Source organism: Cobetia sp. PS-4MA (genome assembly GCF_057670765.1).
Genome location: NZ_CM173107.1, coordinates 1727344 through 1785014, shown reverse-complemented (window position 1 = coordinate 1785014; position 57671 = coordinate 1727344). Strand labels below are relative to the sequence as shown.

48 protein-coding genes (2 of these 48 only partly in view) are annotated in these 57671 nt (G+C 61.7%); 27 read left to right on the top strand and 21 right to left on the bottom strand.

Annotated features, from left to right (window positions below; genetic code table 11):
- On the top strand, positions 1 to 861 hold the 3' portion of the coding sequence (locus AC26AR_RS07635; RefSeq protein WP_417286258.1) for an aspartate ammonia-lyase. Its footprint begins 594 nt before the window's first position; 861 of the gene's 1455 nt are visible here — the last part of the coding sequence; the start codon falls outside the window, past its left edge; its stop codon occupies positions 859 to 861.
- Between the two features lie 199 nt (positions 862 to 1060).
- Here the strand turns inward: AC26AR_RS07635 and AC26AR_RS07630 are convergent, their stop codons facing one another.
- The 4 genes from AC26AR_RS07630 to AC26AR_RS07615 form a co-directional block, all read right to left on the bottom strand.
- A complete protein-coding gene (locus tag AC26AR_RS07630) occupies positions 1061 to 3010 on the bottom strand; it encodes a serine/threonine protein kinase (RefSeq protein ID WP_404625505.1) in 1950 nt (649 codons plus the stop codon).
- Between the two features lie 28 nt (positions 3011 to 3038).
- The gene (locus AC26AR_RS07625; RefSeq protein ID WP_479398697.1) at positions 3039 to 4766 is read right to left on the bottom strand and encodes a dihydrolipoyllysine-residue acetyltransferase; all 1728 of its coding nucleotides are present in this window, start codon (positions 4764 to 4766) and stop codon (positions 3039 to 3041) included.
- A gap of 146 nt (positions 4767 to 4912) precedes the next feature.
- Positions 4913 to 5881: an alpha-ketoacid dehydrogenase subunit beta gene (locus AC26AR_RS07620; RefSeq protein ID WP_084209720.1), complete on the bottom strand. Its 969-nt coding sequence runs from the start codon at positions 5879 to 5881 to the stop codon at positions 4913 to 4915.
- Positions 5882 to 5964: 83 nt separating this feature from the next.
- A complete protein-coding gene (locus AC26AR_RS07615) occupies positions 5965 to 7167 on the bottom strand; it encodes a thiamine pyrophosphate-dependent dehydrogenase E1 component subunit alpha (RefSeq protein ID WP_404625679.1) in 1203 nt (400 codons plus the stop codon).
- Positions 7168 to 7935: 768 nt separating this feature from the next.
- Between AC26AR_RS07615 and AC26AR_RS07610 the strand changes: the two genes are divergently transcribed.
- Positions 7936 to 9183: a dicarboxylate/amino acid:cation symporter gene (locus tag AC26AR_RS07610; RefSeq protein WP_417286255.1), complete on the top strand. Its 1248-nt coding sequence runs from the start codon at positions 7936 to 7938 to the stop codon at positions 9181 to 9183.
- 169 nt (positions 9184 to 9352) lie between these two features.
- Here the strand turns inward: AC26AR_RS07610 and AC26AR_RS07605 are convergent, their stop codons facing one another.
- From AC26AR_RS07605 to AC26AR_RS07595, 3 genes are all read right to left on the bottom strand, one after another.
- Positions 9353 to 11020, bottom strand: coding sequence for an AMP-binding protein (locus AC26AR_RS07605; RefSeq protein ID WP_404625501.1), 1668 nt, complete (start codon positions 11018 to 11020; stop codon positions 9353 to 9355).
- A 636-nt stretch (positions 11021 to 11656) separates the two neighbouring features.
- Entirely contained in the window at positions 11657 to 13387 is a 1731-nt protein-coding gene (locus AC26AR_RS07600; protein WP_479398696.1) for a BCCT family transporter, read from the bottom strand.
- Positions 13388 to 13815: 428 nt separating this feature from the next.
- Entirely contained in the window at positions 13816 to 15837 is a 2022-nt protein-coding gene (locus AC26AR_RS07595; RefSeq protein ID WP_077376546.1) for a BCCT family transporter, read from the bottom strand.
- A 267-nt stretch (positions 15838 to 16104) separates the two neighbouring features.
- Between AC26AR_RS07595 and AC26AR_RS07590 the strand changes: the two genes are divergently transcribed.
- Entirely contained in the window at positions 16105 to 16632 is a 528-nt protein-coding gene (locus tag AC26AR_RS07590; RefSeq protein WP_084208710.1) for a hypothetical protein, read from the top strand.
- Between the two features lie 168 nt (positions 16633 to 16800).
- Here AC26AR_RS07590 and smrA read toward each other — a convergent pair whose 3' ends face one another.
- The 6 genes from smrA to AC26AR_RS07560 form a co-directional block, all read right to left on the bottom strand.
- Positions 16801 to 17442 carry a DNA endonuclease SmrA gene (smrA, locus tag AC26AR_RS07585; RefSeq protein WP_308483181.1) on the bottom strand — a complete coding sequence of 214 codons (642 nt, stop codon included), beginning with the start codon at positions 17440 to 17442 and terminating at the stop codon, positions 16801 to 16803.
- 206 nt (positions 17443 to 17648) lie between these two features.
- Positions 17649 to 18725 carry an ABC transporter substrate-binding protein gene (locus tag AC26AR_RS07580; RefSeq protein ID WP_404625495.1) on the bottom strand — a complete coding sequence of 359 codons (1077 nt, stop codon included), beginning with the start codon at positions 18723 to 18725 and terminating at the stop codon, positions 17649 to 17651.
- 1 nt (position 18726) lies between these two features.
- Positions 18727 to 19509 (bottom strand): spermidine/putrescine ABC transporter permease PotC, encoded by a 783-nt coding sequence (potC, locus tag AC26AR_RS07575; RefSeq protein WP_077376552.1) that lies wholly within the window; start codon positions 19507 to 19509, stop codon positions 18727 to 18729.
- Positions 19506 to 20387, bottom strand: coding sequence for a spermidine/putrescine ABC transporter permease PotB (potB, locus tag AC26AR_RS07570; RefSeq protein WP_404625492.1), 882 nt, complete (start codon positions 20385 to 20387; stop codon positions 19506 to 19508). Before potB ends, potC begins: the two co-directional genes overlap by 4 nt.
- On the bottom strand, positions 20384 to 21511 hold the full coding sequence (gene potA, locus AC26AR_RS07565) for a spermidine/putrescine ABC transporter ATP-binding protein PotA (protein WP_404625490.1): 1128 nt from the start codon (positions 21509 to 21511) through the stop codon (positions 20384 to 20386). Before potA ends, potB begins: the two co-directional genes overlap by 4 nt.
- A 358-nt stretch (positions 21512 to 21869) precedes the next feature.
- Complete coding sequence (locus AC26AR_RS07560; RefSeq protein WP_404625489.1) at positions 21870 to 23168, bottom strand: YihY family inner membrane protein; 1299 nt, start codon at positions 23166 to 23168, stop codon at positions 21870 to 21872.
- Between the two features lie 99 nt (positions 23169 to 23267).
- Between AC26AR_RS07560 and AC26AR_RS07555 the strand changes: the two genes are divergently transcribed.
- From AC26AR_RS07555 to AC26AR_RS07520, 8 genes are all read left to right on the top strand, one after another.
- On the top strand, positions 23268 to 23627 hold the full coding sequence (locus tag AC26AR_RS07555) for an ArsC/Spx/MgsR family protein (protein WP_404625488.1): 360 nt from the start codon (positions 23268 to 23270) through the stop codon (positions 23625 to 23627).
- A 24-nt stretch (positions 23628 to 23651) separates the two neighbouring features.
- The gene (gene wrbA, locus AC26AR_RS07550) at positions 23652 to 24299 is read left to right on the top strand and encodes an NAD(P)H:quinone oxidoreductase (RefSeq protein ID WP_077376567.1); all 648 of its coding nucleotides are present in this window, start codon (positions 23652 to 23654) and stop codon (positions 24297 to 24299) included.
- A complete protein-coding gene (locus tag AC26AR_RS07545) occupies positions 24300 to 24707 on the top strand; it encodes a DUF2069 domain-containing protein (protein WP_136937840.1) in 408 nt (135 codons plus the stop codon).
- A 528-nt stretch (positions 24708 to 25235) separates the two neighbouring features.
- Positions 25236 to 26069 carry an AzlC family ABC transporter permease gene (locus AC26AR_RS07540; protein WP_488107793.1) on the top strand — a complete coding sequence of 278 codons (834 nt, stop codon included), beginning with the start codon at positions 25236 to 25238 and terminating at the stop codon, positions 26067 to 26069.
- Positions 26066 to 26464, top strand: coding sequence for a branched-chain amino acid transporter permease (locus AC26AR_RS07535; RefSeq protein WP_136937841.1), 399 nt, complete (start codon positions 26066 to 26068; stop codon positions 26462 to 26464). The genes AC26AR_RS07540 and AC26AR_RS07535 overlap by 4 nt, the downstream gene beginning before the upstream one ends.
- Positions 26465 to 26536: 72 nt before the next feature.
- Entirely contained in the window at positions 26537 to 27187 is a 651-nt protein-coding gene (gene pdxH, locus AC26AR_RS07530) for a pyridoxamine 5'-phosphate oxidase (RefSeq protein ID WP_479398695.1), read from the top strand.
- 299 nt (positions 27188 to 27486) lie between these two features.
- Complete coding sequence (locus AC26AR_RS07525; protein ID WP_404625484.1) at positions 27487 to 28038, top strand: hypothetical protein; 552 nt, start codon at positions 27487 to 27489, stop codon at positions 28036 to 28038.
- A 67-nt stretch (positions 28039 to 28105) separates the two neighbouring features.
- Positions 28106 to 28777, top strand: a complete 672-nt coding sequence (locus AC26AR_RS07520; protein WP_136937843.1) for an RluA family pseudouridine synthase — start codon at positions 28106 to 28108, stop codon at positions 28775 to 28777.
- A 178-nt stretch (positions 28778 to 28955) separates the two neighbouring features.
- Here AC26AR_RS07520 and AC26AR_RS07515 read toward each other — a convergent pair whose 3' ends face one another.
- The 4 genes from AC26AR_RS07515 to AC26AR_RS07500 form a co-directional block, all read right to left on the bottom strand.
- On the bottom strand, positions 28956 to 29858 hold the full coding sequence (locus AC26AR_RS07515; protein ID WP_077376588.1) for a glycine betaine ABC transporter substrate-binding protein: 903 nt from the start codon (positions 29856 to 29858) through the stop codon (positions 28956 to 28958).
- 247 nt (positions 29859 to 30105) lie between these two features.
- Positions 30106 to 30963: an ABC transporter permease gene (locus tag AC26AR_RS07510; protein ID WP_077376591.1), complete on the bottom strand. Its 858-nt coding sequence runs from the start codon at positions 30961 to 30963 to the stop codon at positions 30106 to 30108.
- Positions 30960 to 32168, bottom strand: a complete 1209-nt coding sequence (locus AC26AR_RS07505; protein WP_084208718.1) for a quaternary amine ABC transporter ATP-binding protein — start codon at positions 32166 to 32168, stop codon at positions 30960 to 30962. Before AC26AR_RS07505 ends, AC26AR_RS07510 begins: the two co-directional genes overlap by 4 nt.
- 307 nt (positions 32169 to 32475) lie before the next feature.
- A complete protein-coding gene (locus AC26AR_RS07500) occupies positions 32476 to 35382 on the bottom strand; it encodes a bifunctional acetate--CoA ligase family protein/GNAT family N-acetyltransferase (RefSeq protein ID WP_404625482.1) in 2907 nt (968 codons plus the stop codon).
- A gap of 193 nt (positions 35383 to 35575) precedes the next feature.
- Between AC26AR_RS07500 and AC26AR_RS07495 the strand changes: the two genes are divergently transcribed.
- Positions 35576 to 36601, top strand: coding sequence for a histone deacetylase family protein (locus AC26AR_RS07495; protein WP_479398693.1), 1026 nt, complete (start codon positions 35576 to 35578; stop codon positions 36599 to 36601).
- A gap of 164 nt (positions 36602 to 36765) precedes the next feature.
- Positions 36766 to 37398, top strand: coding sequence for a helix-turn-helix domain-containing protein (locus AC26AR_RS07490; protein WP_077376603.1), 633 nt, complete (start codon positions 36766 to 36768; stop codon positions 37396 to 37398).
- Positions 37399 to 37544: 146 nt separating this feature from the next.
- Here AC26AR_RS07490 and AC26AR_RS07485 read toward each other — a convergent pair whose 3' ends face one another.
- Both AC26AR_RS07485 and AC26AR_RS07480 read right to left on the bottom strand, forming a co-directional pair.
- Positions 37545 to 38486: a substrate-binding domain-containing protein gene (locus AC26AR_RS07485; protein ID WP_254696481.1), complete on the bottom strand. Its 942-nt coding sequence runs from the start codon at positions 38484 to 38486 to the stop codon at positions 37545 to 37547.
- Positions 38483 to 39382 carry a formate dehydrogenase accessory sulfurtransferase FdhD gene (locus AC26AR_RS07480; protein ID WP_404625479.1) on the bottom strand — a complete coding sequence of 300 codons (900 nt, stop codon included), beginning with the start codon at positions 39380 to 39382 and terminating at the stop codon, positions 38483 to 38485. Before AC26AR_RS07480 ends, AC26AR_RS07485 begins: the two co-directional genes overlap by 4 nt.
- 334 nt (positions 39383 to 39716) lie before the next feature.
- Between AC26AR_RS07480 and AC26AR_RS07475 the strand changes: the two genes are divergently transcribed.
- From AC26AR_RS07475 to AC26AR_RS07420, 12 genes are all read left to right on the top strand, one after another.
- Positions 39717 to 40289 (top strand): DUF3305 domain-containing protein, encoded by a 573-nt coding sequence (locus AC26AR_RS07475; protein WP_289863491.1) that lies wholly within the window; start codon positions 39717 to 39719, stop codon positions 40287 to 40289.
- Entirely contained in the window at positions 40286 to 41152 is an 867-nt protein-coding gene (locus AC26AR_RS07470; protein WP_404625478.1) for a DUF3306 domain-containing protein, read from the top strand. Before AC26AR_RS07475 ends, AC26AR_RS07470 begins: the two co-directional genes overlap by 4 nt.
- A gap of 439 nt (positions 41153 to 41591) precedes the next feature.
- A complete protein-coding gene (locus AC26AR_RS07465) occupies positions 41592 to 43493 on the top strand; it encodes a 4Fe-4S dicluster domain-containing protein (RefSeq protein ID WP_479398692.1) in 1902 nt (633 codons plus the stop codon).
- A 28-nt stretch (positions 43494 to 43521) separates the two neighbouring features.
- Positions 43522 to 44211 (top strand): TorD/DmsD family molecular chaperone, encoded by a 690-nt coding sequence (locus tag AC26AR_RS07460; RefSeq protein ID WP_479398690.1) that lies wholly within the window; start codon positions 43522 to 43524, stop codon positions 44209 to 44211.
- A gap of 175 nt (positions 44212 to 44386) precedes the next feature.
- Entirely contained in the window at positions 44387 to 44617 is a 231-nt protein-coding gene (locus AC26AR_RS07455) for a hypothetical protein (RefSeq protein WP_077376618.1), read from the top strand.
- A gap of 279 nt (positions 44618 to 44896) precedes the next feature.
- The gene (locus tag AC26AR_RS07450; protein WP_479398689.1) at positions 44897 to 47743 is read left to right on the top strand and encodes a molybdopterin-dependent oxidoreductase; all 2847 of its coding nucleotides are present in this window, start codon (positions 44897 to 44899) and stop codon (positions 47741 to 47743) included.
- 127 nt (positions 47744 to 47870) lie between these two features.
- Complete coding sequence (fdh3B, locus tag AC26AR_RS07445) at positions 47871 to 48530, top strand: formate dehydrogenase FDH3 subunit beta (protein ID WP_084208727.1); 660 nt, start codon at positions 47871 to 47873, stop codon at positions 48528 to 48530.
- A gap of 9 nt (positions 48531 to 48539) precedes the next feature.
- A complete protein-coding gene (locus AC26AR_RS07440; RefSeq protein WP_077376626.1) occupies positions 48540 to 49586 on the top strand; it encodes a formate dehydrogenase subunit gamma in 1047 nt (348 codons plus the stop codon).
- A 222-nt stretch (positions 49587 to 49808) separates the two neighbouring features.
- Positions 49809 to 50153, top strand: coding sequence for a DUF1244 domain-containing protein (locus tag AC26AR_RS07435; protein WP_077376629.1), 345 nt, complete (start codon positions 49809 to 49811; stop codon positions 50151 to 50153).
- Between the two features lie 2 nt (positions 50154 to 50155).
- Positions 50156 to 50686 (top strand): molybdenum cofactor biosynthesis protein B, encoded by a 531-nt coding sequence (gene moaB, locus AC26AR_RS07430; protein WP_176503274.1) that lies wholly within the window; start codon positions 50156 to 50158, stop codon positions 50684 to 50686.
- Entirely contained in the window at positions 50676 to 51995 is a 1320-nt protein-coding gene (locus AC26AR_RS07425) for a molybdopterin molybdotransferase MoeA (protein ID WP_417285902.1), read from the top strand. The genes moaB and AC26AR_RS07425 overlap by 11 nt, the downstream gene beginning before the upstream one ends.
- Positions 51996 to 52187: 192 nt before the next feature.
- Positions 52188 to 52982 carry a carbonic anhydrase gene (locus tag AC26AR_RS07420; protein ID WP_077376638.1) on the top strand — a complete coding sequence of 265 codons (795 nt, stop codon included), beginning with the start codon at positions 52188 to 52190 and terminating at the stop codon, positions 52980 to 52982.
- Positions 52983 to 53079: 97 nt separating this feature from the next.
- Here the strand turns inward: AC26AR_RS07420 and AC26AR_RS07415 are convergent, their stop codons facing one another.
- Entirely contained in the window at positions 53080 to 53748 is a 669-nt protein-coding gene (locus AC26AR_RS07415) for an ACP phosphodiesterase (RefSeq protein ID WP_417285904.1), read from the bottom strand.
- A 70-nt stretch (positions 53749 to 53818) separates the two neighbouring features.
- Between AC26AR_RS07415 and selD the strand changes: the two genes are divergently transcribed.
- On the top strand, positions 53819 to 56218 hold the full coding sequence (gene selD / locus AC26AR_RS07410; protein ID WP_417285905.1) for a selenide, water dikinase SelD: 2400 nt from the start codon (positions 53819 to 53821) through the stop codon (positions 56216 to 56218).
- Positions 56219 to 56408: 190 nt separating this feature from the next.
- On the opposite strand, the gene AC26AR_RS07405 is transcribed toward selD, so the two are convergent.
- Positions 56409 to 57131, bottom strand: coding sequence for a DUF3581 family protein (locus tag AC26AR_RS07405; RefSeq protein ID WP_077376644.1), 723 nt, complete (start codon positions 57129 to 57131; stop codon positions 56409 to 56411).
- A gap of 291 nt (positions 57132 to 57422) precedes the next feature.
- Between AC26AR_RS07405 and AC26AR_RS07400 the strand changes: the two genes are divergently transcribed.
- Positions 57423 to 57671 carry the 5' portion of a VRR-NUC domain-containing protein gene (locus AC26AR_RS07400; RefSeq protein WP_479398688.1) on the top strand. Its footprint extends 1590 nt past the window's final position, so 249 of the gene's 1839 nt are visible here — the first part of the coding sequence; its start codon is at positions 57423 to 57425; its stop codon lies beyond the right edge, outside the window.

Genomic DNA, 57671 nt, shown 5'->3' with positions numbered 1-57671 from the left:
GTCAAGATGGGGCGCACCCAGCTTCAGGATGCGGTGCCGATGACGCTGGGCCAGGAATTCCGCGCCTTCGCCAACACCCTGCGCGAAGATGTCGAGCGCATCGCCAACCTCAACGAGTTGCTCAAGGAAGTCAATCTGGGGGGCACGGCGATCGGCACCGGCATCAATGCCGATCCGCGCTACAGCGCCTTGGCCATCGAGGCATTGGCACGTCGTTCCGGCATCGACTTCCGTCCGGCGTCGGACCTGGTCGAGGCGACCAGTGACATGGGGGCCTTCGTGCTGTTCCACGGCATGCTCAAGCGCCTCGCGGTCAAGCTGTCCAAGATCTGCAATGACCTGCGCCTGCTGTCTTCCGGCCCGCGCACCGGCTTCAACGAGATCAACCTGCCGCCTCAGCAGCCGGGCAGCTCGATCATGCCGGGCAAGGTCAATCCGGTGATTCCGGAAGCCGTCAATCAGGTCGCCTTTGATGTGATCGGCAACGACACCGCGCTGACCATGGCGGCGGAAGCCGGCCAGTTGCAGCTCAACGTGATGGAGCCGCTGATCGCCTACAAGCTGCTGGATTCCATCCGCCAGCTGAGCCGAGCCATGACCATGCTCAAGAATCGCTGCGTGATCGGCATCACGGCCAATCGGGATCGCTGTGCGGAGCTGGTCAACAACTCCATCGGCCTGATCACTGCCCTCAACCCCTACATCGGCTATGACAACGCGACCCGCATCGCCAAGGAAGCCCTGGTCAGCGGTCGCAGCGTATTGGAGCTGGTGCGCGAGGAAGGCCTGCTGGATGAGGCGCGCCTTGAAGTACTGCTGTCGCCGCAGGCGATGACACGGCCGCGCCAGATGAAGGATTGAAGCTGCAGCAGCGTTCCGATGACTCATCACGGGTTATCCTTGCGCCAAACCGTGGCGTAATCTGACGCGCAGACTGAAATGAAAAACGCCGCGCCCAGGCCTGAAACCTGAGCGGGGCGTTTGTCTGCAGGATAGCGGCAAGACAAGTCGCTTCTCTATCCTCTTTCCTCTTTCCTCGCTTCTCTCCACTGTCACGCTGCTATCTGGCCTGCCCTGCTGGATCCTGCCGAGTCGTCCTGTTGACCCGAGGGTCACGCGGGTAGAAGCGCTCGGGCTGCGCTTCGACGTGGTCAAAGTGCTTGGTGTTCTTGTAGGGCATCTTCATGAAGCCCGACACCCCCAGTCCGGAAATCAGTGGTACGGCGGCCAGGATGACATCCAGAAGATGCGCGAAATCGGCTTCACGCCCGGGGTCGAGCAGACGGTAATAACTGTGGATCTTGAGATGATGCGGCAATGCCTCGAAGATCAGCATTCCGGTGTGATGGATCTGGTTGAGTTCCGACAGCGCGTTCATGATCTGTTCCGGCAGGGCCAGAAACTCCTCGGGATCCGGGCCATCCTCGAAATAGGAGTGCACTCGTGATTCATCCTCCAGCTCCGGAACGGCGCTGACTTCATAGGGAAAGCGGAGTGCCTCACGCCGGGGGGAGGCTTGCGGCAGCGTGAAGGCGTCCTCGGGGTCGTCGCGCTCCAGGTGCAAGGTATCACGCGCATTGAACAGACAGGCCTTGAACACCCCCTGTCGGTAGATGGCACGCGCCAGCGCCACCATGTTGTTGACCGCTACCACGAAGGCGGCCTTGAGCGAGGGGTCATGCAGGTGCAGCGCCGTGTCCACGAAGATGCCCTGCGGCTCCCAGCGGATCGCCAGTCCCCCGACGATCGGATACTTCCCCAGCCGGCTCACGGCGGCCAGAAAGGCTTTCTCCGTATCTCCCATGCCCTGCATGAAGTTCTTGTAATAGCGATCCAGCTGGACGTCGTTGACGGCATCCAGCGCATTGGCGTGGTCGCCGTCTTCGTGGTTGGCCTGCGCACTGTCCATGCCATCGATCTCGAAGGCTTCCCGCAGAAAGGATTTGCGCGAGGTATAGACGACGGTGTCGATGTCGCGGGCGGCAGGCCTCACCCAGACGGGAAGCAGAGAGGGTATCGGCGATGACGGCAGTTCCGGCATGACCAGACGAGCCATTCTTGGCATCTCGCGCAGGAAGTAGTCACCCGCCTGCATTCGCAGCATCGGGTCTTCCGCCAGCATGCCATCCAGCATGCGCGCGAACTCCCGTGGCAGTCCCAGCGAGGTTGCCGGGATGGCCCGCACGCCGAAGCGACACGACTGCCCTGACGCCAGTGCATAGAGTGTCGCGGCCACGCCTTGCTCATCGAAGCGAGGCGAGGACAGCGCGCCATTGAGCTGTTCCTCGCCGATGAAGTAGACATCGCCCAGTCGCGCGTTGGTCTGCTGCAGATCATCCGACATCAGCTGCATCACATTGGTCGTGAGGTATTGCATGTGCTCGTCGAGTTGCGCGAAGACGGCACTGCCCCAGTCGATCAATGCCACCTGCTCACCCTCGGCATCGAAGACCAGGTTGGACGGTTTGATATCCCCGTGCACCACCGCGGGCGTACCGGGGCTTGCGGATGACCCACGCAGCGACTTGAGAATCCCGGCAAGCTGACTGGCGACCCTGATCACCAGACGCGGTGACATGCGGCCATGCTTGAGCGAGTACTCCTCGAGATTGATGCCCGGCGCGCGCTCCATGACCAGTATCGACTGGCGGCGAACGCGCTGGTAACTGATCAGGCGCGGAATCAACGGATGCGCGACTTGGTCGAGCATGAAGGCCTCTTCCTCCAGACGGTCCTGCAACGCCTGAGGCAAGGTGACCCGCGTGAACTTGAAGACGTGCTCCTCTCGAATGGCCGTACCTTCACCAGGGCGCCACCCGGCAAACACGAAGCCATAAGCCCCCTTGCCGACCAGATGGATTTCGCGATAGCCCAGCCCCTCGAGCTGGGCAACGCACAGCGCCACCCAGTCCTTGAGCTTCTTGGCATCATGATGCGAGAGCAGGTAGATGGACTGCTCTTCCGGGATATAGAACTGTTGCAGGCGCTCATGGGCGCGCGTGTCACTCATGGACAAGCGCCTCCCTCATCGAACCCCGTCATGCCAGCGACAGCAGCATCTCATCCGGATGCTCCAGATAGTGCTTCCACAGATTGCTGAAGCGAGCGATGGTACCGCCATCAATGATGCGGTGATCCCCGGCCCAGGTGATCGTCATGATGTCGCGCGCGCAGACATTGCCATCGACATCGAAGCGCGGCAGCCGCTGGGTACGACCGAGGGCCACGATGGCGACCTCGGGCTGATTGATGATCGGGGCCGCATAGGTGCCGCCCAGAGCACCAATGTTGGAGATCGACAGCGTGCCACCCTTAAGATCCGCCTGCGGGACACGACCATTGCGTGCCGCCTCGGTCAGTCTGGCTACCTCGCGCGCGATCTCGAGGATGCTCAGCCGTTCGACGCCCTTGACGTTGGGCACCATCAGGCCGGCGGCACCATCGACAGCCATGCCGATATTGCAGCTTGCGTGATAGAGCACCTGGCTTTCATCGTCACTGAGACTTGCATTGAGAATCGGCTCTTCAAGCACCGCCAATGCCATCGCCTTCATGATGAAGGGCATCAGCGTCAGGCGAGTCCCCTCCTTGTCGGCCCGTGACTTGAGACGCACGCGCAGCGCGAGCAGCTCCGTCACATCGAGCTCATCTCCGTAATGGAAATGGGGGATCTGGGTGCTGGATTGCACCATGCGTCGGGCCATGACGGCCGCCACGCCCTTGAGGGGGACCTGCCTGGCTTCCAGCCGCGCTGCACGTGGCTCGTGCGACTCGCACGCCACCGGCTCGGCCACCGCCACATCGGGGGACACCGCAGCCGCGGGGGCCACGTCCCGATGGCGTTGATCTGCAGGAGATGCTGTCGGGCGATCTGACGTACCAGCAGCCACGGAATCACGCGCGAGATAGACGAGCACATCCTCTTTCAATACCCGGCCGTTGCGACCAGAGCCCGCAATGGCGCTGATGTCCAGCGCATGCTCGCGCAGCAGACGACGAACCGCCGGTGTGGCAGGAATGCGCGCCTGGGCCGGGGACATGCCTGAGGCACAGGCAGACGGAGCGTGCTGTGCTGCAGCCGTCGCCATCCCTGCCTCCTTGACTGCCTCGTGCGCCACGCCAGATGCCTCGTCGGCCGTGTCATCGCTGTCAGGCACATAAGCGTACAAGGGGGTATGGACACGGGCGTTCTCCCCCTGAGCGTAATGGAAGCGCACGATTCGCCCGGGCTCGGAGGCCGTGATCTCGACCAGCGCCTTGTCTGTCATCACATCGACGATCGTCTGGTCTTCCTCGACCTTGTCACCCTCGGCCACATGCCAGGTGACCACCTCACATTCGACGATGCCTTCCCCGATGTCCGGGAGGATGAAATCACGCGAACGTCGTTCACTGACAGCCTCTCCAGCGGCCTGATCCGCGCTGTCGGCGCCCGGCGCCTTCGCTCCGGACGGGGCGTGATCGCCAGACGGCGCTACTTGTCCATCTGCCCCACCTGCTTCACCTGCCCCACCCTTCCCATCCGACTCACCCGCCTCATCCACCGCAAACAGCGGTGCATGCACCCGGGCAATCTCGCCCTCCCGACAATACAGACGAACCACGGTGCCTGCGTGGGGCGCGGGAATTTCCACCAATGCCTTGTCCGTCATTACCTCGGCGACCGCCTGATCTTCCTCGATCACATCGCCTTCCTTGATCAACCACTTGACCAGCTCGCACTCGACGATCCCCTCGCCGATATCGGGCAGGATGAAATCATTCATGGCACACGTCACTCCCTGCAACTCATCACGTAAACACAAGCCGTCACCTGGACATGAGCGGTCTCGACATCATCGAGCCTCCGTCAGCAATTCCAGGTCCGTGCTCAGTCATTCAGGCTCAGTCATTCGAGCTCCATCATTCGGGCTCAGTAATTCAGGCTCTGCTTGATGGCTTCGTATATCTTGAGCTCGTCCGGCAGGTGCTCCTTCTCGAGCACCAGCGGGAACGGTGTGTCCAGACCGGTGACGCGACGTATGGGCGCTTCCAGATACAGGAAGCAACGCTCTTGCACGGTTGCCGCTATCTCGCTGGCGAAACCTCCCGTCAGCGGTGCTTCATGACTGACCACCAGGCGACCCGTCTTGAGCACGGATTGACATACGGTCTCGAAATCCCAGGGCAGAATGCTGCGCAGGTCGATCACCTCGCAGTCGATACCGTCCTGTTCGGCCAATGCGGCCGCCTTCTCGATGACCTCCATCTGGGCTCCCCAGCCCAGAAGCGTGATGTCACGGCCTTCACGGATGACCTCGGCGACGCCCAGCGGCAGCTCATAATCCGCTTCCGGCACCTCGCCCACGGAAGCGCGATAGAGACGCTTGGGTTCCATGAACAGCACGGGATTGGGGTCACGGATCGCCGCCAGCAGCAGACCTTTCGCCTGATGGGGGTTGCGCGGGATCACGATCTTGAGCCCGGGGGTATGCGCAAAATAGGCTTCAGGTGACTGGGAGTGGTAGAGCCCGCCGGCAATGCCCCCGCCATAGGGAGTTCGAATGGTCAGTCCGCCGACATTGAAGAGATCCCCGGAGCGGTAACGGAACTTGGCCGCCTCGTTCACGATCTGGTCGAACGCCGGGAAGATGTAGTCGGCGAACTGGATCTCGGCGACCGGGGTCGAGCCCTGCGCCGCCAGTCCATTGGCGAAGCCGATGATCCCCTGTTCCGTCAAGGGCGTATTGAAGCAACGCTCACGGCCGTACTTGTCCTGCAGATGACTGGTGGCACGGAAGACACCGCCGAATACGCCGACGTCCTCACCGAACAGCACCACCTGAGGGTTGGCCGCCATCGCGATGTCCAGCGCGTTGTTGATGGCCTGCAGCATGTTCATCTGCTTCTTGCCTGAGCTCGCGCCGGCTGTCTCACCCGATGCGGGAGTGACGTCGTGACGGGCAGTGGTCGGAGTCGAATCGCTCATGCCGGCTGGCCTCCCTGCTGACGCTGCTGATGGGCCTTGCGGCTCTGCTCGATCTCATCGGCACTGAACCCCATGCTGCTGGCCCCCTTGGGATAGGCATGCGGGTATTTGCGGATATGCTGCTTGAGGTCTTCCATCTGCGCTTCCAGCAAGGGGGGCGGCGTGTCATAGACATCAGTGATCAGACTCTCCAGCGGAGGCGGAGCCAGTTTCTCGGCGCGCTTCATCGACTCGAGCACCTCTCGGCGCAGTTGATCGCCGGTAGCCTTCTCCTCCTCCTCGCTCCACCAGCCCTGGGCCTCAAGCCAGTGTCGCATGCGCAGGATGGGATCCTTGTCGCGCCAGATGGCCTCTTCCTTCTTGCTGCGATAGCCCGAGGGGTCATCAGAGGAGGAATGCGCGGCCAGGCGATAGGTCATCGCCTCGATCAATACCGGCTGATTCGTCTCGACGGCGATCTTGCGCGCCGCCTGGGTGGCTTCGTAGACGGCAATCACATCGTTGCCATCCACGCGGATGCACTGCATGTGATAACCGAAGGCGCGCGGCGCGATGCCATCTGCAGCGAATTGCTCGCAGGAGGGTGTGGAGATCGCGTAGCCATTGTTGCGGCACAGGAAGATGCACGGCACACGATGCACCGAGGCCATGTTGAGGGCCGCATGGAAATCCCCTTCCGACGCGGCACCCTCTCCGAAGATGGTAATGGTGCATTGCCCCTTGCCCGCCAGCTTCTGACCATAGGCGTAGCCGGTCGCCTGGGGAATCTGGGTCGCCAGCGGCGATGAGATGGTCATGTAGTTCAGATCACGCGAGCCGTAGTGGATCGGCATCTGGCGTCCCTTGCCGTAGTCGCGTTCATTGCCGAACATCTGATTCATGAATTCGTCACAGCTGAACCCACGCCACGCCAATGCGCCCTGCTCGCGATACTGGGCCATGATCATGTCGTCATCCTGCAGCGCGGCCGCACTGCCGATCACCGTGGCTTCCTCACCCGTGCATTGCATATAGAAGCTCAGACGCCCCTGACGCTGGGCAGCCAGCATGCGCTCATCCAATACCCGGATGAACAGCATGGTGTGATAGATCCTGAGCGCTTTCTCGCGCGTGAGACTGACCTCTTTCCCCCCCTCATGCAGCGAGCCATCCTGGCGCAGACGCTGGAAGAGAGGAATGCAGAGCTCATCGCCGGTCATGAAGGCGATGCGATGCAGGACGTTCGCGGTTTCAGGCGCCAACTGCCGGGAAGTGGGAAGTGACGTCAACTCGGGATGTGCGGTCGGTTCAGAGCCCGACGCCATCGTGTCAGCCTTCACTGCGTCCGAGGCTGAGGCCCTGGCTGCACTCGCAGACGATGTAGAGGCGGCCGCGGGGGCCTGTTCACGAGTGGCGGGCTCACTGGTGGAGCCATCGCCCTTGCAGGAGCCGGTGGTTCTTGTATGGGACATGCGCATCATCCTCTTTACCGATCAGGTGCCTGAGGCCCCCGCCCGCTCCTTTTGAGAGCGAGCAGGCAGATGGTCTGGCTGAGCCACCCCGGGAATGCAGAGAGAAGCGCTGCGAGGAGGACTCGCGATGCAATACGCTCTCCGGCAATCGCCGATGCGACGTGGTTTCCGTCATGCCTCGTTGCTGTCAGCGTAGTCGAGGTTGTCCAGCCAGCGCTAGAAAGTTGACGTTAACGTAAAAGATAGGTGATTGCAGTGAATAGTACTGCCTGAGCGCTACATCTTTGGTGGAACGATTCGCGGCATGAGCTTATGCAGGATTGGTATGGAAACGCAGAATCCTGCAATGGGACCGCAAAATTACGACTAAAGATGCAAGGGGAGCACTCAGGTGGACTGGTAATCTTCCCGCACTAAAACGGTGCCTCAACTTGCGACACCCCCTATCAAGCAGCGCTCGGGTTCTCCTGTGTGCAATGAGCGATCGAGATCGCGACCTCGAATAAGGACAACCACATGAGTGACACTTCACGTCCCAATCTCTGGCGCCGCCTGCCGCTATGGCAGAAGATCCTCGGTGGCCTGGCGCTGGGTATCCTTGCCGGCGCTCTCATGGGTGAGAACGCCAGTGTCTTCAAGCCGCTGGGCGATATCTTCATCAATGCCATCAAGATGCTGATCGTACCTCTGGTATTCAGCACCCTCGTCGTCGGTATCACCTCGATGCGTGACCCTCAGAAGATGGGACGCATCGGTGGTAAGACCATCGCGCTTTACCTGCTGACCACGGCCTTCGCGATTGCCATCGGCATGCTGGCGTCTGCCATCTTCCAGCCGGGTGCCGGTTTCGAATTCAGCTTCGACAAGGCCATGGAAACCAAGGAAGCACCGTCTCTGGTGCAGATCCTGGTGGATCTGGTGCCCAGCAACCCCATTGATGCGCTTGCCAATGGCAACATCATGCAGATCATCGTCTTCGCCATCGGGATCGGCGTCTCGCTGATCATGATCGGCGACAAGGGCGAACCGGTCGTGCGTGTCTTCGACAGCTTCGCGGAAGTGATGTACAAGCTGACCGAGTTCGTGATGGCCTTCGCCCCGTTCGGGGTCTTCGGCCTGATGGCACATGTCTCCGGCAACTACGGCATGGATGTGCTGCTGCCGCTGGCCAAGGTCATCGCCGTGGCGTATCTGGCGAGCATCGTGCATGTGCTGGTGGTCTACTCCGGCCTGTTGGCGACACTGGGCAAGCTGAACCCGATGCGCTATCTGCGCGGCATCGTCGATGCGCTGGTCGTGGCGTTCTCCTCGGCCTCAAGCTCCGGCACCCTGCCGATCTCGATTCGCTGTGCCCAGAAGAATCTGGGCGTCACGGAAGGCGTGTCTGGCTTCGTGCTGCCGGTAGGCGCCACCATCAACATGGACGGTACCGCCATCTATCAGGGTGTCGTGGCGCTGTTCATCGCGCAGATGACCGGAATCGAGCTGTCGATGATGGATTACGGCATGATCGTGCTGACCGGTACCCTGGCCTCCATCGGCACGGCGGGCGTTCCCGGCGCCGGGCTGATCATGCTCTCCATCGTGCTCAGCCAGGTGGGTCTACCGCTGGAAGCGATCGCCGTGATCGCCGGCATCGACCGCATCCTCGACATGGCGCGCACCACCGTCAACGTCGCGGGCGACCTGATGGTCACCACCCTCGTCGGCAAGTCCGAGAAGGAACTGGATCTGGAGATCTACAACGCGCCGCACAAGCAGTGACGCCACCAGGAGTGCTTGCGACGTCTTTCGTCCGATGGCTCAGGTGACATGTCACATAGGACATGCCACTCATGAAACACCCCAGCCGTACGATCAGTGGCTGACACGAAGAAGCCCCGCTCATCGAGCGGGGCTTCTTGTTTCGTCAGGAGTCTCTCGCCATTTCCTCTCAGGCTGTCGCCTCCGGCGGGGAATCGCGCAGCTCGCGCCTCAGCACCTTGCCGACATTGGTCTTGGGCAGGTCATCGATGAACACCACATGGCGTGGCACCTTGTAACTGGCCAGCTCCTTGCGCGACCAGTCTCTCAGCGCATCCGCCTCAAGCTCCGCACCGTCCTTGAGTACCACATATAGCTTGATGGCTTCCCCGCTACGTTCATCAAGAACCGATACCGCAGCGGCCTCCAGGACATCCGGATGCCGCACGATCACATCCTCGACCTCGTTGGGATAGACGTTGAAGCCGGAGACGATGATCATGTCCTTCTTGCGATCGACGATGCGCATATAGCCATCGTCCTGGAAGACCGCGATGTCACCGGTGCGCAGGAAGCCATCGGCAGTGAAGCTATCCTTGGTCGCCTGCTCACGCTGCCAATATCCCTTCATCACCTGCGGCCCCTTCACGCACAGCTCACCGGGCTCTCCCATCGCGACAAGCTCGCCCTCTTCATCGTAGAGACGCACCTCCGTCGAGGGCATCGGACACCCGATGGTGCCCAGCTGGATGGCGTCCAACGGATTGAACGACACGATCGGCGAGGTCTCGGTCATGCCGTAGCCTTCGGAGATATCACTGCCGGTGACCCGCTTCCACTCTTCAGCCGCCTTGCGCGTCAGCGCCACGCCTCCCGAGGTGGTGATCTTGAGCTTAGAGAAATCCAGTGCCTGGAAGCCGGGATTGTTGCACAACGCCACGAACAAGGTGTTGAGCCCCACGAACATGGTGAAGTCATGCTTTTGCAGCGTCTTCACGAAGCCCGGAATGTCCCGCGGATTGGGAATCAGCAATGAATGATTGCCCTCGCTGAGCATGCAGGCCAGATGAATGGTGAAGGCATAGATGTGATAGAGCGGCAGAGGTGCCACCAGCGTCTCATTCCCGGCCGAGAGCCCCTGGGTCAGCGCCATCTTGCCCTGCAGCATGTTGGCCAGCAGGTTGCGATGGGTGAGCATCGCCCCCCTTGCGACGCCTGTGGTGCCTCCGGTGTATTGCAGGACGGCGACATCATCGAGTGCCAGTGTCGGCCGCTCCCAACGCTCGGCCTTGCCCTGCGAGATGGCCTGACGCAGCGGGATGGCATCCGGCAAGCGATAACTCGGCACCAGCTTCTTGACGTGCTTGACCACGGCATTGATCAACAGGCGCTTGAGCGGTGGATGCATGTCGCCCAGTTCGCAGACCAGCACGTACTCAAGGCCGGTACGCTCGCGTACCCGCTCCACCTTGTCGGCCATGTTGGCCAGCACCACCAACGCCCGTGCGCCGGAGTCATTGAACTGATGCTCCATCTCGCGCTCGGTATACAGCGGATTGGTATTGACCAGCACCAGCCCCGCACGAATAACGGCGAAGGCCACCACCGGGAACATCAAGGTATTGGGCAACTGGATGGCGACCCGATCGCCCGGCTTGAGATCGGTCTCGTGCTGGAACCAGTCCGCCAGCTGGCGACTGGAAGTTTCGAGCTCTTCAAAGCTCATGGTGCGGTCCATGCAAGTGAAGGCCGGCCGCTGGGCGTGGGTGCGACAGGCGTTCTCGAACATGTCCATCAGGGAATCAAGGCCGGTGAAGTCCACTTCCCGCGAGGAGCGCAGGCACGACATGCCGCTCATGTCGCCTGTCGTTGGCTGTGCTCTCGAAGCGTCGGGCGAGGCATCTGCCACGTGGGAAGGATCTGTAGTCACGTCGTTAGTGGACTTGCCTGACTCATCGGGTCGAGCCGCTAGGGGATCATGCATGGCGTTGCTCCTTGAACAGTACGTGGGGCGCTCGGCGTCACTGCCCCCGCTACCTTGTTGTTGTAAGACGTTGTTGTAAAACGTCGTCGCGCGACTACGTCGTAAGACATCGTGGTGAGGCGCTGCTGGGGCTCCGTCGGGTGGGTGTCAGCCTGTGGGCTCTTCACTTTCGACAGCATAGCCGCAAACCCATGCTGCGCGCCGTTGGCGGAATCGATGGACCTGCCAGCATTGGAACATACGTACGTTTGATATTACCTTGCGACCTTGGTGACATGCGCAGGCTGGCTCTGGAGCAGGGAAACAGCCCTGAGCCCAAGGAGGAAACAGCCCTGAGCCCAGGGAGGAAACAGCCCTGACCTAAAGCCGGAAAATCGCTGACATGGATGAGCGAGACCTCGCCTTCTCACCTAAACACAAGAAACAACGAGGCCCCTGCCCAGGGGGCAGAGGCCTCATGTCTTGCACACCGGACGCACACGTCTGGCGCGCACGTCAGGAACAGGCAACTCAAGAGAGGTCGCGGACCTCGTTCTCGATCATCTTGCGGATATGCTCTTCGTTCTCGATCATCGATTCGCCGTCCTCGCGCAGCGATTTCAACAACCCGATCATCATGGCGATCAACACGAAGGTGAACGGCAAGGCGCCGGCGATCGAGGCAGCCTGCAAGGACTTGAGCGCTTGATCTCCCCCCAGCAACAGCAGGATCAAGGTCACGGCGCCCAGCATCATGCCCCAGATGATGCGTTGCTGAACCGGAGGACGACCGAAGGCCAACAGGCGTCCCAGCACCAGGGTGCCGGAATCCGCAGACGTGACGAAGAAGATGATCACCACGAGCAGCGCCGCCACCTTGGCTACGGTCGCGGCGATGCCGGGCGTGAGCACCTCGAACGAGTGGTAGAGGGTTCCGGCGTAGTCCCAGTTGGTGACCGCAGCCGTATAGATGCCCATGTCGGCCCCGTACAGGGACTGATAGATGCCCGCCGAGCCGATGACGCCAAACCAGACCAGCGCCACGATGGAGGGGATCACCATCACCCCGAGAATGAATTCACGGATAGTTCGGCCGCGCGAGATGCGGGCAATGAACATGCCGACGAATCCGGCCCAGGCGATCCACCAGCCCCAGTAGAAGATGGTCCAGCCGCCCTGCCAGATGCGCTCGTCCGGCGTGCGCGCCGTCCACAGTGTCATCGAGACGCCATCGGTGAGGTAATCCCCGAGCGCGGTGATGGAGCTCGCGATCAGATAGTTGGCATCGCTCACCAGCAGGAAGTAGGCAAGGATGCCGAGGCATACCCAGGTATTGAAGGTGGAAAGCAGCTTGATGCCACGTGCCACGCCGCTGGTCGCTGACAGAGTGGCGATGGCGCTGATCAGCAGGATGGAGACCACGGTCACCATCCGCGACTTCTCTTCGATGAGGCCCAGTGACATCAGGCCGGAGCCGATCTGCTCGACGCCCAGGCCGAGCGTGGTGGCGATGCCGAAAATGGTGCCGAACACGGTCAGGATGTCGACGGTATGTCCGATGGGTCCGTAGATACGGTTGCCGATCAGCGGATAGAGGGCCGAGCGCATCGAGAGCGGCAGGCCCTTGCGAAAGGCGAAATAGGCCAGTGACAGTCCGACGATGGCATACATGGCCCAGGCGATCGTACCCCAGTGGAAGACGGTGAGCTTGATGCCACCGGCCGCCGCTTCCGCGACGCGGCTGTCTGGCACCGGGAAGCCTTCGTCCCCCGGCATGAGCCCACTCGCCAAGGCTGCCTGCTTGGCCTCGAAGAAGACGGCGACGGCCGCCTTGATGTCAGCACTCAGAAACGGATTGCCCCCGCTCCAGTCACTCGCGAAGTGGATCATGGGCTCGGACATCGAGAAGAACAGCATGCCCGCGCCGGTACCGCAGCCGAACAGCATCGAGAACCAGGCAAAATTGCTGAACTCCAGACGTTCATCATCGCGCCCCAGCCGGATCTTGCCGACACGCGAACACATCACGTAAAGACAGACCACGAAGGTCGAGAACATGACCAGCACGTAGTACCAGCCCAGGGTGCTCTCTATCCAGGACTTGATGCCCAGAAACTGATCGCTGGCCGTCTTGCCCAACAGAATCGCATAGAGAATGAAGAACACGGTCATGGTGATCGCGGTGATACCGAGCGTCGAGTTGAGTCCCTTCAAGACACCTCGCTGCTCGATCAGTGCATCCAGTTCCTTTCCTTTCAGCATGTTTCTACCTCGTGACGGGTTGTTATTATCGTTTTTCATGACACCGGTATCGTTGTTCATGACAGCGGATACTGGGGCTCAGGGAACCTCAGGCGTCATGGCGACATTGCGGGCAGATCGCGTTCACCTTCGGTCAGTCATGGGCGAGAACCCTGGCAGGAGAAACCACCACGGCATGTCATCTGGCCCCCGCCGGTATGCGACTTTGTGGGGAGAATCCATGCTAGAGGGCCCCCGCTCGCGAGACAAATAAGATCTCGACGTCGCCTGGATAAGCAGAGCTAATGCCTGAGCTGAGAAGACGAGGCCTCAGGTCACGGTCTCTCGACAGATGCACTATCCAGTCCGGCTCATCCAGACAGACAAAAGCCCCCGCGAGTCAACTCACGGGGGCTTGGGGTCTGACGGTCTCCCGCAGAGACTCGCTGTCAGCCGGCAGACTGGGTCAGGCGCAGCTGGTGCAGGTAGTGCATATGGCGCTCGTACTGTTCGAGCAGATCATTGATCACCTGGTCCTTGCTGTAGCCCATCAGATCATAGGACTGGCCGCCTTCCTTGAGGAAGACCTCGGCACGACAGTAATCCTCTTCATCGCCCTCGTCTTCCTGATCCAGATTGAGGTCCGGACGCAGGTGGGAGCGAATGCGCACGCCGTAGATGAAGTCATCTTCCTCGCCATGGCGCGCATTGAAGTAGACGCGATCACGACTGATGGTGACTTCCACCTCCAGCCCCTGACCACGCAGCTCTTCCGCCAGCTCCTGCATGCCCTGCGCGACGGTACCGCGCAGGAACCCCCGCACCATGGCGCGCGTCGGGAAGCTCATCAGGTGCTGGGCACGCTTGCGCCAGTTGCCCTTCTCGCCCATCGGGGTCGCCGCTGCCGTGTTGACGGACAGTGAACGCCGCTTGACGGACTCGAGATTGAGCTGGCGCAGCAGCCCGAAGATCGACGCCAGCAGGATCATCCCGAACGGCAAGGCAGTGGCGATGGTGGCCGTCTGCAGTGCGCCCAGCCCACCGGCCAGCATCAGGACGATCGCCAGAATGCCCACCGCGAAGGCCCAGTAGATACGCTGCCAGGTCGGGGTATCTTCCCGCCCGCCGGAGGCCAGCATGTCGACCACCATCGAGCCGGAATCCGCGGATGTCACGAAGAACACGATGACCATCACCAGCGCGATCACCGAGGTGATGGACGCCAGCGGCAGCTGCTCGAGGAAGGTGAACAGGGCCAGCGAATAGTTGTCGTTGACGGTATCGACCAGCGCCGTGACGTTCTGCTCCATGATCATCGAGATGGCCGTGTTGCCGAAGATGGTCATCCACAGCAGAGTGAAGCCGGCCGGCACGAACAGCACGCCGATCACGAACTCCCGGATGGTACGACCGCGCGAGACACGCGCGATGAACATGCCGACGAACGGAGACCAGGACATCCACCAACCCCAGTACAGCAGCGTCCAGCCACCGATCCAGTCGTTGGGCTCATAGGCATAGAGTTCGAAGGTCTTGCCGACGATATCGGCCATGTAGAAACCGGAATTCTGCACGAAGGCCTTGAGCAGGAAGGCAGTCGGTCCGAGCAGCAACACGAACAGCAACAGCACGACGGCAAGCCCGAGATTGACCTCGGACAGGATGCGGATGCCCTTGTCGAGCCCGGTCACCACCGAGATGGTCGCAAGGCCGGTGATCACGACGATGATCGCCACCTGGGTCCAGTCATTGTTGGGCATGCCGGTCAGGTGCGAGAGCCCGGCGTTGACCTGTGCCACGCCGTAGCCCAGCGTGGTGGCAACCCCGCAGACGGTGCCGACGATGGCGAAGATGTCCACCGCATGGCCGATCGGCCCATGGATACGCTCACCAATCAACGGATACAGCGCGCTGCGCAACGTCAGCGGCAGTTCATGGCGATAACTGAAGTAGGCCAGAATCAGCGCGACGATGGCATAGATGGACCAGGCGTGAAGCCCCCAGTGGAAGAAGGTCAGCTTCATCGCTTCGCGCGCGGTCTCCACCTCTTCAGGGGTTCCGGTCGGCGGATTCAGGAAATGCATCACCGGTTCGGCGACACCGAAGAACATCAGTCCGATGCCCATGCCAGCCGAGAACAACATCGCGAACCAGGTGACGTTGCTGTAGTCCGGCAGCGAGTGATCCGGACCAAGACGAATCTCGCCGTGGCGCGAGAAACCGACATAGATCACGGAAATGAGAACGATCGCGACACACAGGATATAGAACCAGCTGACGGTATTGGTGATCCAATGCTGGACCGAGTCAAATACCGACATGGCCGTGTCCGAGAACACTGCCGTGAAGATCACCAATAGCAGGATGATGGCGTTGGCGCAGAAGAAGACTGGCGGATTGACCTTGGCAAACAGGCCTGAACGAGACTCCTTGCCGGGCTCTCCACCACCCGCAGCAGGGGTTGAACGCATGGGCATTTCCTAGTGGGTGTATTGGCGAGACAGCGTGGGCACTTGATGTCCCCTGGCCGCCTCAACGCGCATATCCATAATGAAAAGTCGTCATCAATGGCGGCGCGGATAATACCACTTGATGGCAACACGCCCAACGCCATGGACACGCCATTGCGGGGTATCACGACATCATCAGATATCATTTCTTTGCGGGTTGCTTGCACACTGAACGAGCGCGGCAGGCGCATAATCGGCGTGACGGATTGATGCAGAGGAGTTGAATGCATGAGCAGAAAAGGATCCACGCGCGGCCTCGCGCTGTCACTTGCCCTGTTGACTGCCCTGCCGGCCGCATCGGCAATGGCCGGTCCGGGGCACCCACGTCTGGATGGCCCGGATATCTTCATCGGGCATGGTGGCCCTGGGCCGCTGGTACGCTGGGCTCCGGGCGGCCCCGGCCACGGGCATGGACTGCCGGCAGGCGCTCGCGGCATCTGGGTTGGCGCCACTCTCTACTACCTGGCGGCGGGCACCTATTACCTCTGGGAGGCCAGCCAGCAACAGTACCTGCCGGTCCAGGCCCCTGCTCCGGCGACACTCTCCGCCCCCGCGGTGGATGTCATCGCCTATCCCTCCAAGGGGCAGAGCCAGGACCAGCAGGCCAGGGATCGCTACGAGTGTCATCGCTGGGCCAATCAGGAAAGTGGCGCGGATGCCAATTCCGCCGCCCCGCCGGTGACCGCCGGCAATGCCGACACCTATCGTCGCGCATTGAGTGCCTGCTTCAGCGGACGCGGCTACAGCGTGCAATGAGTCAGCCGGCACGCGTCATCTCTCCGCGTGCACGCGAAAAGGCCCGCCACCTCATCGTGGCGGGCCTTTGCTTGCCTGCTCGCAGAAGACCTGAAGGCCTGGTGATGTGAGTCTTGTGTCGTGAGTTCTGTGTGGTGAGTTCTGTGTCGTGAGCCTTGAAGCGAAGCGTCAGCCGCGACGCTTCTGGTGGCGCTCACGGTTGTTGTCACGCGCCGCACGGGATTTTCGCAACATCACCAGCGTTGCCCCCAGGCCACCATGACGCTGCGGGGCACTGCTCCAAGCTTGTACTTCCGGCATCTGTTGCAGCCAATGCACCAGGTAGGAGCGAATCAAGGCAGCATGCGATTCGCCATCACGCCCCTTGCCATGGATCACCAGCAGCGAGCGCAATTCACTGCCCCAGGCATCCTGAATGAAGCGATGGACCTCTCGACGACACTCGATCAAGGGCCGACGCATCAGATTGAGCTGTGCCTCAGGGGGGTAGCCGCCCTGACGCAGACGGTCCAGCACGCCCACCTGAATGCCATCACGCCGATACTCGACCGGATCATGCGGCGACAGATGCTCCACGTAACTGTCTGACAACCCATCCAGCTCATTGCCCAGCGCCTTCTGGGCCTCTTCCCGACGGGCAAGCTGTGCTTCGCTCGGTGCCCTGGGCCCCGTGGCCACATCCGCGCGATCCTTGCCACGCGTCAGAGGAGCAACACCTTGCATCTCACGACTGAACAGCGCATCCGCTTCATCAGGGGTGATCTCGCGCGAATGCGCTGCCGACATCATTGCAGGGGAAAAACGTGACATGGCACCCTCCAGTCTTCACCAGGACGTGGCAATCAGGGAGCAGGTCGTCATCAAGACCTGCCAGCGCCCGGGGCGATGGTTGGCCACCCGGGGGCGCAGAGGACGCAAACGACGACGCCCCGAGACAGAGAATGCCTCGGGGCGTCAGCCAAGCTCAAGCGTCCATGCCAAATTCGTGCGTTCACACGTCTGGCGTCATGACAGGATCAGTGACCCGTCTTGAGCTGTTCCCAGTACTTCTGATAGATCGACAGTGCATCGCCGACATCGGTCTGGAACTCGCCACGTGCGAGATCCTGCTGCGTCGGGAAGACCACCGGGTTGTCACGCACCTCGGGGTCCATCATCTCCTTGGCGGCAAGGCTGGGGGTGGTGTAACCCACATATTCGCTGATCTCCTTGCTGACTTGCGGGCTGATCAGATAATCGATGAACTGATAGGCCGCATCGACGTGACGCGCATTGGACGGGATGGCCATGGTGTCCATCCACAGAATGATGCCTTCCTCGGGATAGACGTAATTCACCGGTACGCCTTCCTCATTGGCCTGATAGACCTCACCGTTCCAGATCAGACCGGCATCGACCTCGCCCTGCATGAACGGCACACGCGCCGCATCGGAGTTGAAGGCGCGAACATTGGGCATCAACTCGGTCAGCTTCTCGTACGCCGCCTTGATCTCGTCCGGGTCCGTGGTATTGCCGCTGTAGCCCAGGCTTGCCAGCGCGACATGGAAGACCTCGCGCATGTCATTGGAGAGCAGCAGCTTGTCACGATACTTGTCATCCCACAGATCGTTCCAGCTGGTCAGCGCGCCCTCTTCGACATAGTCCGAGTTGTAACCGATCCCGGCGCTGCCCCACATGTAAGGCACGCTATATTGATTGCCCTTGTCGAAGTCGCGGTCGACCAGGTTGGGATCGAGATCCTTGAAATGGCTGAGCTTGCTGACATCCAGCTTCTGCAGCAGATTCTCGCGCGCCATCTTGTCGATGTAATACGTCGACGGGAAGACGAGATCGTAGCTGTTGTCGCTGTCCAGCAGCTTCAGCTTGGCGTACATCGCTTCGTTGGAATCGAAGGTGGAATAGATGACATCGATACCGGTCTGTTCTTCAAAGCGCTCGATGACCTCATCGGGCATGTACTCCGTCCAGTTGTAGACGTAGAGCACCTTGTCGCTGTCATCCGCGGCCAGAACGGGGGCGGATGTCGCCACGGATGCCAGGCTGACGGCAGCCATCAGGCCAGCGGCGCGCAGCGGGAAACGGGAACCTTGCATGTTATTTTTTCTCCTTGATCAACCACTGGGAAATCACCAGCAGACAGAGTGACAATCCAAGCAGCAGAGTTGCCAGTGCATTCACTTCAGGCTTGAGCCCTAGGCGCACCATGGAATAGATACGCAGCGGCAGTACTTCAAAGGTCGGACCGGTGACGAAGGTCGAGATCACGACATCGTCCAATGACAGGGTAAAACTGAGCAGCCAACCCGAGGCTATCGCCGGCATCAACGCTGGCACCAGCACATGCCAGACGGCCCGTGCTTCGCTGGCCCCCAGATCACGTGCGGCCTCCAGCAATTGCGGATTGATCCCCGACAGGCGCGAATACACCGTGATCACCACGAAGGGCAGACAGAAGGTGGCATGAGAGACCAGCAACGAGAGATAGCCCAGCTGGATGCCCAGGGCGATGAACAGCGCCAGGAACGCGATCGCCATCACGATGTCCGGCATCATCATCACGGTAAACAGCATGCCGTTGAGCAGCGGCTTTCCCCGGAAGCGATAACGGTACAGCGCCGTGGCGGTCAGGGTGCCGATCAGCGTGGCGAGAGTCGCCGCCGTCACGCCCAGCCACAGGGTATTGAGCGCAGCATCCATCAGATTGGCGTTGCCCAGCAGCTTGTCGTACCAGCGCAGACTGAAGCCACCCCAGAGGAACGGATTGCGCGAATCATTGAAGGAAATCCCGATCAACACCAGGATCGGCACATACAGCAGCGTGAAGATCAGCGTCATGTAGCAACGACTGAACACCCGCAGGGGGCGGCTCAGGCTCATAGTGTCACCTCCCGCTTGAAGAGCTTGACGCTGCGGTAATACGCAAGCAGCAGGAAGGCCATCACCAGTGTCAGCATCACGCTGATGGCTGCCCCGAAGGACCAGTTGTTGGCTTCCAGAAACTGCCCCTTGATGATGTTGCCGATCAAGGGGTGACGCGAGCCACCCAGCAGATCCGACACATAGAACATGCCCATCGCCGGCAGGAACACCAGCAGCACGCCGGCGATGATGCCGGGCATGGTCAGCGGCAACACCACATGACGGAAGGTGGCCAGACCATTGGCGCCGAGATCGCGTGCCGCCTCCAGGGTCGGGCGGCTGAGCTGCTCGAACACCGCGTAGAGCGGAAGAATCATGAAGGGCAACAGCATGTAGACCAGCCCGATGATCACCGCCTCCTCGGTATACAGAAGCCGCAGGGGAGTATCGATCAGCCCCAGAGTCATCAGCACATCATTGAGCAGTCCACGGGTCGCGATCAGCGTGCGCAGGGCATAGATGCGAATCAGCGAGTTGGTCCAGAACGGAATGATCACCAGCAGCAGCAGCAGCGGCTGCAGACGGGGGCTGGCACGCGAGATCATCCAGGCGAACGGATACCCGAGCACCAGGCAGATCAGGGTCGTGACCAGGCCGATCCACAGCGAATGGCCAAACACTCCCAGATAGACCGGACTGATCATCTGGCCGTAATTGGTCAGCAAGCCCTGCCAGAGCGTGGCAGGCGAGATGTCGCCACTCAGTAGCTGTCCACTGCCCTCGGGCATCAGGCTGACCAGTACCACCAGCAAGGTGGGGGCCAGTACCAGCACGATCAGCCAGCCCCAGATGATGGTCAGCGTGGCCGTCTTGAAGGGATTGCGCACCACACTCATGCCCTCGCCTCCACGGGGGCATCATCCGGCAGGATGATTTCCCAGTCCGGCACCCAGCTGACCTTGACGCGCTCACCGAGACGATAATCGAAGTCCGGATCATCCTCATCGAAGAACTCGCTGGCCAGCAGCTGCTGACCACTGTCGAGCTCCAGCACCGTATCCAGCGTCATGCCCTTGTAGTTGCGCTCGATGACACGGGCCGCGAAGCCTTCGCTGTCCTCGGCGGACTTGAGTCGCATGTCCTCCGGACGCAGCAGCACCTGCACCGCCTCGCCACCCAGGTATTCGCGGCCGTGGCTGCTCAGTTCCAGCGACTTTCCCAGCACCTCGACGTGGATGCGCCCCGGCGTTGTGGAAGGCCGCTCGACGCGTGCCGCCAGCTGATTGATCTCGCCGACGAAGCGCGCCACGAACAGCGTGCTCGGCGACTCATAGACTTCACGGGGCGTGCCGATCTGCTCGATCCCCCCTTCCCGCATCACGACCACACGATCGGACATGGAGAGCGCTTCCTCCTGATCGTGGGTGACGAAGACGAAGGTGATGCCCAGACGGCGCTGAAGACGCTTCAGTTCATTCTGCATCTGCTTGCGCAGCTTGTAGTCCAATGCCGAGAGCGGCTCATCCAGCAACAGGACACGCGGGCGCTTGATGACGGCGCGGGCAATGGCGACACGTTGCTGCTGGCCACCGGAGAGCTGGTCCGGACGACGGTCGGACAGATGCGCCAATTGCACCATTTCCAGCGCTTCACGCACACGCTCGTGGATCTCGGCCTTGGGCACCTTCTCCATGCGCAACCCGAAGGCCACGTTGTCGTAAAGATTCATGTGCGGAAACAGCGCATAACTCTGGAAGACGGTATTGACCGGACGCAGGTGCGCAGGCGTGTGCTGCAATGCCGCGTTCTCGAGCGTGATGGTACCCGCATCAGGGTCCTCGAAGCCTGCGATCAAGCGCAGTACGGTCGTCTTGCCACACCCTGAGGGGCCTAGCAGGGTCACGAACTCACCATCCTTCAAATCCAGATCCAGGCTGTCGAGCACCTTGCGCTCGCCAAACGTCTTGGTGATGGAGCGCAACTTGACCAGTGGGGTCGTCTCAGGAGCAGAGCTATTCATCGGCAGGGGGTCACCTCCAGCGGGAAACGCGCGCGTCTCCCTGATACATGAAATGGCGCGCCGGAAATGACGCGCCACACTGTCGAGTCTTCTTCGGTTCCTGCGCGGCCTGCACGCAGAAGGTCCAGCTCAGGATCTTTACCGCTGCGCCACGGCGGTCATGCAAGCCGTTGTCCATGCCGTCATGGCGATGCGCGCGGCAAGAAATCCTGAGCGACGAAACATGAAAAGGCCCGTACCGGAGTCGGGCCTTTTGCATTGCCTGGCAGCTTGCATCCTCCAGCCTCAGGCAGGTCGTGAGGTGCGCATTCTGCCCACTCGAGGGCCTGCTGTCATCTCGCATTCATCCTGGAACAACTCACGTCGCCATGGAGGAGGTGGATGACGGATTCGTCGGAAGGGGGTCGCCGGTGTGGGCAGAGTCAGATTCGACCTCACCGACACTGGGCAGAACCTCCACCAGCCCGCAGTCCATGCGTTCCTTCTCGGCCTGACGCGCCTGAGCCAACGCTTCTCGCAACGGCTCCAGACGAGGGTGCGGCGCTTCGCCGGCCTCGCCTGCCGGCAGATCCCAGGGCAGCGCTCGCGCCAGCTCCCAGAGCGTATAGTGATTGAGATCACGTCCCAGCACCCACTGACCATCCTGGGTCTGGCTGGCGATGTTCTCCTCAATCAAGGGCTTGAGTACACGACGATAGCGGCTGCCCAACACCTCGGTCAGGCTGTCATCCGACAGCGGCTCGCCCCGTTCATGCGCATCCTTGAGCAGCATGACGGCCCCCAGGGTCTGCCAGAACGGTGGCCAGCGGTGCCAGTCAGCGTTGGAGCGTTCCCCCATCCAGGCCGCCACTTCCGCCCCCAGCAACACGATGCACCAGGACAGGAAGACCCACAGCAGGAACAGTGGCACTGCCGCGAAGGCACCATAGATGGCCTGATAGGACGGGAACTGCGTGACGTAGAACGAGAACCCGGCCTTGGCCAGTTCCAGTGCCAGAGCTGTCGTCACCGCTCCCACGGCCGCATCACGCAGGCGCACCTTGCAATTGGGTACCGCGGCGTAGATGAAGGTGAAGGCCACCGCGCTCAACAATGGTGGCAACAGGCGCAGCAATACCGCCTTGCCGCCCAGCATCGAGGCCGCTGAATCGAAGAAAGACAGCGAAGTCAGATAGGAAGACAGCAAGAAACCGGACCCCAGCATCAGCGGCCCGAGTGTCAGGACCGCCCAGTACATCAGAAAGCTCGACAGCCCCTTGCGCCCTTCCGGTACCTGCCAGATGGCATTGAACGCCCCTTCGATGGTGATCATCATCAACACCGAGGTGACGAACAGAAAGATGAGGCCCACGGAGGTCAGATTGCGAGCCTGGCCCGAGAACTCATTGAGGTACTCAAGCACCGTCTCGCCGGTGGAGGGCAGGAATTGGGCAAAGACGGTGGTCTGCAATTGCTGCCCGACACCGTCAAAGCTCGGGATGACGGCGAACATCGAATAGATCACCGTCATCAGAGGCACCACTGCGAAGAGGGTGGTATAGGTCAAGGCGGAGGCAGTCTTCTTGCCATCGTGATAGTTGAAACGTGAGACCAGCTTGAGGACGACCCCGATGGCAGGCGTCATCCGCTTGAGTTGTGGCAGTTGTGGCATTCTCATGCGCCCCTCTACAATGGATCCCTGATGTGAAGCTGCCGTCAGGAATCACTGACGGCACAGTCCATTCGCCTTACCGCCTGTCCGGAAACGGAGACAGTCATGCCAATGCTGAAACTCTATCACAACCCGCGCTGCTCCAAGTCACGCGAAACCCTCGCGTTGCTGGAGTCACGCCTGAGAAGCGACGAATTCGAGACCATTCGTTACCTGGACACCCCGTTGAGCCGTGAGCAGCTGAGTGCGCTGGCCGCTCGACTCGAAGGCGGGGCGAAAGCCCTGACGCGAGAGAACGAGAGTGACTGGAAGGCGCTCGCCCTTGAGGAACCCGATGATGCACGACGTCTGGACGCCATCGCTGCCACGCCCAGGTTGATGCAACGCCCGATTCTCGATGACGGAAAGCGCGCCATCATCGGCAGACCACCGCAGGATGTACTCGCCCTGCTCGACGACGCCTGATCCCTTCGTGACCTGAGGACGCCCATGTCAGCTGACACCCATTCCAGTACGTCCCCCGATACGACACCCTATGTGCTCGTGCTTTATTACTCGCGTCACGGTGCGACCCAGACCCTGGCGGAGCAGATCGTCGCTGGCATCGAGTCCATTCCGGGAATCCAGGCCCGCCTGCGCCGAGTCCCCGAAGTCTCGACGACCTGCGAGCAGACCACGCCGGAAATCCCCGACAGCGGTGCCATGTATGCCACCCTCGATGACCTGCGTCAGTGTGCAGGTCTGGCACTTGGCAGCCCGACCCGTTTCGGCAACATGGCCGCTCCGCTGAAGTACTTCCTCGACTCCACCAGCGAGCTGTGGATGAACGGGGCACTGATCGACAAGCCCGCCACCGCCTTCAGTGCCTCAAGCTCACTGCATGGCGGTCAGGAAACCACCTTGATGACCATGCTGGTGCCTCTTCTTCACCACGGCATGGTCTATGCGGGCGTGCCCTACAGTGCCACTGAATTGCTGGAAACCACCCAGGGCGGCACGCCCTATGGCACCACCCATGTCAGCGGCAAGCGCGGTGACAATGACGTGAACGACCATGAGCGACGCCTGGCCGTCGCACAAGGCAAGCGCATTGCGCGTCTGGCCCTCGCCATGCAACCCCTCAGGGAGAACCGATAGATGCGCGCCTGGCTTGAACGAATGGAACGCGAACAGGGCCTCGACACCCTCGAGGCCAAGAGCCGCCGCGGCGTGATCGTGAGCTTCGCGGCCCTGGCCATCATCCTGCTGGTAGGTGGCATCCAGTTGATGGCCCAGAGTGACAATACCGGCCTGGTGCCGTTGTTGATTCGCCTGCTGCCCATTGCCCTTTTCCTGCCCGCCGTGCTGACTCGTCGCGCCCGCGGCCACGTCTGGCTGGCCTTCGTCAGCCTGCTCTATCTCATGCAGGGCGTGATGCTGGCCAGCGTACCCGGCCATGGGGTGATCGGCGTACTGGAGGCGCTGGCGGCACTTGGCCTGTTCCTCGCCAGCATGGCGTATGCTCGCTTTCGCTCGCGCAATCTGAAGCATCAGCCTCAGTCGTGATGCGGGCCGGCACCCCCATGGGGTAAAAGGCCGCCCGACGAGGACCTGACAGATAGCGCCCCCTGGGCGCTATCTGTCATCAGGCCTGGCGCTTTGTCTGCACGACCGGCGATTCATTCGATGTTCCTGTCCCTTCCCTCATTTCTGTCCCTGCCGCTTTCTGTTCCGAGCTCTCCGCTCTCTTCTTTTGTCTTTACTGTTCCCTATTCTCTCTTCTCTCTACTCTCAACCCGCTTTCCGCTTCCAACTTCCCGCCTCCCTTTTCCTCTCCCCCTTTCTCCTCGACCTCAGCGCTTATCCCTTGAAGATGCGCGGAGGATTCCAATGACAGGTCAGCGCTCGACGGTGGCTTGCTGGGCAATTGGCGCTAGAATCCAGAGGATTGCACTGCAGAGTGCCACCTTGGCCGCATCGCCACACCATCATCGTCACGCTATGCTGATGCCTCTGACCCCTTCGGGATCGGGTCGTCACGCAGCCTTGTGTGATGCCAATGCCCATTGAGCCGACAGGAACCCCGTACGCCTCATGCCTACGACACCCACCACCGATGGCGTGACACACACCCTCGACGACGGCGCGCACTCCCTGGAGATGGCCGAGCCTGAATCGATCAACACGGCCAGCGAATGGCTGAGCGCTCGCCAGGCGTGGCGTGAGGCGCTGCGTCAGACGCTACCGGTGATGTTCGGCTATATCCCGCTGGGAGCCGCCTTCGGGGTGCTGTTCACCCAGTTGCCCCTGAGCCCCTGGCTGGGACTCTTGATGTCGGTGATCATCCTGGCGGGTGCCGGGCAGTTCCTGGCAGTCGCTCTGCTGAGCGCTGGAGCGGGCGTCGCGGAGGTGGCCGTCGCCACCCTGCTGCTCAACTCACGCCACCTGTTCTATGGCCTGTCATTGCTGGAGCGTTTTCGCGAGGCCGGAATCGCCAAGCTCTATCTCATCTTCGGTCTCACCGACGAGACCTACTCGCTGCTATCCAGCCTGCCGCGCAGCGGTGAGCGGGATGACAAGGCCGCCAGGCGCAATGATCAGCGTCTGATGCTGCGCATTACGGCGCTCAACCAGCTGTGGTGGGTATTGGGGACCGCACTGGGGCTGGCGGCCGGCCAGCTCACCTTCGACAGCAGCGGCATCGAATTTGCCCTCACCGCCTTGTTCGTCGTGCTCGGCATCGAGCAATGGTACGCACTGCGGGAACGCTGGCCCTTCCTGCTGGGCCTGGTGATCACCCTGGCGGGGCTATGGGTACTACCCCATGACCAACTGCTGCTCGGCAGCATCGCCGCGGCAAGTGTCCTTCTGCTCGGCCATTATCTCCATCAACAGCGCTCTCTGAGCGACGGGAGCCGGACACGATGACAACGACCCAGGCACTGCTGCTGATCGGCGTGGCCGCGCTGGCGACCTTCGCGACACGCGTGACCCCCTTCCTGTTTCTCTCACGCCATTCCGCACATCCCTTGATCCTGCACATGGGTCGCTATCTGCCGGCCATCGTGATGGTCGTGCTGATCATCGTGTCCCTGTCTGCCATGTCGTTGCCCGGCGACTTCCCCCGTGATCTGCCCTCCACGCTTGCTCGCAGCGAGCTCTGGCGCGACTGGCTGATGCAGGCCGAGGGTGCCGGCATGCTGATATCCGCCGCCTGCGTGGCCGGCCTTCACCTCTGGCGACGCAATGCGCTGCTCTCCATCGCCGTCGGTACCGGCCTTTACATGGCGTGGGTACAGCTCGGCCCCATGGCACAGGCCTGAGGCCCTTGCGATCTGGCGCTCGACGGTACACAGTCCTTACATTACATGAGCAATTCATCAAGGGAGCCCACCATGAATCGCGATATCGCTGACGTGCGCAGAACCTACTCCGGTGATGGCCTGAATCTTGACAACACCCCGGCCGAACCCTTCGAGCAGTTTCAGGAATGGCTGACCAGCGCACTCTCCGCCGATGACAACGATGTCAATGTGATGACGTTGTCCACCGTCGACAGCCAGGGCAAGCCGCACGCGCGCATCGTGCTGCTCAAGGGATACGATGCACAAGGGTTCATCTTCTATACCAACTATCAAAGCCACAAGGGCAGCGAACTGGCCAATGTGCCGCATGCGGCCTTGACGTTCTGGTGGCCGGCCATGGAGCGCCAGGTCCGTATCGAGGGTCGCGTGGAGAAGGTCTCGGACGCCACCTCGGACCACTACTTCGCCTCCCGCCCTAAGGAAAGCCAGCTGGGCGCCTGGGTCTCGCAGCAGAGCGTCGAGATTCCGGATCGCGACTGGCTCAGCGAGAGACAGGGCCGCTTCGAGAAGGTCTATGCCGACAGTGATGTCCCGCGCCCTGAGCACTGGGGTGGCTATCGCGTGGTGCCCGAGATGATCGAATTCTGGCAGGGCCAGCCATCACGCCTGCACGACCGGGTCCGCTATCAGCGTCTGGATACCGAAGACAATGAGTGGCACAAGGTGATGCTCGCACCGTAATTGGCACCTGATCGCCACACGCTCTCGAAGGCTCCGCCATGGCGGGGCCTTTTGCGTGAAGGCGCCTGCGTGCTGATCGATACACGCATGCCCCTCGCGCCATGCCCCTCACATCACGCCATGCGGCACCCGCGATGCGATCCCATCGACGCGGCATGCGAGATTAAGCATGACTTGCCCTGCGCCGTGCCAGAACAGACAATGGCCGGCTTTTCGGTGCAGGGCATGCTCAGGTCGGCGACAGCTGCACGGCTCATGTCCTGCATACACCGTCACATGTTTACAGGAAGGGAGGCCACATGGCCTGGGACGACAGTGCAACACCCAAGGTGGCTCGTCAGACGCTGGTAGATCGCCTGCTGGCAAGCTACACACCTTCCGATCACCATGGCATCTCGCTGGTGGATCACGCCGTGGTCGGCAATGTGCTCTACACCGTGCTGGAGCATCCCCATGGTCATACCTTCATTCGCCAGCATCTGATGCAGGCTCCCCGACAGGGTGACCCCAGCCGCTGGGAGTACCATATCCGGGATGAAGGCACGCCAGATATTCCGCTGCAATGCCCGCCGGCACTCCTGGCGCAGTCCACTGCCCCCGGTGAGATTGCCGCCCAGTGGCGAGAGGCGACCCGCGCCGCGCGTGAGGATGTCGCGGCGCGCAAGCGCAAGATCAAGAAGCTCAGAAAAGGCGAGCGCCTTGCGGCACTGGATGCCAGCGAGGTGATCTTCGTGCGGGCTTTCACCGCCAGCCTGTTCATCGGGCGAGCTCCCGACGACACCGAGGAGGAGGAATACGAGTATCACTGGGAAGACATCGATCTGCTGGCCTCCCCGCTGCCTGACGAGTGACGGCGAGCTCGTCACCCGCCTTGCCGACCATCACCGTCGAACCGCCCATCGTCATCTGTGAGACCCCATGCAGCCACAAGCCGACCCGTTCATCGTTCCGCCCTGTCATGAGACCTACAAGGTGCTTTACGCGGATGAGGACATCCTGCTGATCCACAAGCCCAGTGGTCTGCTGAGCCTGTCCGGCAAGCATCCGCTCAATCTGGACTCGCTGCACCATCGGCTGGTCAAGGAATACCCGACCGCCAAGCTGCTGCACCGTCTGGATCTCGGCACATCAGGCATCATGCTGGTGGCACTCAACAAGCCGGCCAACGGCAACCTGACGCGCCAGTTCCAGGCCCGGACCATCGACAAGTCCTACCGCGCGATGCTGCTGGGACACGTCGAGCAGGACAGTGGACGGATCTCGCTGCCGATTGCCAAGGACGTGGATCAGTTCCCGTTGCAGAAGATCTGCCATGAGACAGGCAAGACCGCCATCAGTGACTATCGCGTGCTTGAGCGGCTCGAGGCCCCCAGGCGTACCCGGGTCGAATTCACGCCCGTCTCCGGGCGCACCCACCAGCTGCGCATCCACAGCCAGCAGCTGGGCCACCCCATCCTGGGCTGCGATCTATATGCCAGTGATGAAGCCTTCTTCATGGCCGAGCGCCTGATGCTGCATGCCGAGATGATCGCCTTCGATCACCCGGTCAGCGGCGAGCGCATGGAAGTCCGCAGCCCCTGCCCCTTCTGAACGTCTCTGACGTCCCGCATCGGCGAGACGGATAGATGAGACGGATAGATGAGACGGATAGACGACCCTGATAGACGAGACGCCCCCGCAGGCAAGCCTGCGGGGGCGTCTCATCTTGATCTTACTCACATTGATGGCAGCCCGAGGGTGGACTAGACCGCTGCCATCACGATGAAGGTTACTGAGCCGTTGCCGGCAGCCACTCATTGACGATATCCGGATGGCTTTCCACCCACGCCTTGGCCGTCTCATAGGGGTCTGCATCATCCTCCTGGTTGTTGAGCATCACCTCGCCCATGTCCGCCGGCGTCCAGGCGAAGTTGTCCAGGATCGCGTAGACCTCCGGCATGTCTTCCTTGAGCCCCTTGCGTGCCAGGGTATGGATCTCCTCGGCACCGCCATAGACACCCTTGGGATCCTCCAGGTACTTGAGGTCCCAGCGCGCGAACATCCAATGGGGGGTCCAGCCGGTCACCACGATATCCCGCTCGCCCTTGATGGCATTGCTCAGCGCTGCGGTCATGGTCGCGCCGCTACCGGTCGTGAGGTCGATATCCTCGAGATCGTAATCCTCGAGCACCTGCTCGGTGAGTCGGGTCAGGCCGGCGCCTGGCTCGATACCGACGATACGCTCATCAATCTCGTCGGCATGCGAGGTGATGTCCTCGATGGACTCGAGCTTGCTGTACGCCGGGACCACCAGGCCGAGCTTGGTGCCCTCGAGGTTGACCCCCAGGTCCTCGACCTTGGGCCCGACCTTGGCCATGTAGTCTTCATGGGTCGTGGGGAGCCACGCACCGACCATGCCATCAGCATCACCAAAGGCGACCGCCTGGAACATCGCGGCGGCGGACAGCGCCTTGAGCTCGACGTTGTAGCCCTGGGCTTCCAGCACCGCTTTCACGACATTGGTGGAGGCGACCTCGGAGGACCACTCGACATACGCCAGGGTGACATCTCCCTTGTCACCTGCCGCATGAGCCGCGCTGACACCGACCACCGAGGATGACATGGCGGCCCCCAGCAACAGTGCCTTGGCGGTGATGGTCAGATGGCTACGTGAAGTACCTTGCTTATTCATCAACTTCCCCTTTATTTGAATCTACTTATTTCTTAGGGCGAGAATTGCCTGATCGCCGATCAGGTCAGCCTTTCATCAATACAGGACCAGCAGAAAGACTGGCTGCCGCGAATGCCGTATCCCCATGCAACGTGTAAAGAACAGGAGAATGTGTCGCGGTGCAGAAATGTGGGCAAGAAACGCCCTGAAGAGATGGGACAAGCCGGCACGACAGGCGGTGCCGGCTTGTGGGTCGAGGTGAGTCACCTCAGGAGCGCGACTTCTTTTCCTTGCTCAAGGTCTGGGTCAGGCGGTCAAGCAGCATGGCCAGGATCACCACCGCGATACCCGCTTCGAACCCATCTCCGGGACGCAGACGCTGGATCGCCTTCCAGACCTCGTTGCCCAGACCATCGGCGCCGATCATGGCCGCGATGACGACCATCGACAGGGCCAGCATGATGGTCTGGTTGATGCCGGCCATCACCGTCGGCAGCGACAGGGGCAGCTGCAGCTTGAAGAGCTTCTGGCGACGGGTGGACCCGAAGGCATCTGCGGCCTCGATCAGCTCCTTGGGCACCTGACGAATCCCCAAGGTAGTGAAACGGATCGCCGGCGGCATCGAGAAGATGACCGTAGCGAAGATCGCCGAGACCGACCCGATACCGAAGAAGGGAATGGCCGGGATCAGATAGACGAAGGCCGGCATCGTCTGCATGAAATCCAGAACCGGCATGATGACCCGATAGAAGCGATCCGACAGCGCCGCCAGAATGCCCAGGGGGATGGCGATGACCACGGCCACCAGCGTCGCGATGACCACCAGGGTGAGCGATTCGATCATCGGATCCCACAGATCCAGATTCCAGATGAGGCCGAGGCCCAGGATGGAACCGATCGCCAGGCGCGTTCCCGCCAGCCGCCAGCACAACAGCGCGACCATTGCGATCAAGGCCCACTGGGGCATCCACATCAGGGCGTCATTAAGCGCACCGATGCCGGTCTCGGTGAACTTGGAAATGGCGCGGGTCACGCTGGAATAATTGTTGGTCAGATAATCCAGCCCTGCCTCGATCCAGTCACCCAGCTCTATCTTCGGAATGGTGAAACCTGTCGATTCACTCATGCATGCGCCTCCCCTGCTTCGGCCAGCTCAGCCAGTACGGATCCCTTGACCACGACTCCCATCAAGCGCGATTGCTCATCCACGACTGCCAGCGGGTGGTGATGGCCAGCAAACATCGCGAACAGGTTGTGCAAGGGCTCATCAGGCGAGACCCGACAGCAATCGGAGTGGATCAGACTGGAGAGATCCGTGAGGTTCTCACGCACGGCACGCTCGGCATCTTCTGCCGTCACGATTCCCAGAACGGTACGGTCGCGGCGCACCACGAAGAGACTGTCCAGGCCGTTTTCTCCCATCTTGCGCAATGCCGTACGGGGGCCATCATCGTCTCGCGCGGTGGCACGGACATCCGTCATGGCGGACTGGGCGGTCAGAATCCGCGACATGTCCACGCCTTCGACGAAGCGCGCGACATAATCGTCAGCGGGCTCGGTGAGAATGGTCTCGGGAGTGCCGATCTGGACGATTTCACCATCCTTGAGCAGGATGATGCGATCACCGATGGACAGGGCTTCATCCAGATCGTGGGTGATGAAGATGGTGGTCTTCTTCATCTTGTGCTGCAGCGCCAGCAGCTCCTGCTGCATGTCCTTGCGGATCAACGGATCCAGTGCCGAGAAGGCTTCATCCATCAGCAGGACGGTAGAATCATTGGCCAATGCACGTGCGAGCCCGACACGCTGCTGCATGCCGCCGGACAGCTGATCGGGGTAGGCATCCTCCCACCCGTCCAGTCCTACCTGCTTGAGTGCATCACGCCCGCGCTGGAAACAGACTTCCTTCGCCTCGCCGCGCACTTCAAGGCCGTACTCGGCATTCTGTTGAACCGTACGATGAGGGAAGAGCGCAAAGTTCTGGAAGACCATCGAGAAGTGCTTGCGACGACAGCGCAGCAGCGATTTTTCATCCAGCTTGGCCACGTCCTGACCGTCGATCAGGATCTCGCCTTCTGTCGGGTCGATCAGACGATTGAGACAACGGATCAAGGTGGACTTCCCGGAGCCGGACAGCCCCATGATGACCAGCAGCTCACCTTCCATCACATCGAAATCGACATTGGACAGGCCCAGTGTCTGGCCGGTCTTTTCCAGAATTTCAGGACGTTTGAGTCCCTGGTCACGCAGAGTGAGCGCCTTGTCAGGCTGGTTACCGAACACCTTGCTCAGGTTGCGCACCCGGATCTTCACATCGCGAGTGTCAGTCATTGGCTTTCCTGTTGTGAGTGCACAGGGAAGCGTGAACAGGCTTGATCAGTCACACGGCAGGCAACGCGCTTTCACGATGTTGCGCCGCTGAGGGTGGCATAGCGCCAATCAGGCCGTCATGCGGGAGATACCCGTCATGACACTGCCTGATACTGAGCAGAATGCCACGTCATTCCCTGCGCCAATTTCCATAAAGGATTCTTATATTTAAAATAATGATACAGAGTTATTGATATTCACTCAAACAACAACACAGGTTTATACGACGAAGGTGGCATACCACCGATCATGCCCTGACACGCGCGCATCAGGCCTTGGATTCAAGCCTCAGGCGTTGCCAATCACTGGTGGGCTCATTGAGTCGGATGCTCGCATCGATGACCTGTTCCTCCATGTTGTAACGACAGGTGAACCCCAGATGCTTCATCAGTGCACGCATCGGGTGATTGTCCATCATGATCTTGCCTACCATCTCGAGAGTGCCCAGCGAACGGCAATAGCGCAGCATCTTTTCCATCAACAGTCGTCCGATCCCCTCACCTTGCAGGTCATCACGAATGATCACCGAGAACTCCGTGCGAATGTTGTCAGGGTCATTCCAGACCCGCACCACTCCCAGCATTTCACGACGTGAGCCGCCCTCCTCCTGCTCACTGACTTCACGCTCGGCGATGAATGCCATCTGGCGGTCATAATTGATCTGGGCCAGCAGCGCCAGATCGCGTTGCGTCAGGGAAGCCTTGTGATGGAAATAACGGAAACGAATGCTTTCCTCGGACAATCTGGCATGGAAAGCGGTGATCAATGGCGCATCCTCTGCACGAATCGGCCGCACTTCCACCTCGGTGCCATCCTCAAGCCGCACCCACTCCCGCAGCTCTTCCGGGTACGGCATGATAGCGAAGCGCGCGGGCTTGCCCAGATCCAGCGTGAAATCCACCGCGACGGCCTCATCACGATTGAGCAGCAACGGATTGATCTCCAGCCCTCGAATGTCAGGCAAATCCGATGCCAACTGCGACAATTTGATCAACAAGGTACACAGGCGCGCGATATCCCGCTCGGGGTCCGGCGAGTGCTCCTCGACCAGACGCGAGGCATGACTGCGCGAGATGAGCTCGCGTGCCAGCGTCATGTTGAGAGGCGGCAAGGCAACCTGGCGGTCTACCAGCACGTTGACCTTGTAGCCCCCCAGCCCGAAGACCACCACCGGCCCGAACTCCCCGTCACGCGTGATGCCCGCACTCAATTGCAGCGAGTGCTTGCCGCGGCGCATCGGCTGCAGGCAGAACTCATGGATGCGGGTGCGTTCGCTGCCGCTGCGTCCCCGCTCGTCATCACGCTCGCTCACCTTGCTGGTGATGCGACGCATGGCCAGGGCGATATCTTCCGGGCCATTGAGATCCTGGACCACGCCAGAAGACAGACGCTGCGGGAAGCGGCGATAACGGAAGGGCTGGCTGTTGTGCTCGTGGACCACCCGCAAGGCGAAGGGCCCCGCTGCCATCTCGGCGTCTTCCTTGCCAGCCGCCTGCCTGAGAGCTGCAATGGCCTGCGCGGCTTCGGCGGCGTCAGACACATAATGACTGGCAGCTGTCGCGATGCCATAGGTCTCCAGTACCTGAGCCGTTTCAGAATGGGTCAGCCATTCACGACCGGCACGCCGAGCGCTGTGCACCAGATCATGTGCTCGGGCGCGAATCTCGGCGCTGGTGGTGAAGGACAGGCTCGGCGGGGTCTGCTGCAACAGGGACTGCACCCGCTGATAATCCACCATCTGCAGGAAGGCCTTGACGCCCTTTTCGGGTGAGAGATAGGTCGGGATACCCGCAGCGTGGCAGGCATGACGTGCCGCCAGCGCCTGCTCGAGCCCCATCCAGCTGGTCAGCAGATTGCGCCGGAACTGCTTGCGATGCGTGATCAGGGCCTCGGCCGTGTCCTTGGATGGTGCAAGTCTTGTCGGGGCGTGCACGACGAGCACCGCATCGACTCCCTGATCATTGGCCACGATGTTGACTGCGGCAACGAAGTCTTCGGGCGTGGCATTGCCCCCCAGATCCACCGGATTGCGACCGGGCAGGCTGACATCCAGCTGATCCTTGAGCAGCGCATCCCGACTCTCCTTGCTCAGCTCGGCAAGCTTGCCGCCTCCCGCCATCAGCTTGTCGATCGCCAACAGGGCCGGCCCGAGACCATTGGAGACGATCGCCAGCCGATCGCCCCGCAGCGGTTTCATGCGATTGAGCGTCTCGAGGGCATCGAACATGTCCTCGCTGTCATTGACGCGTACCACCCCAGCACGCGCCAGCGCGACGTCCACGATCTGGTCGCGATTGGGAATGCCGGGGGTGACATGAGTCCCGAACAGGTCGGCCTCGGGCGTGCGACCGCTCTTGATCGCCAATACCAGTCGGTTGCGAGAGGCCTCGCGCAGCGCAGTCATGAAGTGCATCGAGTCATGGATGCGCTCGAGATGCAGCAGGAGCGCCTGGGCATGCCCATATTGATTCAGGTAATCAATCAGGTCAGGCAGCATCACGTCGACGCTGTCTCCCAGCGTCACCAGATGGGAGAAGCCGATACCGCGCCCCGCCGCCCAGTCGATCATGGCATTGCCCAGCATCCCCGACTGCCCCAGATAGGCGACCTTGCCCTTGGCGACAGGCTGACCACTGAAGGAGGCATTCAGATTCCGATTGGGCACGCAGACCCCCATGCACTCCGGGCCCAGCAGACGTATTCCACTGCCACGTGCCGCCTTGAGCAGACGGCTGTTGAGACTCTCCTGATCCGGATGAATGCGCAGTCGCGCGTGGTCGGGGGCCACAGGCTCACGCCGGGCAAGCATTCCGAGCCCTTTTTCCGTCACGCGGGCCAGGGAGCTTGCCGGCGACGGTGCCACTCCTCCGGAGATCAACAGCGCGGCCTTGACGCCGCGACGCCCCAGCTTCTCGACGATGCGCGGCAAGGTCTCGGCAGGCGAGCACAGGATGGCGAGGTCCGGCATCGTGTCCAGCTCACTGATCCGGCGCACACAGGGCACTCCATGCACCGTGTCATAGCCCTTGGGATTCACCACGACAAGCGTGCCCTTGAACCCGCCTTCCAGCAGGTTTCTCAGCACCTGGCCGCCCAGTGAGTGTGTCTTTTCCGAGGCCCCGATCACCGCGATACTGGTGGGCTCGAAGAAATTGCGCAGAAATCGCATCCCCATGGAGGTGTCCTGTCAGCCGGTGCGCATCCAATGCGCGATGCCACCAGCATGCCGCGAAAGTGAGTGCCTGAACAGCAGCCGGCAGGTGCTGGAGAAGGTAGACCATCCGCCACTATCCGTGCCTACCAGTGAATCTTACTGTGAGGTTTCGAACTATCCTCAGTCTAGCGCCCAGCCAAACAGGCACATGCCGATGATCACCTCTTATATCTCTCATAGCGACTGTGGCAATCATTTCATGGGTCCGACACATCCCGAGAGCCCATTGCGCCTGCAGGCCATCCAGCGTCAGCTGGCATTGAGCGGCGTGATTCAGCATGTCCAGCAATACGATGCACGCCCTGCCACGCTGGAACAGCTGGCAAGAGTCCATCCGATGCGCCACCTGCAGGCTCTCGACAAGTGCCCGCCCCAGGCAGGTCAGCTGCTGGCGCTCAGCGAGGACACCGTGATGTGTGCAGACAGCCTGGTGGCGGCACGTCTCGCGGCAGGGGCCGTCGTGCGCGGGGTCGACCAGGTGATGCGCAATCAGGCAGACAACGTCTTCTGTGCCGTGCGCCCACCGGGCCATCATGCCGAACGCGCGGATGCCATGGGCTTCTGCTTCTACAACAACGTGGCAGTAGGCGCGCTGCATGCCCGCCAGCAGTACGGTGTCAGACGCATCGCCATCCTCGATTTCGATGTTCATCAGGGCAACGGCACGGTAGATATCTTCAAGCATGACCCCGACACGCTGGTCTGCTCATCGTTCCAGAACGCCATGTACCCCTGGCGCTATCTCGAGAGCCGCTGGGAGCACATTCACAATACCCCGCTGGCAGAAGGCTGTGGTTCGCTGGACTTTCGCCATGCCATCGAAGCGCAATGGCTGAAGAAGCTTGATGATTTCAAGCCGGAGCTGATCCTGATCTCGGCAGGCTTCGACGCGCATCGTGAGGATCCGATGGCCGAACTGTGTCTCGAGGACGACGACTATTACTGGATCACGCGCCTTGCGATGGACGTGGCCAGGCGCCATTGTCAGGGACGTGTCGTCTCGGTACTGGAAGGCGGCTACTGCCTGGAAGCGTTGGCACGCAGCACTGAGGCCCATGTCAAGGCACTGGCGGGTCTGCCGATGGAGGACGGGATATCCCTGCGTCATTCGCCGCCAGCCAAGCACGCGTCACCCAAAGTTCATGCAAGGCCAGATGAGCGTGATCATCCGCTGTTCTGAGTGACCAGACATGCGACTTCAAGAGACGCATCCCCTGTCGCCAGGAGCATCGTCGATGCCTTGCTCAGCTACACCGTGATTTCCTTGCTGTGATAAGCTGGCGAAAAAGTTTCCAATAGTAAACTTGTGAACTCCCGCCGCCATCGACCACAGCGAAGCTTCCCATGAGTACACCGACTGACAAGGATGCCGCGGTCCGGATCGCTTCCGGCCGCAAGGCCTTCGTTGAGCCCCTCAAGCTTGGAGAGAGGGTCAAGCAGATCCGTCTCGCCAATCATTGGACCCTCGAGGACGTCAGCCAGCGTACCGGGCTTGCACGCTCTACGCTGTCCAAGATCGAGAATGAACAGATATCCCCCACCTTCACCGCCGTCCAGAAGTTGATCAATGGTCTCAATATCGACCTTCCTCAACTGCTCAGCCCTCCCAAGCGACAGAGCGGCACGCTGGGCAGACGTGATCTGACACGCCTCGGTGAAGGCAAGAGCCACCCGACCCCGACCTATGAACATGAGCTGCTTTCCTGGCAGCTGGCTCAGAAGCGCATGATTCCCTTCAAGACCCGGGTGCGCGCTCGCAGTTTCGAGGAGTTTCCCGACTGGGTGCGCCACGACGGCGAGGAATTCCTGATGGTGCTAGAGGGCAGCATTCTGCTGTATTCCGAGTTCTATGAACCCTTGCCTCTCGGGGATGGAGACAGCATCTATTTCGACTCCGACATGGGCCATGCTCTGGTTTCCACCAGCGAAGACGATGCCGTAGTGCTGTCGGTCTGCACGCGCAACGACGCCGATTGATGATACGCCCACTGGCGCAACGCTAAACCGTTCTGCAGGAGCATGTGACGTGAAAGATCTTTACCTCGCCAGAACAATGGCCTGGCGAGGCAGAGGCAGCGCCCACATCATCACCGTTTAGCCTGGTGCTAGCGGGTGATCTTGACTCAGTCATGTTGGGCGGCGTCGCCTCGCCAGATGAGCTGACCACATTCACGCAGGTCATACCCTCCCAACGACTGTGCCAGCTGGATGCCATTGGGCGTGGACAGATAGTCCAGCAGGCCCTGGAAGAGGTCGCGGAAATAGACGTTGCGTGGCACGACCAGATCAAAGGCCTCTTCACAGACCGGCACGAATCCGAGACCGAATTCATTCGCGGCCGATAACGTCCCCGGCCCGACATCCACCTCCCCGCGCGCGACGAGTGATGCGACCTCTCGCTCCGAGTAGGCGATGGCGAGGGTGTTGAGCTGCTCCGGGCGCATCTGATGGCCGGACAGCCACTCCTGCAGGAAGCGCTGCGAACCGGCCCCCTCCTGACGCACTACCCAGCGCCGTTGAGACCCGAACAGGCCGCCGGGATTGATCGGCAGGTGGCGATCTTCCTGACGAATGATCAGCCCCTGGGTGCGCCGAGCCAGCCGGACCAATACCCACTGACGATAACCATCGTGCCCGCGGATCAAGGCCGGATGGCGAAGCGATGCTTCCTCGGCACGCCCCCAGTGGATGGCACAGACATCGGCTCGCCCCTGACTCAACAGATCCAGCCCCAGGCGTGTCCCGGTGACACTCATGCCATAGAAGGCACTGCCATCGTGCTGCTGGTTGAGTCGCATCGTCAGCGCTGCCAGCAAGGGGTCATCGCTACCGGTGATCATCAAGCGATCCGCCAGCACCCCATGATGGCTGGACTCCAGAATCCATTGCTCGACCAGGCGCCGCGGGAAAAGCCATTTGCCGGTGACCTTGGTGGCCGGCATGGTGCCCTCACTGGCCAGCTGATAGATCTTCTTTTCATTGAGGTGCAACAGTCGTGCGACCTCATGGACCGTCAGAAAGGGGTTGTCATGCATCGTCGCATCCCCGGAAACAGGCTGATTCATTGCTCGCCTCCAGAGCGAGACTTGCCGGCTTCACGAAGTTGATCACCGGCACGCAGCGGAGGGGTGGCGTCCAGTATCATCCGACCGGCAGGGTCCACCACCTGGAAGTGGCTGCCCTTGGCACGTGCGATCAACAGCACCCCGAAGCGGCTGGCCAGCTCAACGCCCTTCTGGGTCACCCCGGAGCGTGAGACCAGCACCGAAATGCCCGCCTGCGCCACCTTGAGCACCATCTCCGAGGTCAGACGCCCCGTGGTATAGAAGATATTGGCACCCCGGTAATCCGTCTCGTCCTCGCGCACAGGTGAAAGCCAGTTCAGGCCTGCCAGGGTATCGACGGCATTGTGGCGACCGACATCCTCGATGAATGCCAGCACCTCATCATCCCGACACAGCGCACAGCCATGTACCGCCCCCGCCTTGCGGTAGGTGGCATTGTGGGCCGCGAGAGATGCCAGCAGCTGATACAGCACACTCTGCTGAAAGGGGCGATCATCAAGCGCCTCCAGCGTCTGACGCTCCAGCAGATTGCCAAAGACGGTTCCCTGGCCGCAGCCGGTGGTGACGGTACGCTTGCTCAGTCGCTGCTCGATATCCTCCGGTAGATGGCGCGTCACCACCGAGGCGCTTTCCACCTCCCAGTCCACTTGCAGCGCCTCCAGGTCTTCGATATCTCCCAACAGGCCCTGATTGCGCAGATAGCCCGCCACCAGCGCCTCAGGCTCGGCCCCCAGCGTCATCAGAGTGACGATCTCACGCTTGTTGAGGTAGATCGTCAGCGCGCGCTCGGCGGCGATCGACTGCGTCTGGCGCTGGCCTCGCTCATCCATCACGACGATATCCAGCGTGGTGGGCAATCGAGCATTGCTGATGACCGGAGGCATGGAGGTTTTCATGGCGTCGGGGTCTCCCTCTTCGAGCCGAATTGATGCCGGAGGGTGCCGCCACACGGCGAACCTGCCATGCAGGTTGCGGCATGCGTCGTCACCCAGCGCTCAAAGAATACCAGTCAGGCCGAGAGGCTGTCCTGATCCGGCAGCCATTGCGATCTCGCGTCATGCAATTCTCGACGCATGCGGCACGCTTCTTGCTAAAACCGGTAGAGCGTCGCATGTTCGTGAACGTACGAGCCACGACGCTGATGCAGACTCGCCTTGGACCCGATACGCCGCCGACCTCGCCTCAGGTCACCCCCTGAACAACCTCCAGAACGCCCTCAAGAGATACGCCATGACCCAGCCACCCGACCCGTTGATGGACACGGCACTCGACGCCTCACGCGAGTCATCACGACCTGACGACACTCGCTGGCTGACCGTGACACTGGCCCCCTCGCAGCAGACTCTCGGCCGCTTCACTCTCGACACCTGGGTGATTTCCCGGATCGCGCCCGCGGATCACGGCGAGACCACGCCCCGGACGCCTGAACAGGCGGCGCAACCGGAGCCTCAACGCACTCTGCCCCTGCAGCTGCATCTCACCGAGCGCACCGACTATCGTTACAACCTGCGTTGCGAACAGCCGCGCCTGTTCGTCTTGTGTGAAGAGCGTGAAGCGGATGGCATGCAGCCAAGGGTCGTCACCGCCTGCCAGGAAGTGGCCTCGCATTGGCTGGATGGCGACCAGCTGGTACTGGATACCCCGATGCCTCCTGCCCTGATGGTCTGGCTGGAGGGCTATCTCGCCCGGCATGGTGAGCGCATCGACGAAGGCAAGAAGAAGAAGCGCAAGGGGGCGGGGCGCGCCAGTCAGACCGACACCGTGCGCCCGGACGCTGATGCTGCCAACAAGGAAGGGCCATGAGTCACTCCGACGACCGCGACAATACCTCGCAAGGCCTGTTGTCCCGCTGGTCACGCCGCAAGCAGCGCGCCGAAGCCTCACGGACGACCACGGACTCCCCCGATGCCGCCGCCGCTGGACTGGCGACGGTCGCTCGGCCCTCCACGGCCAATGACACCGCACCCACTGAGACCGCACCCACGGAAACAGAGGCCTGCGAGGCATCGGACGAGCCGGGCCATGCTCTGCACAGTGAGCGGCATGGCGAAGCGTCCGCTGAAGGCGGCAGTGAGACGACCGACGCCGAGGCCCTTGCACAGGAGGCAGATGAGCCCCCTCCCGTCGTGGAGCTGCCAGACCCCGACACCCTGCTGCCGGATGCGGATATCAGTGCCTACATGCAGGCAGGAGTGGACCCGGCGCTGCGACAACGCGCCCTGCGTCGCATCTTCATGGGAGGCGAGCACTCCCTGCGCGATGGCCTGGACGATTACGATCAGGATTTCTCCCAGATGCGTCCGCTCGCCGCAGGTGTGGCCGAGACACTGAGACGTTGGACCCGCGATGTCGAAGAGGGACTCGAGAAGCTGGAAGATGACGAGGCTGAGTGCGTAGCCACCAGCCACGGCTCGGAAGATCAGCCTCAAGATGAGGCGCCGGAGGCTGCACCCTCAACGGATGAGCAAGGCCTCGACTCACTGGATGAGACATCATCGGATCACGGCCCACAGACCCATCGCGAGCACGCGCAGGACCAGCACACTGATACTGATGCTGCCCTTGCGCATGACACGCATGCACGGCAAGGCGTATGGGACCAGACCGATGGCGTCACGGCTGACGGACATGGGCCCACCCACAGATCGCCCCAACCACCAGAATGACACGCCTACCCTCAGGCACTGAGACATTATGACCCAGCGCGAGCTCCGTTTTCGGCATGCGGGGTCATTCCCTTGCCTCTCACATGACTTCCACTCCCATGCGAGAGGCGCACTGCCTGCAAGAATCCGCTCAACAGAGGCAGGTATCGTCTAGCAAGAGAACGGCACTGCCTTCCGATACCTGACCGTCTACGCCCGATGCTCATCGCTGGCCCTTCAGTCCCTGACTATGCTGAAGCCAGTCGCAATGATGCCGCCAAGCGGATCATCCGGATGACATCAGACGCAAGACGTCGCTGGAAGCCCATGCACTTCCTTGAATGACCTTCGACCGCTGACCGGGCGCAAGCCTCGAGAATCAGCGGCGATCAGGAACCGTCCACCGCGCCACCTGACAGGCGCCAGGGGCGGAGCCGCCACGACCGAAATAAGGATGAGGATGCTCAGTTCAAGTCTCGAGAACGCCCAGCGCGCGCTCAACCAGCAAGCACGCCAACGCGCCCTGGCGGCAGTGCTCGGAGCCTCCCCCGCTTCCAGCCTGCCACTGCTGGCCAGTGATGCCGGCAGCGCCCCGATCCGCTATCGCAGCCAGGGCCGCACACTGCTGATCGGCAGCGAAGCGCGCCTGCGTGCCCTGTCCAGCCTGATGCTGGCACTGCCCGACACTCACTCCCTGTCACTGTCTCTGCTGATCAGCGAGCAGGACAACAGCGCTCTGGTATCCCTCGACGAGCGGCATATCACGACGAGCGAAGCACTGCCCTCCCATGCCAGCACCCGCGAGGCGCTCTCGCTGAGCGGCCATCTTGGCCATTTCACGCTGCTGTCTGGCGGGGTCAATCTGGCGCGCGCACTGTTGTCCACAGGTACCCGACAGGTCGAGACCTTCGACCTGATCGCCGATCTGGGTCACCAGCCCCTCAATCAGGCGGAACTTCCGCCGCCGGGCTATCTGCGTGCAGAGGATACGGTGCTGGGCGAGCTGGATCGTCTCGCAAGCGACGCCAGTCTTGTCGAGAGCGGCGATCAGATCACGAACCTGACCCATTGGGCGACAGAATTCGCCGGTCTGGTCGGCAGCTTCGACAAGCCCAATTACGTCAACGTCAATCTCGACATCTGTGCCCATTCAAGTGCGGGCAGCATCGGGTGTACACGTTGTCTTTCCTCCTGCAGCGCCGATGCCATCTTCTCCGTGGCGGGACGCCGCAACGCGCATATCGAGATCGACCCGTACCTCTGCCATGGTGCCGCCAGTTGCGTGAATGCCTGCCCGTCCGGCGCGCTGAGCTTTACCCAGCCGCCACTCGAACAGCGTCTCGAACAGATCCAGCGTCTGCTTGAACGCTATCAGGATGCAGGGGGCACGCAGCCGATACTGCGCTACCGCCTCGAGTCTGCCAGTGACCGTCACTCGCCGTTGGCACCTGAGGATCAGGAACGCTGCCTGGACATCGCACTGGATGAAATCAGCGCCACCGGGCACGACGAGTGGCTGGCCGCGCTGGCGCTGGGCGCCACCCAGGTCATCGTCGAACTGCCTCGGACACTGCCTGCCGGTCAGCACCAGCAACTCGAGCAGGAACAGCGTCTGTGCAATGCGTTGCTGGAGAGCATGCAACTGGCCACGGACACCCAGGGTTCCCCCCGTCTCGTGCTGATCACCGAGTCCGCCGTGCCGGCCTCGCCCATGACGCTCGTCAGTCCGCTCTGCATCGCGCTGGCGCCCGGTGCCGATCGCGAAGAGGACGGCCAGCCGGGCCTGCCGATCGCGCGTGACTGGCTGTTGGGTCAACCGGATGCCCGACCCGGCAAGCGTGAGCGCCTGAATCGTGTACTGGATCACCTGGCCACGCTGGCCGCCGCTGACCTGGCGCAGACCGCCGTCGAGGTACCTGCCGGTGCGCCCTTCGGCGCGATTCAGGTCGAAAGCGACGGCTGCACCCTGTGTCAGGCCTGTGTCGCGGTCTGCCCGACCAGCGCACTGTCCGCCAACCGCACCTCTCCGGCACTGTCCTTCACCGAGGGAGATTGCGTGCAATGTGGCCTGTGCGAGCAGTCATGCCCCGAGAGCGTCATCACTCTGACGCCGGGCTTTTCCGCACAACCAGAGGTGCGCCGTGAACCGCGCCTGCTCAAGCAGGACACGCCGTTCCCCTGCATCAGCTGCGGCACCCCATTCGGCTCCACCGCCACCATCACGGCGATGCAGACCAAGCTGGCCTCCCACGCCTATTTCCAGGGTGACGGTGCGCTGCGCCTCAAGATGTGCAGCGATTGCCGCGTGAAGGATATCTGGCACGAAATGGCCCGCAATCCCGATGCTCAACTCAAGGTCTGAGTCCATGCCTTCAAGTGATGACACTGATATGACACCTGATGATGGATCGTTGATCAGCCACAGTGCCGAGCAACAGGCACTGCGGGCCGATCTCTACCGCCTGCTGGCTCGCCTGCTGCGGGCAGCGCCCGATCAGCCACTCATCGACTTCCTGGCGGCGCTGGAGCCTGAGGCCATCACCATGCCCGGCGCGGATCAGCAGCAACTGCCCAGGGCGCTGGCCTCGCTGTCTCTCTCGGCGCGGGTCAGTGACCCTCGACGACTGGAGGATGAGTATTTCCAGGCTCTGGTCGGGGTCGTGCAGGGCGAAGTGGTGCCGTATGCCAGCTGGTACCTGACCGGCTCATTGATGGAAATGCCGCTGGTGGCACTGCGCCATGACCTCAAGCGCCTCGGTTTCGAGCGCGAAGCCGACGTTCGCGAGCCGGAGGACCACCTGGGGGCTTTATGCGAGGTCATGGCCATGCTGATCGAGGATCTGCCCGGCGAACAGGTCAACTTCTTCCGTCAGCATCTGGCGAACTGGGGTGAGCGTTGCTGTGCCGACCTTGCGCGTCGCAAGAGCCCTTTCTATGCCGCGGTTGGCTATCTTGGCCAGGCATTTCTGGCAGCCGAACGACGCAATCTCGGAGAGGCTCCCCAACCGACAGCCTCATTGGCGGACATCGCAAGCCAAGGCACCACTGGCTGGCAAGGCATACAACTTCCCCAATCGTGAGACCGACAGACACGCGCCGGACAGCACCCACAGCCCCGGCACACGCCATGGCCAGTGCTGGGGCTGATGCAAGACCCTGATGCAAGACCTGAAGCAAGACCGTGAGACACCCTTCAAGCGACAACGGATTCAGCGACGTTCGCCTTGAACATGACATGTCAGACAGGAGATCAGCATGAAGACTGATGACAACACGCAAGGCCAGGAACTGGCCCGTCAGGGCCGCCGCAAGTTCCTGAGGGTACTGGGAGCCAGCACCGTCGGGGCGGCAGCCGCTGGAACGCTGGCCGGGGCCGTCATCCCGGATCAGGCCGCGCCACAGGACGGCAAGACAGCAGACAGAGTGACCGACAACTATCGCGAGACGGATCACGTGAAGGCGTTCTACGCCACTCTGCGAGATTGACCTTCTGTCGGTCACGCCTCCACAGGGGAATCTGCCAGTGGCAACGCCGCCACTGCCAGATCCTCCGGGAGAGTACAGACTCGCCTGACGGCGTGACCGATCAGAGACACAAAGGGCAGCGTGGAGTTCACTCCAGCCGCCATTGACAGCGACAAGACGGCACAGGGGCTCGCTGGCGAATGCCAGAAGAGCCACCTGAAGAACCGCCACTCCCGACACGGCCACCTGACCCGCCCAAGCGGTGCATGTCGTGTATCGGGTGATGAGGAGAAAGATGTCATGCGACTGACCCCCACCCCCTCCAGCACGGAGAGTACGGGACTCGGCATCAACCGCCGCCAGTTCCTGAAGCGCAGCGGTGTTGCGACCGGCGGCCTTGCCGCGGCCAGCTTCATGGCCACCCCGATGATGAAGCGTGCCGAGGCCAAGACGGAAGTCTCTCAGGCACCTGTCGAGACCAAGCGCACGATCTGTTCCCACTGCTCCGTGGGCTGTGGCGTCTATGCCGAAGTCCAGGAAGGCGTCTGGACTAAGCAGGAACCCGCCTTCGATCACCCCTTCAACCGCGGCGCGCATTGTGCCAAGGGCGCCTCGCTGCGTGAGCATGGTCACTCTGATCGTCGTCTGAAGTATCCGATGAAGCTCGAAGGCGGCAAGTGGAAGAAGCTGTCCTGGGAGCAGGCCATCGAGGAAGTCGGCAACAAGGTACTGGAGCTGACCGAGCAGCATGGCCCGGACAGCATCTACTGGCTGGGCTCGGCCAAGTTCAGCAATGAACAGGCCTACCTGATGCGCAAGTTCGCAGCGCTGTTCGGCACCAACAATGTCGATCACCAGGCGCGTATCTGCCACTCCACCACCGTCGCCGGCGTCGCGAACACTTGGGGCTATGGCGCGATGACCAACTCGTTCAACGACATGCACAATTGTCGTTCGATCCTGTTCATCGGCTCCAACCCCTCCGAAGCCCATCCGGTGGCGATGCAACACATCCTGCTGGCCAAGGAGCGCTCCAACGCCGAGATCATCGTCGTCGATCCGCGCTTCACCCGCACGGCAGCAAAAGCCAACAAGTACGTTCGTCTGCGTCCGGGCACCGATGTTGCCTACATCTGGGGCCTGCTGTGGCACATTTTCGAGAACGGCTGGGAAGATGAGGCCTACATCCAGCAGCGCGTCTACGGCATGGACGAGGTACGCGCGGAAGTCGCCAACTTCCCGCCCGACGTGGTCGAGCGCATCACCGGTGTCGGTGAAGCCGACATGCTCGACGTCGCACGTCGACTGTCCCAGAACCGTCCGGGAAGTGTCGTGTGGTGCATGGGTGGCACGCAGCACACCACCGGCAACAACAATACCCGCGCCTACTGCATTCTGGAGCTGGCACTGGGCAACATCGGCAAGTCCGGTGGCGGCGCCAACATCTTCCGGGGCCACGACAACGTTCAGGGCGCCACGGATCTGGGCCTGATGTCCCACTCCCTGCCAGGTTACTACGGCCTCTCCGAAGGGGCGTGGAAGCATTGGGCCAAGGTATGGAACGTCGACTTCGACTGGATCCAGAACCGCTACGACCAGACCGAATACCACGACGGCAAGCCGATGCACACCAACGGCATCACCGTCTCGCGCTGGGTCGATGGCGTGCTTGAGGACCCGGATCGCATCTCCCAGCGCACCGCGCTCAAGGCGATGTTCTACTGGGGGCATGCCGTCAACTCCCAGACCCGTGGACCCGAGATGAAGAAGGCCATGGCCAAGCTGGACATGATGGTGGTGGTCGACCCCTACCCGACCATCGCCGCCGTCATGCACGACCGCACCGATGGCGTCTACCTGTTGCCGGCCGCGACCCAGTTCGAGACCACCGGCAGCGTGACCAACTCCAGTCGCTCCCTGCAGTGGCGTGATCAGGTCATCGAACCGATGTTCGATTCCAAGCCGGATCACGAGATCATGTACCTGCTGTCCCGCAAGCTGGGCTTTGCCGACGAGCTGTTCCGCAACATCAAGGTCGAGGGCAGCGTGCCGGTGGTCGAGGACATCACCCGCGAATTCAATGCCGGGATGTGGACCGTTGGCTATACCGCCCAGAGTCCCGAGCGCCTGAAGGCACATCAGAAGAACTGGCATACCTTCGACTTCGAGACACTCAAGGCACGGGGTGGTCCGGCAAATGGCGACTTCTACGGTCTGCCATGGCCGTGCTGGGGAACGCCGGAGATGGGCCATCCGGGCTCGCCCATCCTGTATGACACCTCCAAGACGGTGGCCGAAGGCGGTGGCAACTTCCGCGCCCGTTACGGCGTGGAACACAACGGCACCAATATCCTGGCCGAGGGCTCCTGGTCCAAGGGCGCCGAGATCGAGGATGGCTATCCGGAGTTCACCGACAAGCTGCTCAAGCAGCTGGGCTGGTGGGACGACCTGACGGCCAAGGAAAAGCAGGCGGCGGAAGGCAAGAACTGGAAGACCGATCTTTCCGGTGGCATCCAGCGCGTGTGCATCAAGCATGGCTGCATGCCGTACGGCAACGCCAAGGCACGTGCCCTGGTGTGGACCTTCCCGGACCCGATCCCCAAGCACCGCGAGCCGCTGTATACCGCGCGCCGTGACCTGGTGAAGGACTATCCGACCTGGCCGGATTCCGAATCCATCTATCGCTTGCCGACGCTCTACGCCTCCATTCAGGAGAAGGACGTCAGCGCCAAATACCCGATCACCCTGACCTCGGGCCGCCTGGTGGAATACGAAGGGGGTGGCGAAGAGACACGCTCCATCCCGTGGCTGGCCGAGCTGCAGCAGGAGATGTTCGTCGAGATCAATCCGGCGCTGGCCAATGACCAGGGCATCAAGGATGGCGACATGGTATGGGTCGAGGGTGCCGAAGGCGGCCGCGTGAAGGTCAAGGCGCTGGTCACCGAGCGAGTCGGGCCGGACGTGGTCTTCATGCCCTTCCACTTCGGGGGCCACTACGAGGGCGAGTCCCTGGAGTCACGCTACCCGGAAGGCACGGTGCCCTACGTGCTGGGTGAGTCCGCCAACACCGCGACGACCTATGGCTATGACCCCGTGACCCTGATGCAGGAAACCAAGGTCACGCTGTGCCGAGTCAGCCTCGCCTGAAGCGCGTCCCGACCCTGACTGTCGATCGCGTAAACGCCGAATCATCGAGCCAATCATATGTCGATGATCAGAAATATCCGGCCTGTCGTCTGAGCCACTCGACGACGGGCCGTGAAGGAGAAGCAAGATGGCCCAGATGAAATTCCTGTGTGATGCAGAGCGCTGCATCGAGTGCAATGGCTGCGTGACGGCCTGCAAGAACGCCAACGAGACGGAATGGGGCATTCAGCGTCGCCGTGTCGTGACCCTGGATGACGGCAAGCCGAGCGAAGTCTCCATCTCGGTGGCCTGCATGCACTGTGACGACGCGCCCTGCATGGCGGTCTGCCCCACCGACTGCTTCTACAAGACCGATGACGGCATCGTCCTGCACGACAAGGATATCTGCATCGGTTGCGGGTACTGCCTGTATGCCTGCCCGTTCGGCGCACCACAGTTCCCGCAGCAAGGTGCCTTCGGCGAGCGCGGCAAGATGGACAAGTGCACCTTCTGTGCCGGCGGCCCGGCCGAGAGCCCGGAAGAAGAGTTCGAGAAGTACGGTGCCAACCGCATCAGCGAAGGCAAGCTGCCGCTGTGTGCCGAGATGTGCTCCACCAAGGCCCTGCTGGCCGGTGACGCCGAGACCGTCTCCGACATCTTCCGTCAGCGCGTGGTCTATCGCGGTCACGAGGATGGTGCCTGGTCGCCGGTCGACAAGGCCAGCCACCCGGAAACCTCGGCCAACCTGACCACCAGCAGCGTTCAGCAGGCGGATCACCTGGCCTACGACGCAGCCCGCAAGGGGTAAGGAGGCGACATGCGCGCGCACTTCACAGCTTCACGGTTGACCGTCGTCGCCATGTTCCTGTGTCTGATGCTGGCCAGCCTCTGGCTGGCCCCTCAGGCGCTGGCCGCGAATCCTGACGGCGAGATCGGTCAGGCGGTCGGCACGGTGAATGCCGACACCTGGCGTCAGGTGAAAGATGGGGAAAATTCCATCGACAGTCGCCATGACTCCAACTACAGCCTGATCAACCAGAGCGGCGAGACCTGGCGCCAGATCCGCAACCGCTGGATCTCACCGGGTGGCCTGATCGCTCTGGGCGGTATGCTGGCCGTGCTGGCGATCTTCTATCTGCTGGTGGGGCGCAACGATCTGGACCACCCCCGCTCAGGCAAGTTGATGCTGCGCTGGACGGCACTGGAACGTGCCATGCACTGGACACTGGCCACACTGTTCCTCACGTTGGCCATCACCGGCATCAATCTGTTGTGGGGCAAGTTCGTGTTCCGCAATGTCTTCGGGGATGTGTTCTGGGCCAACATGATCATGGCGACCAAGGTGATCCACAACTATGTGGGGCCGTTGTTCTCGATCATGCTGATTCTGGTGCTGGCCAAGTGGCTGAAGCTCAACCTTCCCAAGAAGCATGACCTTGAATGGTTCCGCCAGGGCGGCGGCATGATGAAGGGCAAGCACCCGGATGCCGGCTTCGCCAATGGCGGGGAAAAGGCCTGGTACTGGATTCTGGCGACAGTCGGCCTGGTGGTGATTGCCAGCGGCCTGGTGCTCGACTTCCCGATATTCGGTCAGACCCGTGACAACATGCAGTGGGCCAATGTCTTCCACGGAGTTGCCTCATTGATGCTGATCGCGGTGTCCTTCGGCCACATCTACATCGGTACCGCCGGCACGGAAGGTGCCTTCGAGGGCATGAAGACCGGTTACGTCGATGAAACCTGGGCCAAGCAACACCACAATCTGTGGTATGACGAGGTCAAGCAGGCCGAGGCGGCGGACCCGGCATCAGACCCCGCCACGGCACCTGACGACAGCCTGGCGCGTCAGCAACGCCCGAATTAGTCCGAGGCCAGACATCCGCTGGATGAGTGATGATTCGCCCGGTCAGGTTCGCCTGCCGGGCGTTTTGCATTGATATCGCCTCTCCCTGCCCGTCGCCCGGCCTCTCGCACCGGTTCACAGCCCTGCATTAGTTGCGTAAAGTTTCAGGTATCTGGCCTGGTCTCACCAGGCCCCCTCTACCATGAAGGCCTGCGCCATGCCGCGCCTTCTCAGGAGATTTCCATGAGCGACCCGACCCCCCAGACCGTCCAGGACCTGAACCAGCTGGACGAGCAGACCCGCACCGAGCTGGAAGCGGCCGCTTTCCGCCGTCTGCTCAAGCACCTGGATGACAACAAGGATGTCCAGAACATCGATCTGATGATCCTCGCCGACTTCTGCCGCAACTGCCTGTCCAAGTGGCTGATGGCCGCCGGCGAGGAACGCGGCGTTAGCTTCGATTATGACGCGGCGCGCGAGCACGTCTACGGCATGCCCTATTCCGAGTGGAAGACACATCACCAGGCCAAGGCGACCCCTGAGCAACTCGCAGCGCTCGAGGCTCGTCAACAAGGCAAGAAGGACTGATCATGAGCGGCAATGACGAACAGATCGGCCTCACCATCGCGGTATTGACCGTCTCCGACACGCGCACCGAGGACACTGATCGCTCCGGTGACGCCCTGGTCGAGAGCCTGACGGCAGCCGGCCATACCCTGCATGAAAAACGTATCGTCCCCGATGACATCTATCAGTTGCGCGCCGTGGTCAGCGAGTGGATCGCGGACCCGGCCGTGCAGGTCATCCTGACCACCGGCGGCACAGGCTTCACCGGACGTGATTCCACACCGGAAGCCATCCGCGTGCTGCTCGACAAGGAAATCCAGGGCTTCGGCGAGCTGTTCCGTCAGCTTTCCCATCAGGAAATCGGCAGCTCCACGATCCAGAGCCGCTGTCTTGGAGGGCTGGCCAACCGTACCGTGGTGTTCTGCCTGCCCGGCTCCACCGGGGCCTGCAGGACAGCCTGGAACGGCATCCTCAAGGAGCAGCTCGACAGCCGTCACCGTCCCTGCAACTTCGCCAATCTGGTGATCCCGGAGCGCGGAACCCATGCCCACTGACTCCTCTTCTGCACAAGAGGCATCCCGGACGGGTCAGGCAACGACCGCCTGCGGCTGCGATAGCGTGCCGGTTGGCGCCAAGGGCCTGGCCCCTCTTTCCAGTGCCTTATCCGCATTGCGCGAATGCTGTCCGGTAATGCCGGTAGAGCAAGTCTCTGTCAGCAAGGCCGCGGGGCGTGTCCTCGCTGAAGACGTCTACGCCGAACTGGACGTTCCTCCTGCCGACAACTCACAGATGGATGGCTACTGTGCAAGAGTGGCGGATATCGGTGATGGCGCCTGGCTACCAACCAGCCAGCGCATCGCGGCAGGCCAGCCCACCTCGCCACTCGCCTCGGCAAGTTGTGCACGGCTGTTCACCGGGGCGGAAATCCCCGAAGGCGCCGACGTTGTGGTCATGCAGGAAGAAGTGACACTGCGTGAGAACGAAGATGGCACCACGGAAGCCTGGCTGCCCGGCCCACGGATTCCCGGCGACAATATCCGCCGACAGGGACGCGACGTCACTCGTGGCACTCGGCTGATCGCCGCTGGCACTCGACTGGATGCCGCGATGCTGGGCCTGCTCTGTGGTCAAGGATTGAGCAGGGTCTCGGTGCGGCGCAAGGTACGAGTGGCTCTGTTTGCAACTGGCGATGAGCTGATCGAACCGGGACAGCCCCTCGAACCGGGGCAGATCTACAACTCCAATCGCGTGATGCTCAGCCAGATGCTCAGCGACTTCGGGGCTGACGTGGTGCTTGCGCCACTCAATGTGGCCGATACCTTCGAGGCCACTCGCGATGCTCTTGCGACAGCGGCAGAACAGGCCGACTTGATCGTCACCTGTGGCGGGGTCAGCGTCGGAGAGGAAGATCACGTCCGCCCTGCCATCGAGGCGCTCGGCAGCCTGGATCTCTGGCGCCTGGCCATCAAACCGGGCAAGCCACTGGCGCTGGGGCGCATCCTCAACACGCAAGGCGACTCGGTGCGTGTGGTGGGGCTACCTGGCAACCCGGTGTCGAGCTGGGTCGGTGGCTGGCTGTTTCTTCGCCCCATACTGGGCGAGATGCTCGACTGTGACGCACTGCGGACCCTGAGAAGCCTCCGGGTACGCTCCGCCTTCTCGGCCAACACCGCCATCCGTCAGGACCATCTGCGTGTCACGCTGACTCCAGCCGATGATGGCCAGCTTGAGGCTCACGCCTTCCCGGACCAGAACTCAGCCGTGCTCTCCTCATGCGTCGGCGCTGAGGCATTGGCCGTGATCCCTCCCCACGCACAGATAAGCCCCGGCGACAGTGTGGAATGTCTATGGCTGGAGAGTTGAGTGATTTCCGCTACTGACCGGCATCCCCACCTCCTCTGACGCTGGAATGCGACAACCGAGTGACCCTCCAGCGTCATCTTGACCTTCCCTCTGAGTCCGGCACACTGACTGCTTTTATTCGTCAGCGTTCTGGCCTGCCAACCGCAGGCCAGAACGCTGGAATGTTCCGGACTCTTGAGCAAGGACATCTCAATGCCAGCCAATTCCTCGTCGCCTCGTGCGTTGTTGCGCCCACTCACCATGGCTGTGCTGCTTGCCACCGCTTCGTCATCCCTCCCGGCCTTGGCCAATGACAATGAAACGGCACCAGCCCCGGGAACATCCGTCACCGAATGGAGCTACTCGAGTGAGTCGGGCGACAGCGCCAATGGACCGGAACACTGGGGAGACCTCACCCCCGGCTACGCGGAATGCGCCAGTGGTGCCCGGCAATCACCGATCGACATCGACAGTCAGTCACGCCCTCTGGAGGAAACAGGGCCGAAGCTCGACTACCACTCGCCGCTGCTCGTCACTCGGGACACGGGGCACACCTTGCAGATCGAAGGGGCCAGCGGAAACACGATGACACTGGATGGCACCCCCTACACTCTGTCACAGGTGCATCTGCATGTGCCCTCGGAACACGCGATCGATGGCAAGCGCGCTGCCATGGAAATCCATTTGGTGCACACCACTCCAGAAGGCAAGTTGGCAGTGCTGGCCGTGTTGGTCGAGGAAGGACATGACAACCTGGCGCTCAGCCGTCTGTTGAGCCGTCTTCCACAGCGAGGACTCTCCGAGACTCTGACAAGCGGACTGTCGGCCAACCTGCTACTGCCACGCGAGCATGCTGGCTGGCAATACTCCGGCTCGCTGACCACTCCGCCATGTTCAGAACCCGTTACCTGGTTTGTGATGAAATCACCGATCGAAGCCTCTCGGTCACAGATCGATGCCTACCTGGAGTGGCAAGGAGGGAAGAATTCTCGCCCTCTCCAACGCTGATCAGCACAGGCAAGCAAACCTAGTTGGCAACCAAGCAACTCGCCTACCAGCTATACGTCACTGATATGCGCTTGCATACCCACCTGGCCATATACTGTCACTTATGAAAAATCGTCTGGCGCAATGCCAGCATGTCCGGCCACAACCGCGCGAAGCTGTCCTCAAGCATCGCGCGGTTATCCGCCAGCCACGGCGTCATGTCCGCCAGCGGATTGGCGCCTGCTTCCAGATCCCCCATCTTGTGCGTACGCCTTCCGCTTCGCGTATCACTTTGCCTTCGTGAATCACTTTGCTGGCGAGGATCACTTGTCTGGCGTAACCGGCGTCTGGCCGTCATGCGCTCGCCGATGCTGGCAATGGTCGAGAGCGTGAACTCCAGCTCCTGATAGCGCCTGAGCGCATCGCGCACCTGAATCCACTCGATGAGGCTCGTCAGGCGTGACGGCACCTCCTCACGCGCCAACAGGCGATAGAGGCGCTCGATATCGTCATCGTGCATCTCACCAGCCAGCAGGTGATCCCACATCATGTCAAAGGCGATGCCGGCCACACGACGTGACGCGGGCGGTACCTGAGTCAACAGCCAGCGAGTCTCGGGATGGGCATCGATCACCGCATCACAGCGGCGATGGAAACGGATGCCGGCTTCTATCTCAGGCGACCAGCCGCTCAGATCACTGCCGCGCACGCCGTCGGCAATCAGGTTGCCAAACAGGAAGTTATCGCTGCCCGCCAGACTCAGGTGCGCATGACCGAGAAAGTTCAAGTTGCTAGACTCCTGATATCATTACCCATTATTCAATATCCCCGTCCTCTTCTGACTATCGAGACCTCTGATGCCATCTGCGTCCATGCCTGCCAAGGCGCCCATCGTGCGCGATATCGTCCTGATCGGCGGGGGACATAGCCATGTTGGCGTGTTGATGCGTTTCGCCATGCAGCCTGAGCCTGGCGTACGCCTCACCGTCATCTGTCGCGACACCGACACGCCCTACTCCGGCATGCTACCCGGTTACGTGGCGGGGCATTACACCTTTGATGATGTGCATATCGACCTGCGTCGGCTGTGTCAGTTCGCCGGCGCACGCTTCTATCGGGATCAGGTGATCGATATCGACCGCGGCCAGCGCCGCGTGATCTGCGCCGAGCGCCCGGCGGTGGACTATGACCTGCTGTCGATCAATATCGGCTCCACGCCTCGCCTGTCCCACATCGACGGTATCGGTGATCCCGAAGCGACTGATGCCCCCGTGGTGGCGGTCAAACCGATCAGCACCTTCCAGCAACGCTGGCTGAGACTGCTTGAGCGCGCCAGAAGCGCCGAGCGGCCTCTCGACATCGTGCTGGTCGGCGGCGGTGCCGGCGGGGTCGAGCTGCTGCTGGCCATCCAGCAGCGCCTCGCCGCCGAGTTGCCCGCTGCGCTCGCGCCGAACCTGACGCTGATCACCCGCGGACAGCGCCTGTTGCCGACGCATTCTCCTGAGGTCAGCGCTGCACTCGCCACCACCTTGCATGAACGCGGTATCCGGGTGCATTTCGGTGAGGAGATCACCGCTGTCGACGCTTCCAGGGCGTCGTCCCAGCGCCAGCTGATCAGTGCCAGCGGCAGTCGCCATCCGGCCGACGAGGCCATCTGGGTGACACGCGCCGGGGGGGCACGCTGGCTGGAGAAGACAGGACTGAGCCTGGATGAGGATGGCTTTCTCAAGGTGCGCGATACCCTGCAGACGCTCGAGGATGATGCCATCTTCGCCGCGGGCGATATCGCGCATCAGGTCAATCATCCGCGTGAAAAGGCCGGCGTATTCGCCGTGCGCCAATCACGGCCGCTGGCTGACAACCTGCGCCGCGCCGTGCGCGGAGAGTCACTACATCCCTATATTCCACAGTCCCGCTGGCTGGCCCTGATCAGCACCGGGGATCGTGATGCCATTGCCTCACGCGGCAATCTTGGGCTGGTGTCGCCGTGCCTGCGTCCGTGGCTGTGGCGCTGGAAGGACCATATCGACCGCCAGTTCATGGCACGCTTCAATGAACTGCCCAGCATGCAGGACGCCGCGGACACCGGCGGCCTGTCAGGATTGCAACAGCGCATCAGCGCTGCCTGGCAGGCGCTCAAGGGCGGCGATGGCAGGCTCCACCCGCGCCTGACCGCCGAGCTGGATGAGCAGGAAGCGCATCAGGCCCTGTCCGCACTGGCAATGCGCTGTGGCGGCTGTGGCGCCAAGGTCGGTGCCAGCGTGCTGTCGCGAGCGCTGCAGAGCCTTGCCCCACGAGAGAACCCGGACGTGCTGGTCGGGCTGCATGCCCCGGATGATGCCGCCATCGTGCGAGTGCCCGAGGGTCAGGCACTGGTACACAGCGTCGACTTCTTCCGCGCCTTCATCGATGACCCTTACCTGTTCGGGCGCATCGCCGCCAATCACGCCCTGGGCGATCTCTACGCCATGGGCGCGACGCCCCACACCGCTACCGCCGTCGCCACGGTGCCGCAGGGGATCGAGCGCAAGGTCGAACCGCTGGTGCGCGAGCTGATGCAAGGCGCCACCGAGGTGCTCAACGAGGCAGGCTGTACACTGGTCGGCGGACATACCGGCGAGGGGCAGGAACTGGCGCTGGGCTTCGCCCTCAATGGCTTGGTGGAGGAGAGTCTGGCCGGCGTCACCTGCAAGGGCGGCATGCAGCCAGGCGAGGTGCTGATCCTCACCAAGGCCATCGGCACCGGCACCCTGCTGGCAGCGCACGCACGCCTGGAAGCGCGAGGCCGCTGGATCGACGCCGCACTGGACAGCATGCAGCAATCCAGTCAGCAGGCAGCGAATATCCTGCGCGCCCATCAGGCGAGCGCCTCCACCGATGTCACCGGCTTCGGCCTGCTCGGCCACCTTGTGGAGATGACCCGCGCCAGCGGCGTGGATGCCGAACTCGAGATCGACGCCCTGCCGATACTGGACGGCGCCGAGGACTGCGTCGCCCGCGGGGTGGTCAGCTCACTGCAACCGGCCAACCTGCGTCTCAAGCGGGCCCTGAAGGATCAGGCCAGCGTCATCGATCATCCGCGTTATCCGCTGCTGTTCGATCCACAGACCGCCGGCGGCCTGCTGGCCAGTGTGCCGGCCGGTGAGGCCGAGTCCTGCCTGGCCGCGCTCAAGGCCGCCGGCTATCACGCCAGCGCCATCATCGGGCGCATCCTGCCACAGGGTGATGCGCTGGCGCCGATCAGCATCAAGCGCTGAACGCGGCGAGACAACTCACCGACGACGTCAGCCGCCCCCTTGCCGCCGGTCTTTTGCCCCCCACGACAAGACGCCCGTCAGATCTCTCTGGCGGGCGTCTTGATCTCTGTAGCACACAAGCCCGAGGGCTAGCTCACTTCGGCCATCTCACCTTCGACTGGCTCCGTTCGGCCATCTCGGTTCGACCGGCTCAGGCTTCGGCTTCGCGCTTGAGCGCCTCGAAGGACTCAACGAAGGCATCCATCGTCTCGGCACAGTAATCCCGCAGCCCACTGACGACCAGCTTCTTGGAGCCACTGCCGATGCACTGCTCGCCATCATGGATGCCGAATTCGAGCAGGGTGTCACCACGCTTGCCGTTGACCTCAAGCGAGGAGCGCACGAAATCGAGATGCAGATCGGCGATATCGAGCCGTTCGAAACAGAAGCCCATGCTGTCATAGATCACCAGCGGGCGGGCAGGATTGAACATCACGCCCTTCTCCAGCATCAGCGGCTGCAGGAAGTGCGGGAAGTTGCGCCCGGAGAAGGCGATATACTGGCGAGTGAAATTGGCGACCACTTCCTCGTCATGGGTGGTATCACCACTGCGCTCGACCGTCAGATAGACCTTGCCGGCTTCATCGCGCACCAGCAGGGACACGCCATTCTCGTCGGGTTCTTCCAGCGCTTCGAAGATCAAGGGCACATCATTGCCGACCATGCCGCAGAAACGGATGGTCATGCACTGTGAAAGGCCGAATTTCGCCAGCAACAGGGAGAACAGCAGGTCGCCGGGCACACAGAAGCGTCGCGCATCCGGGTCATGAATGGGGTTGTAATCCCCCGCCATCTGCTTGGCGAAGCGACTGGCCTGCTCGGCGGTGATCCGCACGCGGCCATCTTCGACCCGGTGAAACTGATCAAGAAACATGGACTGCCTTCCTGCCCTGCTTGAATGATGATCGATGGCCCGTCCTGAACCATCGCGGAAATGCCTCCGAGGGGAGGAATCAAGGATGACACGCTTTCACGCCTGTCCAGCAGACGTGCCATGAGGCTGCCATGACACGTCGATCACGGGATTTTACCACTTGCTGACAGGCAGATGGTGACTCGTGACAGGCTTTGCAAGAGTTTGCAGCCCGACAGATGGCCATATACTGTATATAACCCCATGCTTTCGGGCAAACCGCTGCACTGCCCGCCACTTCGACAGGTCGCCATGCAAGCCGCTCCCCTCGACAATCCGCGCTACTACCTGGCCAACTTCGATACCCTGCTCGATTGGGTCTGCCAGTGCCACGCCGATCTGCTGACAGAGGCGGAGCGTGCCACGGTGGACGCCATCACGCGCCTGCCGGAGCCTTCACGGGCCCTGCTGGTCCGCCTGCTGATGCGCAAGGGCGATCATTTCGAGGGCACGCAGCTGCATTATGCCGAAATCGGTGACATCGAGGCCGCAAGCCAGCCT

Excerpts from the sequence above, each read along its gene's own strand:
- AC26AR_RS07495 (WP_479398693.1), top strand. The coding sequence starts at position 35,576 with ATGATCACCTCTTATATCTCTCATAGCGACTGTGGCAATCATTTCATG.
- AC26AR_RS07535 (WP_136937841.1), top strand. The coding sequence starts at position 26,066 with ATGACAACGACCCAGGCACTGCTGCTGATCGGCGTGGCCGCGCTGGCG.
- AC26AR_RS07520 (WP_136937843.1), top strand. The coding sequence starts at position 28,106 with ATGCAGCCACAAGCCGACCCGTTCATCGTTCCGCCCTGTCATGAGACC.
- AC26AR_RS07510 (WP_077376591.1), bottom strand. The coding sequence starts at position 30,963 with ATGAGTGAATCGACAGGTTTCACCATTCCGAAGATAGAGCTGGGTGAC.
- AC26AR_RS07435 (WP_077376629.1), top strand. The coding sequence starts at position 49,809 with ATGAGCGACCCGACCCCCCAGACCGTCCAGGACCTGAACCAGCTGGAC.
- pdxH (WP_479398695.1), top strand. The coding sequence starts at position 26,537 with ATGAATCGCGATATCGCTGACGTGCGCAGAACCTACTCCGGTGATGGC.
- AC26AR_RS07420 (WP_077376638.1), top strand. The coding sequence starts at position 52,188 with ATGCCAGCCAATTCCTCGTCGCCTCGTGCGTTGTTGCGCCCACTCACC.
- wrbA (WP_077376567.1), top strand. The coding sequence starts at position 23,652 with ATGTCAGCTGACACCCATTCCAGTACGTCCCCCGATACGACACCCTAT.
- AC26AR_RS07525 (WP_404625484.1), top strand. The coding sequence starts at position 27,487 with ATGGCCTGGGACGACAGTGCAACACCCAAGGTGGCTCGTCAGACGCTG.
- AC26AR_RS07540 (WP_488107793.1), top strand. The coding sequence starts at position 25,236 with ATGCCTACGACACCCACCACCGATGGCGTGACACACACCCTCGACGAC.
- AC26AR_RS07600 (WP_479398696.1), bottom strand. The coding sequence starts at position 13,387 with ATGCTGAAAGGAAAGGAACTGGATGCACTGATCGAGCAGCGAGGTGTC.
- AC26AR_RS07610 (WP_417286255.1), top strand. The coding sequence starts at position 7,936 with ATGAGTGACACTTCACGTCCCAATCTCTGGCGCCGCCTGCCGCTATGG.
- AC26AR_RS07615 (WP_404625679.1), bottom strand. The coding sequence starts at position 7,167 with ATGACCGGCGATGAGCTCTGCATTCCTCTCTTCCAGCGTCTGCGCCAG.
- potA (WP_404625490.1), bottom strand. The coding sequence starts at position 21,511 with ATGAATAGCTCTGCTCCTGAGACGACCCCACTGGTCAAGTTGCGCTCC.
- AC26AR_RS07625 (WP_479398697.1), bottom strand. The coding sequence starts at position 4,766 with ATGAATGATTTCATCCTGCCCGATATCGGCGAGGGGATCGTCGAGTGC.
- potC (WP_077376552.1), bottom strand. The coding sequence starts at position 19,509 with ATGAGCCTGAGCCGCCCCCTGCGGGTGTTCAGTCGTTGCTACATGACG.
- AC26AR_RS07630 (WP_404625505.1), bottom strand. The coding sequence starts at position 3,010 with ATGAGTGACACGCGCGCCCATGAGCGCCTGCAACAGTTCTATATCCCG.
- smrA (WP_308483181.1), bottom strand. The coding sequence starts at position 17,442 with ATGTCACGTTTTTCCCCTGCAATGATGTCGGCAGCGCATTCGCGCGAG.
- AC26AR_RS07460 (WP_479398690.1), top strand. The coding sequence starts at position 43,522 with ATGACACCTGATGATGGATCGTTGATCAGCCACAGTGCCGAGCAACAG.
- AC26AR_RS07515 (WP_077376588.1), bottom strand. The coding sequence starts at position 29,858 with ATGAATAAGCAAGGTACTTCACGTAGCCATCTGACCATCACCGCCAAG.
- moaB (WP_176503274.1), top strand. The coding sequence starts at position 50,156 with ATGAGCGGCAATGACGAACAGATCGGCCTCACCATCGCGGTATTGACC.
- AC26AR_RS07470 (WP_404625478.1), top strand. The coding sequence starts at position 40,286 with ATGAGTCACTCCGACGACCGCGACAATACCTCGCAAGGCCTGTTGTCC.
- selD (WP_417285905.1), top strand. The coding sequence starts at position 53,819 with ATGCCATCTGCGTCCATGCCTGCCAAGGCGCCCATCGTGCGCGATATC.
- AC26AR_RS07440 (WP_077376626.1), top strand. The coding sequence starts at position 48,540 with ATGCGCGCGCACTTCACAGCTTCACGGTTGACCGTCGTCGCCATGTTC.
- AC26AR_RS07475 (WP_289863491.1), top strand. The coding sequence starts at position 39,717 with ATGACCCAGCCACCCGACCCGTTGATGGACACGGCACTCGACGCCTCA.
- AC26AR_RS07450 (WP_479398689.1), top strand. The coding sequence starts at position 44,897 with ATGCGACTGACCCCCACCCCCTCCAGCACGGAGAGTACGGGACTCGGC.
- AC26AR_RS07480 (WP_404625479.1), bottom strand. The coding sequence starts at position 39,382 with ATGAAAACCTCCATGCCTCCGGTCATCAGCAATGCTCGATTGCCCACC.
- AC26AR_RS07405 (WP_077376644.1), bottom strand. The coding sequence starts at position 57,131 with ATGTTTCTTGATCAGTTTCACCGGGTCGAAGATGGCCGCGTGCGGATC.
- AC26AR_RS07500 (WP_404625482.1), bottom strand. The coding sequence starts at position 35,382 with ATGGGGATGCGATTTCTGCGCAATTTCTTCGAGCCCACCAGTATCGCG.
- AC26AR_RS07590 (WP_084208710.1), top strand. The coding sequence starts at position 16,105 with ATGAGCAGAAAAGGATCCACGCGCGGCCTCGCGCTGTCACTTGCCCTG.
- AC26AR_RS07555 (WP_404625488.1), top strand. The coding sequence starts at position 23,268 with ATGCCAATGCTGAAACTCTATCACAACCCGCGCTGCTCCAAGTCACGC.
- AC26AR_RS07425 (WP_417285902.1), top strand. The coding sequence starts at position 50,676 with ATGCCCACTGACTCCTCTTCTGCACAAGAGGCATCCCGGACGGGTCAG.
- AC26AR_RS07465 (WP_479398692.1), top strand. The coding sequence starts at position 41,592 with ATGCTCAGTTCAAGTCTCGAGAACGCCCAGCGCGCGCTCAACCAGCAA.
- AC26AR_RS07545 (WP_136937840.1), top strand. The coding sequence starts at position 24,300 with ATGCGCGCCTGGCTTGAACGAATGGAACGCGAACAGGGCCTCGACACC.
- AC26AR_RS07490 (WP_077376603.1), top strand. The coding sequence starts at position 36,766 with ATGAGTACACCGACTGACAAGGATGCCGCGGTCCGGATCGCTTCCGGC.
- AC26AR_RS07455 (WP_077376618.1), top strand. The coding sequence starts at position 44,387 with ATGAAGACTGATGACAACACGCAAGGCCAGGAACTGGCCCGTCAGGGC.
- AC26AR_RS07560 (WP_404625489.1), bottom strand. The coding sequence starts at position 23,168 with ATGAGAATGCCACAACTGCCACAACTCAAGCGGATGACGCCTGCCATC.
- AC26AR_RS07595 (WP_077376546.1), bottom strand. The coding sequence starts at position 15,837 with ATGCGTTCAACCCCTGCTGCGGGTGGTGGAGAGCCCGGCAAGGAGTCT.
- AC26AR_RS07505 (WP_084208718.1), bottom strand. The coding sequence starts at position 32,168 with ATGACTGACACTCGCGATGTGAAGATCCGGGTGCGCAACCTGAGCAAG.
- AC26AR_RS07485 (WP_254696481.1), bottom strand. The coding sequence starts at position 38,486 with ATGAATCAGCCTGTTTCCGGGGATGCGACGATGCATGACAACCCCTTT.
- AC26AR_RS07620 (WP_084209720.1), bottom strand. The coding sequence starts at position 5,881 with ATGAACATGCTGCAGGCCATCAACAACGCGCTGGACATCGCGATGGCG.
- AC26AR_RS07580 (WP_404625495.1), bottom strand. The coding sequence starts at position 18,725 with ATGCAAGGTTCCCGTTTCCCGCTGCGCGCCGCTGGCCTGATGGCTGCC.
- AC26AR_RS07605 (WP_404625501.1), bottom strand. The coding sequence starts at position 11,020 with ATGAGCGGCATGTCGTGCCTGCGCTCCTCGCGGGAAGTGGACTTCACC.
- potB (WP_404625492.1), bottom strand. The coding sequence starts at position 20,387 with ATGAGTGTGGTGCGCAATCCCTTCAAGACGGCCACGCTGACCATCATC.
- fdh3B (WP_084208727.1), top strand. The coding sequence starts at position 47,871 with ATGGCCCAGATGAAATTCCTGTGTGATGCAGAGCGCTGCATCGAGTGC.